This is a genomic window from Puniceispirillum sp. (SeqCode) (assembly GCF_965657105.1).
GTDB lineage: Bacteria > Pseudomonadota > Alphaproteobacteria > Puniceispirillales > Puniceispirillaceae > Puniceispirillum.
Genome location: NZ_CBFHNB010000009.1, coordinates 1 through 43,545, shown reverse-complemented (window position 1 = coordinate 43,545; position 43,545 = coordinate 1). Strand labels below are relative to the sequence as shown.

Genomic DNA, 43,545 nt, shown 5'->3' with positions numbered 1-43,545 from the left:
GAACAAGATCACGGATGGTATTGCTATCATCCGCATAGCATCCGATAGAGGCACAGATATCTCCTGCTTCGAACAATTAGACAATCGCAAGTCGTGTTGTTGTTTCGCGCTCTTCGACAATAAGCACAGCCCCTTCAAGCGGGGGTGTGTTTTCGCGTGGTGTGAGCGCCAATTTGCACGCTTCGACAAGCTCGGTGCCACGACCACGAACAAGTACTACGCGGGTGTCGGCAAAAACGGCAATGCTGGACAGCGCATCAGCAATCACGCTGACATCACTTTCAATGGCACCGCTATCAAGGCGGGTGACCGAAAAGACATCATCGAGATTGTCACTATAGTGACTGGCAAGTGCCAAGGCGCGTTCATGGATCAAGCCGATGTCATTACCATGAAACAGAAAGGCGCGCATATGCGCGGGGGGTTGTTTGAGAAGACCTGCAATTTGCCGGGTCTGAATTTTCATGTCTTGGCTATGGGCTGGGCGATGGGTTGGGCGATGGACAGGAAATATAGTTGTAGGCGACGACGCACACGTTCAGCCAGTAATGTGGCAAGCCGTCGCTTGGCCTGCAATTCCGACTGTTCAATACCGTAAGTTGATGAAACAGTACCTAATGTGGCACTGGCCGCTACCGTATTTTTGATCGCGACGTCATTGGTATATATATCAGTGAGGGTAAAGGTTACCGTCATGGTCATTTTTTTAAAATCGGATGATACGCCGCGTACCGCAAAAGCTTCGATTGACCCAATCGAAATTGAACTGGATAGGCGATATTTGGGTTCAGCCGCATAGCTGCTGAACATGGTCTGGCGGAGGCTTCGGCTGTAAATCTGTCCATCGCGGCCAGCCACGGTCTGAATTTCGACGCTGGCAAGATTATCGATCATCGCCGCATCGATCTGTTGCTGGGACAAGGATGTGCAGCCACTTAGCATAAGCGCACAAACAAGGCTGATGATGGTATTACGCAACGACATTTATAATCCTGTTTGGCACAACAATAACCCGCTTTGGTGTCTTGCCTTCAAGATATCGGGAAACCGCCTCGGATGCCAATGCTTTTGCTTCGGCCACGTCATTCGGACAATCACGCGGCAAGGTGATGGTGGCGCGTAATTTGCCATTCACCTGCACACCGATTTCGACTTCATCATCGGCGGCAAGTGCCGGATCGGCAACCGGCCAAGCGGTATCAGCCAGCATGCTGTCATGGCCAAGCATATGCCACATTTCTTCGGCAATATGCGGGGTCAAGGGGGCGATCAGCTTGGTAAGATTTTCGATCGCCATCCGGCGCGCCTCAGGCGATCCAGCGCAATCGGGGGTAAGATTGCTGATCGCGTTTGATAGGGTGTGAAGCTGGGCAACTGCACGGTTAAAGCGGAATTCCTCAATATCCTTGGAGATCGCCAGAATTGTTTTATGCACCGTTTTGACAAGATCGAGTGATTTGGGGTCGGCATTGTCAGGCATTGTGGCGTCGGGGGCAGCGATGCTGTCATCAGTCGCCAGTCGCCAGATTTTTTTGAGAAAGCGAGATGCGCCTTCAACCCCAGATTCGGTCCATTCGAGATCACGTTCGGGCGGTGAGTCGGACAACATGAATAAGCGCGCCGTGTCAGCGCCATAGGTATCAATGATGATTTCAGGATCGACAACATTGCGCTTGGACTTGCTCATCTTTTCGATGCGTCCGGCGGTGATTGCGGATTTATCGCTGCGCATGACCCAGTCATCACCATCGCGTTCGACATCGGTCGGGAACAGCCATTTGCCATCCTGATCCTGAAATGTCTGGTGGCAGACCATGCCCTGTGTCATCAGTCCGGCAAAAGGCTCATCAAGGTTGAGATAGCCGACTTCGCTCAAGGCGCGGGTGAAAAAGCGCGAATAAAGCAGATGCAGAACCGCATGTTCGACGCCGCCAATATATTGATCGACCGGCATCCAGTAATGCGCAGCTTCGGCGCTAAAGCCGTTCGGATGCTTTGGATCACAATAACGCAGGAAATACCATGAACTTTCAAAGAATGTGTCAAACGTGTCTTGTTCACGGGTCGCCTTGGCCCCGCATGTTGGACAATCCACATGTTTCCAGCTTGGATGATTGGCTAGCGGATTGCCAGGCTGGGTGAAATCGACATCTTCGGGAAGCTGAACCGGGAGTTGATCGTCAGGCACTGGCACCGCGCCGCACGCGTCACAATGAATGATCGGGATCGGACATCCCCAATAGCGTTGCCGCGAAACACCCCAGTCACGAAGCCTGAACGTGGTTTCGGCTGCACCAGATCCAGTATCGCTAAGGGTTTTGAACGCCGCCTGTTTACCAGCTTCGACATCAAGCCCATTCCATGGTCCCGAATTGATCAGCTTACCAGGTCCCGTATAGGCGGTATTGGTGATGGCAAAATCAGCCGCATCAGCATCTTCGGGCAGTACCACCGGCAAAACCGGCAAGCCATAGGCCGTGGCAAAATCCAGATCGCGTTGATCATGTGCTGGACAACCAAAAATAGCCCCAGTGCCATAATCCATCAGCACAAAATTGGCAATATGAACAGGCAAGGTTGCGCCATCAATAACCGGATGCGCCACCCGCAGTCCCGTGTCATAGCCCTTTTTATCAGCCGTTTCGACAGCCGCTTCGGAGGTGCCTAATGTGGCACATTCGGCGGCAAAATCAGCCGCGCCTTGATCATGAGTGGCGATATCGCGCGCTAACGGATGGTTTGCGGCAATGGCAATGAAGGAGGCACCATATAGAGTATCGGGGCGGGTGGTGAAGACCTCAATATCACGGCCAGCATAAGCACCTGAATCACCATCGGTAATGCGGAAATTAACACGCGCGCCTTCAGATTTGCCAATCCAGTTATGCTGCATCAGACGGACGCGATCCGGCCAGCGATCAAGCCCGTCAATCGCGGCTAGCAAATCATCGGCATATTTGGTGATGCGTAAAAACCATTGTGATAAAAGCCGCCGTTCAACCGGCGCGCCAGAGCGCCAGCCGCGGCCATCGACAACCTGTTCATTGGCCAGCACCGTATTTTCAACCGGATCCCAATTTACCCAGCTTTCCTTGCGATAGGCCAGACCGGCTTCGAGGAATTTAAGGAACATGCGTTGTTCATGCTGGTAGTAATCAGGTGTGCAGGTGGCTAGCTCGCGATCCCAATCATAGGATAGCCCCATGCTTTTCAGCTGGGTGCGCATCGCGGCAATATTTTCAACTGTCCATTTGCCCGGATGAATACCGCGTTCCATTGCGGCATTTTCGGCTGGCAAGCCAAAAGCATCCCAGCCCATAGGATGCAGGACATTGAACCCCTGGGCACGGCGGAAACGGGCAACAACATCGCCAAGCGTATAATTACGGACATGCCCCATATGAATCCGGCCAGATGGATAGGGAAACATTTCCAGCACATAATATTTAGGTTTTGAATCGGGCTGGTTATTGGCTGGCTGGTTGCTGGCTGGCTGGTCGGCGGTGAAACAGCCTTGATCTTCCCACCGGCGCTGCCATTTCTTTTCAATGGCAGGAGCATCATAATGCGTCATGAAATATCCTGTGAACTATCCCGTAAATTATCCCCTATGGGGCGCCATATGATCTGATTCATAAGCATTGGCGGTCATTAAAATCTGTCTATTCGGTAGATTCGGCGATTGACGCGGCACGCATCTCACGGGCGCGTGTCAGAATAAGCTCTTCGATCTTGCTGGCCAAGGCATCGTCGCGCGTGGCTGTGCCCCAGCCGCCATTGTCAGCTTGCTGGGCAAATACGCGAACCTGAATCGCATCTGAACGCAATTCGCGGCCAACAACAAAAATCATCAGCTTGATGCGCTCACCTGGCCGCTCGGCAAGCGAATACCATTCGGTCAGGATGCTGCCGCCGAATGTATCAACATCGTCAAGCGGGACAAAGGCGGCGATTTCGAGCGATGCGCGCCATAATAATGCGTTAACCGGCATGCTGTCGCTTTTGTCATCAGCACCAAAATCAGCGATTTTCAGGCCACCGGTCTTGCCGGTCAGAAAAGATACGTCACCTTCTTCTTCGGCAACAGGTTGAATATCTGCGCCCGAACACCCTGCCAGAATAAAGCCAAGGGTAACCAAAGTTGCGGCAAGGGAGTGGATGGTTTTCATGTCAGCGATCCATTGGTTGGTGAATATGCCAAGAGAATGCAAATAGCGCGTTCATTTGTAAAGAAAAAAGGGAGGGGCAAGCCCCTCCCTTTCTATTCGGAATGATAACATTCAAATTAGAATGTTACGCCAACCTTCAAACGAGTGTTTGCACCGTCGTTTGTTGTACCAGCAGATGAATCTTTCAACTCATATGAACGGTTTGTCAAAGATACATACATGCCAGCGGCAGGAACGTACTTCACACCGAGCTGAGTCGATTCGAATGTGTCACCGCCGTTTGTGCTACCTGTTGATAGCTCAGATGACACTGAAGTTGCTTCCAAAGTGATTGCGTCTGACATTGCATATGTAATGCCGTAATCGCTTGTTGACGCTTCGTAACCAGCAGTACCCATTGAGCTACCCTGCTGCTTTGAGTCTTTGTCCATGCTGGCTGCACGTATTGTGAAGTCACCATAAGCAACCTTAACACCAAAACCGTCCTGAGAGGTTTCGTATGAACCTGTACCAGTTGCTAGGTCAGCAGCTGAGCTAACGTCATAAGTTGCATAATGTGCAGTAATACCAACGCCATCAACGTCGATTGCATAAGTTAGACCCATGGCAGTTGCGTCATCTTTAGAAGCTGCACCAGCGTCTGCCTGTGAGATGCTTAAAGTCAAACCGTTAACTGTTGGTGATGTGTATTTGATCTGACCTTTGGCCTCAGAACCAACAACAGTGACTGAGCTCAGACCAGTTGTCATAGCAGGTGTTGTTGTTGAAGACATTGACTGAGTGCCTGAAAGACCGGCATCATATGCAGAATTACCAGCTGATGCTGCTTTAGCGGCGTCATTGTGCTCACCAAATGCGATCTGACCCCAATCGTCAGACACATGCATGCGGGCGTCATCATCGACACCATCGTCAACGTGGATTGAACCACCGAATGTCATGCCTGAGTCAGTTGTTGTTGAACCTGAGATTGTGAAATCTGAGTCCATAGTGGCTGATGTGTTGTTTGTTGTTGCACCTGAAGCTGTTGCTGCAGCTGTGTCGTCTGACCATGAGTCATACAACCATGAAGCAGAAGCTGACAATGAAACGTCAGCAGAAGCGGCAGAAACGCCACCGATTGCTACCAAAGCGGTAGTCGCAAGAAGAACCTTACGCATGTTAAATCTCCCTTAGAGAAAATATGTCACCATTGACATGAGGGCAGAATATTAATTTTTGCTAAATTAACAAGTTATGGTGAATGATGGTGAAACATATTTCTCTAATGTGTGATAAATTTACAACAGTGTTGCGAAAGTGATGTGCCACAGAGGCAAAAAGGCTAAACAAATTGGATGAAGGGTGACTTAGCTTGGCCACATGACGGGTGATATGGCGGGATCACCTTATCGGTCGTCGTCACAGATGTTTTACATCTGTTCGGGATTTGCTTTAGTTTGGCGCACATGCGTCGTAACAGATGTTTTACATCTGTTCGGGGTTTGCTTTATTTATTTGGCGCACATGCGTCGTAACAGATGTTTTACATCTGTTCGGGGTTTGCTTTATTTATTTGGCGCAAATGCGTCGTCACAGATGTTTTACATCTGTTCGGGATTTGCTTTAGTATCACGCTGTAAATAAATGAAGCGGAATCAATCTAGGTGGCGGTATGACGGTAATTCACGATAATCTGAAAACAGTGCAGGATAAGATACAGGCGGCGGCGCGTGCGGATGCCCATGCGGATGCAAATGAACCGACACTTGTGGCGGTCAGCAAACGCCAGCCAGATGACCGGATCGATGCCGCCCTTGACGCTGGCCAGCGCTGTTTTGGCGAAAACCGTGTGCAGGAAGCGCAAACACGCTGGACCGCGCGCCGTGCCGCCTATCCGGATCTGATATTGCATCTAATTGGCGCGCTGCAAACCAATAAGGCCGCCGATGCAGTGGCTTTGTTTGATGTAATCGAAGTCGTTGACCGCCCCAAATTGGCGCGCGCGCTAAGCAGTGAAATGGCCAAGCAGAACCGGCAGCTTGATTGCTATATTCAGGTCAATACCGGTGATGAACCGCAAAAGTCTGGTATCAGCCCAGCCGATGTCGATGATTTTATCGTCCAATGCCGCGATGAATACGGGCTGAACATTGTCGGGCTGATGTGTATTCCGCCTGCTGATGAGGAACCGGCGATGCATTTTGCGCTATTGGCGACAATTGCCAAACGCAATGAGCTGGATAAATTATCAATGGGCATGAGTGGTGATTATGAAGAAGCCATTGGCTTTGGCGCAACATCGGTGCGTGTTGGTTCAGCACTTTTTGGTGCACGCGACAGCTAGGTCTTTGTTGCGCTCAGATGATGGGTGATTCTTATATTGCGCGATCATCTTTCGGCCATCACTTCGTTCCGACCGGATGATGCTTATATCATGTCGCATCATCTCACGACCTAGCGGTCGGATGATGCTTAATAATCCGCGATCATCTTTCGGCCATCACTTCGTTCCGACCGGATGATGCTTAACGATTCAGAAACTGGCGGCCAAACCAGCGCCAGCGGCCATCTTCGCCAGGCATGGTGCAATTGATCCGCGCGCGTTTGCCATTCAAAGGACCTGGCATCCGGATTTCAGCGCGGCGTCCCATCATGGTCACATCAAGCTTGCCATAAATGCTGTTAAAACATCGTAGCTGTTTCGGCTTATCCATGTCCGGTGCCAAGGTGAAACCATAAATCGGGGGATTCTGGTCAAGAATCACATCTTCGGGGGTGATCTGGTCAACCTTTAGCGGCAGACCATTGATAGCAAGATCAAGCCGGCTCAGCGTGCCATATTGTTCGTTCATGGCAAAACGCGGCAATTCGTAAAAGCCATTATAGCCATGCGCAATGCCAGAATTCTGGCCAAAGGCGGCGGTAAAGCCGGCATCCATGACAGCCTGTATGACCTGCCTATCATATTCGCCGTAAGGATAGGCAAATAGGCTTGGGCGTAACCCAAGTTCGGCGATAAAGCGCGCATTCGACTCGGCAATTTCGCTTTTGCTTTGCTCAATACTGATCTGATGCATATGCGGATGTGTGCGGGTCTGGCTTCCAATGGTCACGCCAGCAGATTGTAGTTCGCGGATATGATCCCAGGTCATATAGCCATAACGATTGGCATCTATAGGCTGGGTCGCCACAAAAAGGGTAAAAGGCATATTCAGCGCCTTTAGTCGTGGCCAGGCTTCTTGATATACCGATAGATAGGCATCATCGATGGTGATGGCGACGGTACGGTCGGGAAGCGGTTGTCCGGATTGCAAATATTCGACGATTCGGGGCAATGGCCAGACGGTGAAATCGCCGCTTTGCAGTCGGTCAAGATGCGCATCAAACTGAGCAAGCCGGATGTTCGTTGTAGGATATTTGGTTTCGCCAAAACGATGATACATCAGAATGCTGGCATGATCAGCCGCCATGGCAGCGCCCACGCTGGTGCCATAGGCAATAATCAGCATCACCATCATATATAATTTCAAAAATCTACCGCGTAACAAAGTGCCCATATTCTCGTCTCAATCCAGATGCAATTTGCAGATATAGCTTTTCATAGTAAATTAGCTTGGTGAGTGATAGTCAAAACTGCGTCAAAACGTTATATTGAAAAGCAAACCGAACCCAAGCGAGGCTAACCCCCGCTTTTAGCTGGATAGCATATGACAAAGCCGATTGCCAATTCCCGTAAGATGCCCCCTAATATGGCATGTATTCTGGCTTTGGAAACAAGTGGTGCTTTGTTGAGTGTCGCGGTGCATCATAAAGGCAAGATTGCCAGCCTGGTGTCGCATGAAATGACCTATGGCCATGCCAAGGCTATTGTACCGACCGCGCAGGATGCGCTGGCGCAAGCCTCATGCGATTTTTCGATGCTAACACATATAGCGGCAGGGTCAGGCCCGGGGTCATTTACCGGTATTCGGGTGGCCTTGTCCTGTGCCAAGGGGTTTTGTCTGGCCTGGGGCGCGGTGGGCATTGGCGTATCCGGTCTGCAAGCGCTGGCCAGTAACGCGGCGCGGCAGGGACATAATGATGGCGCGCCTATGCTGATCACAGCTGATACCAGACGTGGGACGTTATATTGCCAGTTCTTTGATGCAGACGGTCAAGCATTAGGTGCTATTTTTGAAGCTGAACCGGAGGGTTTGCCAGCCTTGCGTCGCAATATTGATAATGATGCGGCGCTTTATATTGGCGGGTTTGATGAAGGACAGCTTGGCCGTATTTTTGCCGCCGACGGCGTGCGCGTGATCCAGCCTGCGCAAATAGCCACGCTTGATGCGGCGATGATCGCTAATGATGCCAATCAGCATATTATCGCTGGCACGTTAACGCCGTTGACGCCGCTTTATCTGGCTGCGGCAAAATTGGGCTCCTCAAAGAAAGAAATGCTACATAAGGGTGGGCCACATAAAGATGAACCTAAAAAAAATAAGGCAAAGGTCATTCCGGCGGCGCAAAGCTGATGCCCCTGATGCCCCTGATCTGATGTCGTTGATAGCGCTTGCAAAAGCACATGAAGCAGCTATTGCCTATCTTGAAGCGTCGCTTTTCGAGCGCCCCTTTACAGCAGACGCGCTGACCAGTCTGTTTGCAAGCCCAGCTTTTACCGGTTATGCGCTGGTTGATGAGGCTGGTGATATTATGTCCTATATATTAATGAATCAGGTGCTGGATGAGGCTGAAATCCTGTCGTTGGGGACAGCGCGTGCGCAGCAGGCCAAAGGCCATGCGTCCCAGTTGCTGAACACCACATGCGCGTTGCTGATGGAGGCAGGCGTTTGCCGCATTTATCTGGATGTTGCCGAACCGAATTTGCCAGCGCGGGCGCTTTATGCAGGCTGTGGCTTTAGTGAAAGCGGTCGCCGCCCTAGATATTATGGTGCGGCACCGCAGCGCCAGGATGCGATCATCATGTCAAAGGCATTAGATGGGCATAAGATGATTAATGAGACCGCCAGAGGGATGAGATTAAGCGATGAGATTAGATGATAGGCCAACTTCGCCTTGACCAGCTTCGCGGCAAACAGGTAAAAGAAGATATTACCGCGCTAATTCGAGTGATACCGCACCATTGACCAAGAAACTTTATATTAAAACATATGGCTGTCAGATGAATGTCTATGATTCTGACCGTATGACCGATGTGCTTGCGCCGCTTGGCTATTCACCAATCGAAACACCCGATGGCGCGGATATGGTGATACTGAACACCTGTCATATCCGTGAAAAAGCATCCGAAAAGGTGTTTTCCGAACTTGGCCGTTTGCGGATGATGAAAGAAAAGGCGCGCGACCAGCAAGGCCGGGCCGTGACCATTGCTGTGGCCGGATGTGTGGCACAGGCCGAGGGCGCCGAAATCACCCGCCGCGCCCCTTGGGTTGATATTGTTGTGGGCCCGCAAACCTATCACCGGTTGCCCGAATTGATTGCCGAAATTGATCCGTCAGTGCGCAAGCGCGCTATCGATACCGATTTTCCGCAAGAAGTGAAATTCGATCTATTGCCCGAAGAACATGCCCCGCGTGGTCCGGCGGCTTTTCTGAGTGTGCAGGAAGGATGCGATAAATTCTGTGCCTTTTGTGTGGTGCCTTATACGCGCGGTGCCGAATATTCGCGGCCTGCCGCAAATGTGCTGGCCGAAGCCAGACGGTTAGTGGGCAGTGGCACGCGCGAAATCACGCTGTTAGGTCAGAATGTAAATGCTTATCATGGCGATGACGGGCATGGGTCAGTCTGGTCGCTGGGACGTTTGATTCATGCGCTGGCCGAGATCGATGGTCTGGAGCGGATCCGCTACACAACCTCGCATCCGCTGGATATGGATGATGAGTTGATCGCCGCACATGGCAATGTGCCGCAATTAATGCCTTATCTGCATTTGCCTATCCAGTCGGGTTCCGACCGTGTGCTTGATGCGATGAACCGTCGGCATTCAAAAGATGTTTATTTCGATGTGATCGACAAGCTGCGGCATGTACGCCCAGATATCGCCATGTCAGGTGATTTTATTGTCGGCTTCCCTGGCGAAAGCGATCAGGATTTTGCCGATACTTTGGCACTGATCGATAAGGTTGGCTATGCGTCAGCCTATTCGTTCAAATATAGCCCACGCCCCGGCACACCCGCATCCGTATCCGACTTGCAGGTGCCCGAAGCGGTCAAGGCAGATCGTCTGGAAGCCTTGCAACAATTACTTAATGCCCAACAATTTGCTTTTAACAAAAAGACCGAAGGCATGCGGCTCGATATTCTGGTCGAACGTGTTGGTGGCCGCGCTGGCCAGATGGCTGGACGAAGCCCATTCATGCAGGCGGTCAATTTTGCTGGCAGCGAAGATCAGATTGGCCAGATTATTGCCTGTGATATTATCGAAGGCCGGCAAAATAGTGTAACCGCCGAAATCACTTCCATGAAGGGGGCAGCGTGAGCGACAAAAATGCCAAGTTCACCATCAGGATGGACTTTGAAGATAACGCCACCGTGGCGCTGTTGTTCGGCGAACATAATCAGAATCTGATGCAGATCGAAGACGCGCTGGATGTAAAGCTCGATTCGTTTGGTAATAGCATCAAAATATCTGGTGCTTCAGCCGCATCCAAGGAAGCGCGCAAAGTCATCGAAACGCTGTATAAAACAATGCGCGATGCGGGCGCTGAGGAAATCGATAAATCGATGGTCAGCGATGCGCTACGTTGGGAAAGCAACAGCACAGCCACGCCAAAGCCGCAATCGATTGAATCGATTGATACATGGAAAAAGAAAATCGTCGCCAAAACCCCTGGTCAGAACCAGTATCTGGGTCTGTTGCGCCGCGATGAGGTGGTGTTTGGGCTGGGCCCTGCTGGCACTGGCAAAACCTATATGGCGGTCGCGCGCGCGGTCGAAGCGCTTAAAAAGCGGGAAGTCGAACGTATCGTTTTATCGCGGCCAGCGGTTGAAGCGGGTGAACGTCTTGGCTTTTTGCCAGGTGATATGAAAGAGAAGGTCGACCCTTATCTGCGCCCACTTTATGATGCGCTTTATGACATGATGCCAGCCGATAAGGTTGATCGGATGCTGACCAGCGGTGAGATCGAAATTGCGCCCCTGGCCTTTATGCGTGGCCGGACGTTGAGCGGGTCCTATGTGATTATCGATGAAGCGCAGAACACGACACCGGTGCAGATGAAAATGGTGCTAACCCGGCTTGGTCAGGATTCGCGCATGGTCATTACCGGTGATCTGAGCCAGGTTGATCTGCCTACTGGACATCCATCAGGTCTGGCGGATGCGGTATCTATTTTGACCGATATTAAGGGGGTTGGCATCATCCATCTGTCTGGCAAAGACGTGGTAAGACACCCCGTTGTTGCGCGCATCCTGCACGCCTATGAAAAAGGACAAACGCCATGATTGACACCAATCCGGAGCCTGACAGTTTAACCTCTGTTCATGCTGATCATGGTGACGCCATGTCAAATTTCAACGCGGTTCAATGGCACACGCCAGATGCACATCAGATTGAGATGCTGATCGACCATGATTGCTGGTCAGCCGCCATAACCGAGCATGTGAAAGCGCATTTTTGCCAGATGCTCGATAGGGCGCTAGCAGCGCATGACATGAAAGATTGTGCGATCAACCTGTTATTATGCAGTGATGTCAAAATACAGCAGTTAAATTATGATCATCGTAGCATCGATAAAGCTACAAATGTATTGTCTTTTCCCGCCGCAGATGCCGATGATATACCTTTTGATAAGGGTGCTATAACCAACGACGATAACAACATGCTGCCTAGCCAGGAGCTAGGCGATATCGCCATTGCCCATGGCATTTGCGCGCGCGAGGCTGAGGAAAGCGGTATCAGCATCACCGACCATATCACGCATTTGTTTGGGCATGGTGTGCTGCATCTTTTGGGTTATGGCCATGAACAGGATGCCGAGGCTGATGAGATGGAAGCGCTGGAAATCAGCCTGCTTGACGCGCTGGGCATCGCTAATCCTTATGTTGATAAAACTGGGGTTGATAAAGCTAAGGTTGCGGGCGCCCCTAGCATAATGTCAAAGACGGAGCCTGCATCATGATCGATGTGTTGTTAAACAAGATAAAGTCCTTGTTCGAACGTCCTGAATCACGGCGCCAGAAAATGACCGAATTGCTGGAAGATTCGGCAACTGACCGTGAACTTTTTGACCGTCACGAAGGCACTTTGCTACGCAATCTGCTAGGGCTTCGTGATAAGATTGCGTCGGATGTGATGATCCCACGGGCGGATATTGTGTCGGTCAGCATGCGCAATGAGTTTTCCCAGATCAGCAAGCAAATTTCACAGGTCAGGCATAGCCGCATTCCGGTATATCGCGAAACCTTGGATGATGTTGCTGGCTTTATTCACGTCAAAGATATTTTTGCCAGCTTGCAAGCTGGTGAGGTGCCACCAGTTAAATCACTTCTGCGCCCAGCTTTGTTTGTCGCCCCGACAATCCGGCTATTGGATCTATTGCATGAGATGCGGTTAAAGCGGCGACATCTGGCTTTGGTGGTTGATGAATTTGGCGGTGTTGACGGGCTGATTACGATTGAGGATCTGATCGAGGAAATCGTTGGTGAGATCGAAGATGAATATGATGAAACCATAGCCTTGCGGTTTGATATTAATGGTGATGGCACCGCGATCGCTGATGCCCGCCTTGAAATCGAAACGCTGGAAACCGTAACAGGTGTTCTGCTTGATGATGATGATCGTGATGAAATTGATACGCTGGGCGGGCTGGTCTGTGCCGAAGCTGGACGTGTGCCAACGCGCGGTGAAATCGTCCGCCATGCAAAGGGGCTGCAATTCGAAGTGTTGGAAGGTGATCCGCGGCGTATCACTTTGGTCAAAATCAGGGGTCTTGCGCGGGTCCCGCAACATGATCAAAGCTAGGTGAGTCAGGATGAGGCGGTTCTGGAATAAGGCGACTGCCGTGATCCGTAACCCCTATATTGGGTCATTTCTGGCTGGCTGTCTTGCCAGCCTATGCCTGCCGCCGCTGGGGCTTATTTTCACCATTTTTGCGTTATCTTTTCCGGCGCTGACGTCAGCCAAGGCACACACAGCCTGGCGGGCAGCTGCTATCTGGATGATGGCTGGACTTGGCTGGTTTGTGTTTTCGACCTATTGGGTGGCACATTCGCTTTATGTCTCTGATCCGGGCTTGTGGCTATTGATGCCGCTTGTCGCTTTTGCTATTGCCGCCGTGCTGGCATTATTCTGGGCGGTAGCCGGATGGGCAGCATGGCGTTGTGGCCGCACAGCACAAGGTCGGCTGATCTGGCTGGTGATGATGCTGGGTTTGGCAGAATATGCCCGTGGTTTTGTTGCCACCGGATTTCCATGGAACGCGCCAGGCTTTCTGTTCAGCTTTAATATTGGCGCGTTGCAAGCGGCTAGCTGGTTTGGCATTTACGGGCTGAATATCATCGCCTTTCTGTTTGCCTTTGTGCTGGCGCTATGGGTTGTGGGGGCACGGCAGATTGCGGTGGCATTGCTGATCGTGCCGTTATTGCTGTCATGTCTGGGAATCGTGCGTATCGATCATCTGCAAGATGTGATACAAAATACGCAAAGCCCGCCAAACCCTGTGGTGCGTATTGTTCAGCCATCGGTACCACAACAGGAAAAATGGCAAAGATCGAAACGGCCAGAACATCTGCGGCGGCTTGTCGATTTATCAAATCAGCATATTCCCATGCCGCGTCTGGTGATCTGGCCAGAAACGGCGTTCGCCGGCTTTGCCAGCATCGAACCAGACCTGTTGCGCCGAACCGTAGCATCAGCAACACCATTTGACGGATATCTGCTGACCGGCATTCCGCGCCGTGATGAACAGGATAGATTATTCAATGCGGCTGTTTTGCATGCGCATGATGGTGCGCTCAAAGCTGTTTATGACAAACGCCACCTTGTGCCATTTGGTGAATATGTGCCGTTTCGTGGCGTGATTCCGCTTATTGACGTGATTGTTGGCCCACAGGATTTCAGCAAGGGGACAACAAACAAGCTGTTCACTGTGCCAGGTGTTGGTAAGGCGCAGATATTGATCTGCTATGAAGTGATTTTTTCAGGCGCGATTGTGAACCGCCAGAACAAGCCGGATTTCATAGTCAATCTGACAAATGATGGGTGGTTTGGCCATACGGCAGGCCCCTGGCAACATCTGGCTCAAAGCCAGATGCGCGCGGTCGAAGAAGGCATGACATTGATCCGTGCTGCGAATGCCGGTATCAGCGGGGCATTTGACCCGCTAGGACGGCCACTTGGCCAGATCAGGCTTGGGTATGCGGATAGTCTTGATGTGCAGGTAGTTGCCGCGCTGGAAACAACTTTATTTGCCAAAATGGGGCAGATGTTGTTTGGCTTCATGCTCATGCTGACCGCTGGGTTTGCATATTGGCTTGACCGGCGCCATTAGTTGGCTTGACCGGCGCCATTAGTTCAGGCAAAAAACCATGTTGAAAAATAAAAGAGGCTTTCATGTCATATCTATTCACGTCTGAATCCGTGTCAGAAGGGCACCCTGATAAGGTATGTGACCGCGTATCAGACACGGTGCTTGATCTGTTTCTAACAGCTGATCCACAAGCGCGCGTTGCCTGCGAAACCATGGCAACGACCAATCGCGTCATTCTGGGAGGTGAGGTGCGGGCACCCGAAGATCAGATCGCCGCTATCATGAAACAGATTGAACCTGCGGTGCGGTCGGCGGTTAAGGATATTGGCTATGAGCAGGACAAATTCCATCATGCGCATTTTGAATTTCAGAATTATCTGCATGAGCAATCAGCCGATATTGCGATGGGCGTCGATGAAGGCGATAACAAAGATGAAGGCGCAGGCGATCAGGGTCTTATGTTTGGTTATGCCTGTGACGAAACCGATGTGCTTATGCCAGCTCCGATCCATTATTCACATCAGATTCTAAAACGTCTTGCCGCCATACGCAAAAGCGATGCGGATTCGATTTTACGCCCTGATTCGAAAAGCCAGATCACATTAGTTTACGATGATTATGGCAAACCTATTGGTGCGCATAAGATCGTATTATCAACTCAACATGCCGAAGGCGCATCGACAGATGATATCCGTAAATTGGTGACACCAGTTATTGCCGATATTCTGCCGGATGGCTGGATGGTGGGTGCTGATGATTTGCTGGTCAATCCGACAGGTAATTTCGTTATTGGTGGACCCGATGGTGATGCCGGTCTGACAGGCAGAAAGATCATTGTTGATACTTATGGTGGTGCAGCACCACATGGCGGCGGTGCCTTTTCGGGTAAGGATCCGACAAAGGTTGACCGCTCAGCCGCTTATGCTGCGCGTTATCTGGCGAAGAATGTTGTGGCCGCCGGTCTGGCGACAAAATGTACCATCCAGCTGGCCTATGCCATTGGCGTTGCTGATCCGGTTTCGGTCTATGCAAATACGCATGGCACTGGTACTGGCAGTGGTGCTGGCAGCGATGCTGATCTGCAACAGGCGCTGAGCCAGTCGATGAAGCTGACACCGCGCGGGATTCGTGAACATCTTGGGCTGAATAAGCCGATTTACGCATCAAGTGCTGCCTATGGCCATTTTGGCCGTGTGGCTGGTGAAGCTGGTGCGGGATCATTTAGCTGGGAAGCAACCGATCTGAAAGCCGCACTGACGGCGGCTTTGGCCTAATATCCACAGGCATCTATAGCGAGGGTGTCTGATTTGAATGGTGACTGGTGATTTGGCTGGTGGTTTGGGAATGGTTGTGACGATGACATCAGACACGAAATCTACTGGCGCAGAAAAGCCGGACGGACAAAAACCGGACACAGAAGGCAGGGATTTTTCTGGCTCGCATTTTTCTGGTTCGCGTTCTTCTGGCCCACGCTTTTACGGACGGCGCAAGGGGCGGCCTTTGCGGCAGACAATGCAAGGGCTGTTGGCCGACAAACTGCCTACGGTGCGGTTTGATCTGGCAAAATCTGTGGCTGAGCAATTTGCCGCGCCTTGTGCGGATGTGTTTCTGGAAATCGGCTTTGGTGGCGGTGAGCATATCGCCGGACTAGCGACGCAACGGCCTGATGCCGGTTTTATTGGTGCCGAGCCTTTCATTAATGGTGTGGCTAGTCTGTTGCGGCATATGCAGGATGATAATATTGAGAATATCCGCATCTGGGATGATGATGTCAGGTTGATCTTTGCGTCGCTGGCTGATGCGTCGCTGGCAGGTGCCTATGTGATGTTTCCCGACCCTTGGCCTAAAAAGCGCCATGCCAGACGCCGGATTCTGCAAGATGACGTGATGAATTCGCTGGCGCGGCTGATCCGGCCAGGGGGTAGTCTTGTGATGGCCAGCGATGATCCAACGGCAAAAAGCTGGCTGCTACAGGCGGCGATGCGGCATCCGGATTTTGACTGGACAGCACGCTGTGCAGATGACTGGCAGAAACGCCCAGCCGACTTACCAGCAACACGCTACATGAAAAAGGCCGAAAATGAAGCACGGCGCCCAGCTTGGTTTATCTTTAGACGGTGCGCGTTACGGCAGGCCTGATAGAATCACTGGTTACAAAGTGGCTATCATATGGGACTTATCATATGGCACTTGTCATATGACGCGTTACGCTATATAGATATCTCAAAATCAGCTGTCGCATAGATAGTGAGCCGCGGGCTCACTTTTTTATTGGCTGATATGTAGATCGATTGGATCAATAGCGAGATCAGCTTGGTAGAGACAAAAGTAAGCAAGATAATCGAAGCAGCGGTTGAAGACCTAGGTTTTCAGCTAGTTCGGGTATTGTTTATGGGCGGTAATTCGGGCCGTAACCAGCTACAGATCATGGCCGAGCCAGTTGACGAACGCGAGATGACAGTCGAGGATTGTAAAAAGCTGAGCCGCCATATCGCGGCCTTGCTTGACGTTGAAGATCCAATTTCCAGTGCCTATGTGCTGGAGGTCAGCTCTCCTGGTATTGACCGGCCGCTGACTAAAATCGAAGATTATGAAAGATTTGAAGGTGAGTTAGCCAAAATAAATCTGCGGATGATGCGTGATGGCAGGCGTCGCTTTAATGGCCGTCTGAATGGCTTTGACGATGAAGGCAAAATCATTTTGGAAACAACATTCGGGCGCTTTGCATTTGCATTTGACGACATAGATTCAGCACGTATCGACCCAGCAGAAATTCTGGCGATGCCAAGTAAAGATCAAGTAAAGAGCAAATAAAGATAAATAGTAACTATCATAATCGGGGTCATGACAATGTCATCACATCCCTTAACAGCAAACAACCAAGCCGTTCTTGAACTTAGACAAGGGCTTGAAACATATAAGTCGAGACGATAATGGATACATCATCAATTCCGGGTATGGAACTCATTCAGGTCGCCGATGTGGTGGCGCGTGAAAAATCGATCGATCGCGAAGAAGTCATGCTCGCGATGGAAGAAGCGATTCAAAAAGCAGGCCGTGCCAAATATGGTCTGGAACGTGATATCCGGGCCATGATCGATCGCAAATCAGGCGCGATCCGGTTGGAACGCTGGATGGAAGTTGTCGAAGAGGTCGAAGATGATGAAACCCAGATAAGTGTTGCCGAAGGTGCCAAACTGACCCCCGCAGTGGGTCTTGGTGAATTTACCAGGCAATCATTACCGCCAATCGAATTTGGCCGGATTGCCGCACAGACAGCCAAGCAGGTGATTTCGCAAAAAGTGCGTGATGCTGAACGCGCACGTCAGTTCGAAGAATATAAAGACCGCGTTGGTGAGATCGTTGTTGGCACAATCAAACGCGCTGAAAGCTATTCGATCACTGTCGATCTGGGCCGTGCCGAAGCGGTGATTCGCCGTGAAGAAATGATTCCGCGTGAAAATCTGCGCCAAGGCGATCGCGTGCGCGCCTATATCATCGATGTGCGTGAAGAACAGCGTGGCCCGCAAATCTTTCTATCGCGTGCTTGTAATGAATTCATGGCCAAGCTGTTCACGCAGGAAGTGCCCGAAATCTATGATGGCATCATCGAAATCAAAGGAGTGGCACGTGAAGCTGGTAGCCGCGCTAAAATTTCGGTTCTGTCGAATGACCCCGGCATTGATCCGGTTGGTGCCTGTGTGGGTATGCGCGGTAGTCGTGTGCAAGCGGTTGTTGGCGAATTGCAAGGCGAGAAAGTGGAAATCATCCCTTATAATGATGACCCTGCCGCCTTTGTCGTAAATGCGCTGGCACCAGCCGAAGTTGCCAAGGTGGTGATGGATGAGGTGGCTGGCCGTATGGAAGTTGTGGTACCTGACGATCAGCTTAGCCTTGCGATTGGCCGTCGTGGACAGAATGTACGCCTCGCCTCGCAATTGTCAGGCTGGTATATTGATATTCTGACTGAAGCCGAAGAATCGGAACGCCGCCAAGAAGAATTCCGTACGCGTTCGACTGGCTTTATCGAAGCATTGAACATCGATGATGTGATCGCGCATCTGCTGGTGGCAGAAGGCTTTGTTCTGCCGGAAGAAATTGCTGAAAGCACAATCGAGGAACTGGCTAATATTCAGGGCTTTGACGAAGATATCGCCACCGAATTGCAAAATCGTGCGGTTGATTACGTCGAGCGTGAAACAACCAGAATCAATGAAGCCCTTGATAAGTTAAAAGTGGCTGACGATCTGCGTGCTTTTGAATATATCAGTCTGGCTATGTTGTTGTCGCTTGCCGAGAATAATATTCTTACCCTTGATGATCTAGCTGACCTTGATAATGAGGAATTGGTCAGCCTATTGGGAGAACATGGCCTGAGTGATGATGCCGAAGCAGGTGATATCATCATGGCAGCACGAGCACATTGGTTTGATGATGAAGATGATCAAGCCCCAAATGCAACAGATAGTGATACACCCGATACAGACACACCCGACACAGAGGCAGAAGCAGGTGAAATATCTGCTGATGCATCTGATAGTTAGATCATGTTGGGACTGGCCTCATGGTTACGCGCACCTGCATCGCAACGGGACAAACACTTCCCACCAACAGTCTGATTCGCTTTGTTGCGAGTCCGGATGGGGTCGCTGTTGCCGATCTTGCCGAACGCTTGCCTGGTCGAGGGGCGTGGGTTATGGCCGATGCGGCCAGCATTTTGAAAGCTGATAGTAAAGGCCATTTCAAGCGTGCGCTTGGCGTGGGTCTGGCCGATGATGTCGACGTCATGAGTCATATCATGTCGATGTTGCGCAGTCGCATATTGTCATTGCTAGCGATGGCGCGGCGATCTGGCATTGCCTTTGCCGGCGCAGGAAAATTGCTTGTAGATGGCTCTTTTGATGCGCTTTTGGCAGCTCAGGATGCGTCTGAACGCGAATGTAAAAAGCTTGAAAATAAGCTTGGCGTCAGCTGGGTCAGTCAGACATTGACTGCCGAGGAACTAGGCCAAATTTTCGGACGAGACAGTATTGCCTATGTTGGGCTTCGGGGTGCAGCCGCGCGTGGCGGGGCAGCATTGATTGATAATTTGCATGACGAGATCATGCGTTTAGACGGGTTTTATGGTGCTACGGGTTGTCAGAACTAGCCTGACAGGTGTATCACCTAGCCATGTTTGCGAATTGTGGCTTGCCTCATTGGTATAGACATAGATTCGGTGAAAGGGTCAGAAATGAGCGACGAGAGTGGCAAAACAAAGAAACTGAGTTTGTCCAGCGGCAAGTTAACACTGGGTAACTTGGATGCGGGCAAAATGCGGACAGGCCCCTCAGTGACTGGACGCAAAACGGTTCAGGTTGAAGTGCGCCGTAAACGCGCACCTGCCGCGCCATCGCGCACTGGCCAGCCTAGCGCCGAGGCCGTGACCCCATCAGCAACGCCCGAAACACCAGCGTTGAGTGAAGCACCGGTGGCAACGCCTGCAACTCCAGCGGCAGCCGATGATAAGCTAACCGCACAAGAACGCGCCGCTCGTGTGCGCGCCCTGCAGGAAGGGATGAAGAAGCCAACCCCGTCCGCAGAGGGAGATGATGCCGCGTCAGTCGGCGTCGAAAATAATGCGCCAGATGAAGCACTCGTTGCCGAAGCCGAAATTGCTGCCGCCCCTGCCCCCGATCCAGAAGTGCCGCTTGACCCGGTTGAAGCGCGCCGTGCTGCCGAATTGGCTGAACTTCGCGAAATCGAGGCTGGTGAAGAAGAGCGCCGATCTTTTGAAGCCAAAAAACACGCCGATACGCAAGCCCGTCGCCAAGAGGTGCCAGAGCGCAGTCCGTCTCCGTCTCCCTCCTTGCCGCAAATGCCAGATCCGATTGGTGAAGCCCAGCAACGCCGCCGCAAGGCCGCCGATGAAATGGCACCTCGCCGTCCGGGGGCTTCGCGCCGAGATACGAATAACCGCCGTCAATCAGGCAAGATGACAATAAATCAGGCGCTTTCTGGTGATGAAAGCCGTCGTCAGCGTTCGCTAGCGTCGGTCAAACGACAACGCGAAAAAGCGCGGATGCGCGAAGAACAGCCCCAGGTCAAACAGGTCAGGGATGTGATCATTCCAGATACGATCAGTGTCAGCGAGCTGGCCAATCGTATGGCCGAACGAACGGCTGATGTGGTGAAGGAATTGATGAAGCTGGGCATTATGGCCACCGCAACGCAGACAATCGACGGTGAAACAGCCGAACTGGTTGTGGGTGAATTTGGACATAAAGTGCAACGTGTATCGGAATCGGATATTGAAATTGGCCTTACAGGTGATGACGATGCCGAAGACAACCTAAAGCCCCGTCCCCCTGTGGTGACGGTTATGGGTCATGTGGATCATGGTAAAACCAGTTTGCTTGATGCGATCCGCCGTACCGATGTAGCGGCTGGGGAATCAGGCGGCATTACTCAGCATATCGGTGCCTATCAAATCACCACAGCGAACAAGAATGTGATTACCTTTATAGATACGCCTGGCCACGAAGCCTTTACCGAAATGCGCTCGCGTGGGGCGAATATTACCGATATTGTCGTGCTGGTTGTAGCCGCCGATGACTCGGTTATGACACAGACAGTCGAAGCGATTAACCATGCCAAGGCGGCCGGATGCCCAGTTATTGTCGCGGTCAATAAATGTGACAAGCCGGAAGCTGATCCGCAACGTGTGCGTAATGACCTATTGCAGCAGGAAATCGTAACCGAAGATTTTGGTGGTGATGTGCTGTGTGTTGATGTTTCGGCACATACCGGACTTGGCCTTGATAAGCTTGAAGAAGCGATCATGCTGCAATCCGAGCTTCTGGAATTACGCGCCAATCCGGATCGTAATGCCGATGGTGTCGTGATCGAGTCGAAAGTCGAACGTGGCCGTGGTTCGGTTGCCACCTTGCTGGTGCAACGTGGTACGTTGCGACAGGGCGATATTTTTGTCATTGGTGCGGAAAGCGGCCGGGTTCGTGCCTTGCTTGATGATCGTGGACAAAAGCTGAACGAGGCGGGGCCTGGCCAGCCTGTTGAAATTCTGGGTTTGAATGGCACGCCGAGGGCGGGCGATAATTGTGTTGTTGTCGAAACCGAAGCGCGGGCACGTGAAATTGCTGAATATCGGACACGCCGCAATAAGGATCATGATGCCGCCCGCGGTGCGCGTGGTTCGGTCGAACAGATGCTGTCGGCGATTGCTGCCGGTGAAGCCGAAGAATTGCCTGTCGTCATCAAGACCGACGTGCATGGATCACTGGAAGCGATACGTGTTGCGCTTGAAAAGCTGGGCACTGAACAAGTCAAGGTACGGATGCTGTCATCAGGCGTTGGCGCGCTAAGCGAGTCGGATATCAGCCTTGCCGCGGCATCAAATGCGATTGTGATTGGCTTTAATGTGCGGGCGATTCCGCAAGCACGTGATCTGGCCAAGCGCGATGGTGTTGAAATCCGCTATCATTCGATCATTTATGAACTAATCGATGAAGTGAAAGCGGCGATGGGCGGCTTGCTGAGCCCGGATACCCAAGAGGACTTTATCGGCTATGCTGAAATCAGGCAGGTATTTGGCGTGTCAAAAGTCGGCAAGGTGGCTGGTTGTATGGTGACCGAAGGCGTCATCAAACGTGGCTGTAAGGTACGTTTGCTGCGCGATAATGTCGTGATCCATGAGGGTGCGTTAAAGACATTGAAACGCTTTAAGGACGAGGTCAAAGAAGTCCGTGAAGGGTTTGAATGTGGTATGGGCTTTGAAAATTATTCGGACATACAGGAAAAAGACATGATCGAATGTTTCGAAATCCGTGAGATAGCCCGAACTCTCGACTAGTCTTGTTATATATCATCGGCCTTTGGGCTCGTCTTTGGGCCCTTCTGGCTACATGTTTGGCCGGTATTTCGGAATCAGGATTACCAAGCCAACGGGTCAATGATGGTAGCCAAATCGATAGATGGTGCTGTGTGAAAGGAAGTTGTTATGTCATCAAAGCCACGCAACAGCCAAAACGCAAAGGGGCCAAGCCAGCGCCAGTTACGTGTTGGGGAAACCTTGCGACATGCGCTGTCGGATATTCTGTTTCGGGAAGATTTCTTTGATCCCGATCTGGAAAATGTGTCGATCACCATTTCTGAAATTTCGATTAGCCCCGATCTGAGCAATGCGCGTGTCTATACGATGCCGCTTGGCGGGGTGAATGTCGAAGTTGTTCTGCCTGCATTGAACCGGCTAGCGCCTAAAATTCAAAGTATGGTGGCGCAACGTGTGCATTTGCGCCGTGCGCCGCGGTTAAAATTTCTGCTTGATGAAAGTTTTGAAAATGCGGCGCGGATGAATGTTCTGTTTAACGCCCTGCATCAGGATAAATAAGGATGCCGCGCAAAAATGGCCAGCCGGTGCATGGCTGGGTAAATCTGGACAAGCCTGTGGGGGTCAGCTCGGCCAAGGCGGTGGCGATTGTGCGGCGTGTGTTTAATGCTGCCAAAGCCGGACATGGCGGCACGCTTGATCCGTTGGCAAGTGGGGTGCTGCCGATCGCGCTGGGGGAAGCCACAAAGACGGTGGCATTCGCCATGGGCAGTCACAAGTCTTATGAGTTCACACTGGCATGGGGTGTTGAAACCAGCACCGATGATAGTGAAGGCAGTGTCACACAACGATCCGAAAAACGCCCAAGCGAGGCTGAAGTCAATGCCGTGCTAGGGCAATTTACCGGCCATATCGAACAGGTGCCGCCAGCTTATTCGGCGATCAAGGTTGATGGGCAACGGGCTTATAAACTGGCACGCAAGGCCGATGCCGATGATGACGCGCCTGCGGTGAAGCTGGCCCCTCGCCCGATTTTTATCGAAACATGCCAGTTACTATCGCATGATGAAAGCTATGCGCGGTTTTTTGTGGCCTGTGGCAAAGGTGCCTATATCCGGTCGATGGCACGCGATATTGGCCGTGCGGTGGGCAGTGCGGCGCATGTTACTAGCCTGCGCCGCATGTCGGTGGGCAGCTTTCATGCTGATAAGGCGATTTCACTAGATTTTCTGGAAAATCTAGAGCATAGTGCGCCCGCTTTCGAGCATTTACATCCTGTTGTGAGTGCGCTGGACGACATCCCGGCGTTACCCATTTCGGGGGATGAGGCATCCTTGCTTCGTCATGGCCAAACCCTTGGCGCGTTGAGTCAGTCCGCACAATTGCGGTTCGCTGGCCTAGCTGGGGGGCAAACCGGCATTGCCATGCATGGCGATATACCGGTGGCGCTGGTGGCGATCAAAGCAGGGGCTGTATGCCCTGTCCGTGTTTTAAACCTATAAAACCATAGGAGGTTTTGATGTCGATTACGAATGAACGCAAAGCTGAACTTATTAACGAATTCGGCAAAAATGATAAAGATTCTGGATCATCTGCTGTGCAGGTCGCGATTTTGTCCGAGCGCATCCGCAACCTGACCGAGCATCTCAAGACGCATAAAAAGGACTTTGGTTCACGCCGTGGTCTGTTGTCGATGGTTGGCCAGCGTCGTAGCTTGCTTGATTATATCAAAGCAGGTGATATGGCGGCTTATAAGGCGCTGATCGAAAAACTAGGCCTGCGCCGCTAGTAGCTTAATGACATACGACTATGACGCTGATCTAATTGGCGCGCATAGACCGAACGAAGTGAAACCGCTATCCCGTCTGGATGGCGGTTTGTCTTTGTAATTCTATTTGCTTTTTGGCTTATGACATGTCAAAAGGTGCCTACGAAAAAGGAAAAACATAAATCAGGCACAAGATAAGACCGTGGGTGCCTTTTACCATGTTGGCCTTTTACCATGTTGGCTTTTTGCCATGGTGGTGGGGTCGTCACATTTGGTGCATGGCAGATACTTAAATCCCCACATTCCCCTTTTCTGACTGACCTTTTTCTGGGTGGTGTTTCTGGCTGGCTTTGGCCTAACGGGTCTTCGCTTGAACAGATTAAGCCGTGGTGTCTGATTACGAACGTACGAGAGAGATATATCTAAATGTTTAAAATATTCCGTAAAGAATTGGATTGGGGCGGCACGCCACTGGTATTGGAATCCGGAAAAGTCGCCCGTCAAGCTGATGGTGCCGTTATGGTTACCCTTGGCGAAACAACAGTTTTATGTACGGCAGTTGCCGCACAGCAAGCAAAGCCAGGCCAGGATTTCTTTCCGCTGACTGTTAATTATCAGGAAAAAGCCTTTGCCGCTGGTAAAATCCCAGGCGGCTTTTTCAAACGCGAAGGTCGCCCATCAGAAAATGAAACACTTGTGTGTCGTCTGATTGATCGCCCTATCCGCCCACTATTTCCAAAATCATTCAAATGCGAAACACAGGTCATCTGTACGGTGCTGGCGCATGATATGGAAAACAACCCGGACATTGCCGCCATGATTGGCGCTTCGGCTGCTTTGACCTTGTCAGGTGTGCCGTTCTTTGGCCCGATTGCTGGTGCCCGTATTGGCTGGATTAATGACGAATATGTGCTGAACCCAACAGTTGAGCAGATGGACGAAAGCGATCTTGATCTGGTGATGGCTGGAACGATTGAAGGCGTGCTGATGGTTGAATCTGAAGCACAAGAACTGTCAGAAGAGATTATGCTTGGCGCGGTGAATTTCGGTCATGATGCGATCAAGCCGGTGATTGAAGCGATCATCGATCTTGCCGAATCATGTGCTAAAGAACCACGTGATCTGCCTGAAGAGCCAGCTGAAACCAGCACCATCAGTGATATTCTGAAAGAATTTGAAGGGGCATTTGAGGCAGCTTATAAAATAGCTGATAAAGCCGAGCGGCAAGCTGCTGTTGGGGCTGTCCGCACCGAAGCCAAGGATAAAATTGGCGATGAATATGACGCGGTTCTGGTTGGTGGCCTGATTAAAGGGCTGGAAGCCGATGTGGTTCGCGGTGCGATTTTGAAAACCGGTGTACGAATCGATGGCCGTGATACGAAAACTGTGCGGGCGATTGTGTCCGAAGCTGGGTTTCTGCCACGCGCGCATGGATCGGCCTTGTTCACCCGCGGTGAAACACAGGCGATGGTTGTTGCCACGCTTGGCACCGGTCAGGATGAGCAGATCATTGATTCGCTAGTTGGCGAAGGTCGTTCAAATTTCATGCTGCATTATAACTTCCCGCCATATTCGGTTGGTGAAGCTGGTCGCGTTGGATCACCTGGACGTCGTGAAATCGGCCATGGAAAGCTGGCATGGCGGGCGATCCGTCCGTTGTTGCCAACCAAGGACGCGTTTCCTTATACCGTGCGTCTAGTATCCGAGATCACTGAGTCAAACGGTTCGTCATCAATGGCGACTGTCTGTGGTGGATCGCTGGCATTGATGGATGCTGGGGTGCCATTGGCACGTCCGGTTGCGGGTATCGCGATGGGTCTGATCAAGGAAGGTGACGATTTTGCCGTGCTGTCTGATATTCTGGGTGACGAAGATCACCTTGGTGATATGGACTTTAAGGTAGCAGGATCAGATGCCGGTATCACATCTTTGCAGATGGATATCAAAATCACGTCAATCACGCCTGAGATTATGCAGATCGCATTGGATCAAGCCCGTGATGGCCGTATCCATATTCTTGACGAAATGTCAAAAGCGCTGAATTCGGCACGTGAAGTGTTGGCTGACAGTGCGCCGAAAATCACCACCCTGAACATTCCGGTTGACAAGATTCGCGATATTATCGGCCCTGGTGGCAAGATTATTCGTGAAATCTGTGAAACTACCGGTGCCAAAATCGATATCGAAGATGATGGTACGGTCAAGGTGGCGGCGGTTACGGGGGCTTCAGGCGAAGCCGCTGTGGCACGGATTCGTGATATCGTTGCCGAGCCTGAGCTGGGCGTGATCTATGACGGTAAGGTTGTAAAGACAGTTGATTTCGGTGCCTTTGTCAATTTCCTAGGTGCCAAGGACGGTCTGGTTCATATTTCTGAACTGCAAAATGGTCGTACCGAAAAGACCACCGACATCTGTAAAGATGGTGATATTGTCAAGGTCAAGGTCATCGGTTTTGATGATCGTGGCAAGGTCAAGCTATCCATGAAGCGTGTCGATCAAGAGACCGGTGCTGATTTGGAAGCGGCCACGGCTGATGCCGAAGGTGATGCGGCTGAATAAAGCCAACTGACATGCACAAATTTAACCGTAAAGGCGGGGGGCGATCCCCGCCTTTTTCTATGGCTTAGGACGAGATGTGATATAAGGTGGCTTATATTGGGATAGGTAGTCTGGTATTGGGATAGGTAGTCTGGATAATATAGGTAGGGATTGAACAGCTTTTGTCTGGCCAGTTATCACAAGATAGACGTTCACAGGATAGGCGGATGATGACAAGAAAACGTAAGATTCTGGTTACGGGCGGGGCTGGTTATATCGGCAGCCATATGGTGCTGGCGTTACTTGATGCTGGTCATGACGTGGTCATTTTGGATAATTTTTCCACCGGACATGAACGGCTGGTGCCTGTAGGCGCGACGGTGGTGCGCGGTGATGTTGGCGATAGGAAAGTGACGGATGCCCTGTTTGCGGCGCATGATTTTGACGCAGTTGCACATTTTGCAGCCTCGATTGTCGTGCCAGAGTCGGTGGTCGATCCGTTGAAATATTACATCAATAACACGCTGAATACGGCGCATCTGATCGCGGCCTGTGTCAAGGCCGGGATCTCGCGTTTCATTTTTTCGTCTACTGCTGCGGTCTATGGCAAACAGGATCTAAAGCCGATAGATGAGTCGGTGCATCTAGCGCCGGATAACCCCTATGGAGCATCCAAATTAATGTCAGAAACGATCTTGCGCGATACCGCCAAAGCGCATGATCTATCCTATGTGGTGTTGCGCTATTTCAATGTCGCGGGGGCTGATCCGGCAGGACGGTCTGGGCAATTGTCAAAACCAGCAACACATCTGATCAAGATTGCAGGTGAGTTGGTATGTGGCAAACGCGATGCGATGCAGATTTTTGGCACTGATTACGACACGCCGGATGGCACCTGTATTCGCGATTATATCCATATCACTGATCTGATCGGGGCGCATATGGTGGCGTTGGATCATCTTATGAATGGCGGCACGCCAGTGATCGCAAATTGCGGTTATGGCACGGGTGCTTCGGTGCGTGATGTGCTGGCGTCGGTGATACGGGTATCGGGGTCGAATCTGAATGTCACCGAAGCCCCAAGGCGGGCTGGCGACACGCCCTATCTAGTTGCGGATTCAAGCCTGCTGAAACGCACACTTGGCTGGGTGCCCAAACATGATGATCTGGATGCGATTGTAAAAAGCGCGCTCGATTGGGAGCGTAAATGTCCTGACTGATCAGACTTCGGGCGGCACGCCTACATGATTAAAGCCGCCATCGACATAATGTATCTCGCCCGTAACGCCGGATGATAAGTCAGATACCAGATAGAGGCCAGACCGCCCAACTTCATGGATGTCAGGATTACGGCCAAGCGGCGCGTTTTCTTCAGAATGACGATAGATATGACGTGCGCCGGTGATCGCGGCTCCGGCCAGCGTTTTCATGGGGCCAGCAGACAGCCCGTTGACACGGATATTCTGGCCGCCAAGATCAACCGCCAGATAACGTACCGAACTTTCAAGCGCGGCTTTGGCAACACCCATCACATTGTAGTTCGGGGTGATGCGCTGGGCACCGATATAGCTTAAGGTGACAAGCGATCCACCAGCCGGCATCATGTGACGCGCGGCCTGTGCCGCTTCGGTAAAGGAAAAGGCCGATATCATCATCGTATCGGCAAAGTTCTGGCGGCTGGTATCCATATAGCGGCCTTTGAGCTCATTCTTGTCGGAAAAGGCCAGCGCATGGATAACGAAATCAATCGAAGACCAGGTTTTTGACAAGCTTTCAAAACATGACGCCACCGCACCTTCATGCGCGACATCGCATTCCAGCAACAGATCTGAACCAATCGATTCAGCAAGTGGACGCAAGCGTTTGCCAAAGCCCTCCATCTGATAGGAAAAAGCAAGCTCGGCGCCTTGATTGGCGGCGGCGGCGGCAATACCCCAGGCAATCGAGCGTTCATTGGCAACGCCCATGATCAGGCCGCGCTTGCCAGCCAAAAGTGACCCCGGTGCCATCGCAGCTGTATCGGCTGTATCACTCATATCAGACTTTCCGCAAAGCCAAGGTCGCGTTGGTGCCGCCAAAGCCGAATGAATTCGACAAGGCCAGCTTGATATCAACATTATCCATGCGGGTTGACGGTACCGGAATATCCCCAATCGCCGGATCAGGATTATCGATATTGGCTGATGCGGCGATAAAGCCATTCTGCATCATGATCATCGTATAGATTGCTTCTTGAACGCCGGTGGCGCCAAGCGAATGACCAGTCAGCGATTTTGTCGAGGTGACCACTGGCAGATAGCCACGCGGACCAAACACTTCGCGCACCGCGTCAAGCTCCTTGGCATCGCCAACCGGTGTCGAGGTGCCATGCGCATTGATATAGTCAACCTTGTCATCAAGTTTGTTACCATCGAATCCGTCCAGCGCAAGCTGCATACAGCGCACCGCCCCTTCGCCTGATGGAGCGACCATGTCATGCCCATCCGAATTGGCACCATAGCCAACAAGTTCGGCATAGATTTTGGCACCACGTGCGACCGCGCGATCCATATCTTCAAGCACAACCATGCCACCACCGCCCGCAATGACAAAGCCGTCACGATCCGAATCATAGGCACGCGACGCTTTTTCCGGTGCGTCATTATATTTTGAGGACATCGCGCCCATAGCGTCAAATAATACGGATAATGTCCAATGTAGTTCTTCGCCGCCGCCAGCAAAGACAATGTCCTGACTGCCGCTGCGGATCGCATCGGCGCCCGAAGTGATACAATGGGCCGAGGTCGAACAAGCCGAGGTGATCGAATAGTTCAACCCCTTGATTTTGAAAAAGGTCGCGATACAGGCCGATACGGTCGATGACATACAGCGCGGCACCATATAGGGGCCAACGCGCTTGGGGCTTTTTTCACGAGTTGTATCAAAGGCGGTTAGCATATTGGCCGTTGATGGCCCGCCAGACCCCGCAATCAGACCTGTGCGCGGGTTCGATACATCATCTTCACCAAGGCCGGAATCGGCAATCGCCTGTTCCATCGCCAATACAGCATAGGCCGCGCCCTCGCCCATAAAACGCATCTGTTTGCGGTCAATATGTTCGGCCACATCCATTTTGACGGTGCCATGCACCTGACTGCGAAAGCCAAGCTCGGTATATTCGGGGGCGGCGACAATGCCTGATGTGCCTGACCGCAGGGATTCGGTGACTTCGGCAACGTTATTGCCAATCGATGACACAATGCCAATTCCGGTGATCGCAACGCGGCGCATATTAGGCTCCTTCTGGCTGGAATAAGCCAACTCTGATGTCATTGGCTTCAAAAACAACGTCGCCATCACATAATACTTTGCCGTCGGCGATGCCCATAACAAGACGGCGCATGATGACACGTTTCATATCAAGGCGAAAAGTTACCAGCTTGTTGCTGGGCAGAATCTGGCCGGTAAATTTGACTTCGCCAACCGAAAGCGCACGGCCACGGCCAAGGCCACCTGACCAGCCGAGGAAAAAGCCAACAAGCTGCCATAGGGCATCCATGCCAAGGCATCCAGGCATAACCGGATCGCCTTCGAAATGGCATGGGAAAAACCATAAATCGGGATTGATATCAAATTCAGCATCAATCTGGCCTTTGCCAAAATCGCCACCTTCAGCATCAATGCGTGTAATCCGATCACACATCAGCATCGGCGGCAACGGCAATTGCGGATTGCCAGGCCCAAACATTTCGCCTTTTGCACAGCTTATAAGCTCGTCATAGGTGAATGAATTCTGATTGCTTGGTGACATGTTAACTTCCTCTTATAAGAATGCCGGAGATGCTGGTGACTTTGCGCGCCGGACTATTTACCCACCCTATTTATAGGCCAAAACAAGCCTAGCTATGCCTTTATTAACAGGCTTAAGAAAGCACGAAATTAGCCTTAAAGCCAAGGTAATATTGACAAAATATTTAGGAGCGTTCATTTTCAGTTCAAATGGTTGATAAAAATTCAAATGCACTTGCGCGTCTGGCAGGCAAAGACGCTAATAAGCACCATGATGATCCCAAGGGTGATCCCAAGGGTAATCAGGGTCAGGATATGGCGACGCGTCTTCGTGCCGTGGGGCTACGCCCAACACGTCAGCGCATTGCGATCGCCGCCCTGTTGCTTGATGGTCGCCATCGGCATGTGTCCCCCGAACAGCTGACCGCCGAAATTGCCAAGGCCGGAACGCATGTTGCTGGCGGCACGGTCTATAATACGCTGAACCAATTCACCGAGGCTGGGTTGCTTCGTCGCATTACGCTGCATAACGAGCATAGTATTTTTGATACGAATGTTGATCATCATCATCATTTCTATGATGCTGATAATGACCAGTTGACCGATATTGCGACGGATGATGTGATATTGGCGCAATTACCGCAAGCGCCCGACGGGCATAAAATTGCGTCTGTTGATGTGGTTATCAGCATCACCAGCAAATAGACTTGCCATGAGCAGGTGGTGCCGATGCCAAACGCATCCAAGCCTAGAACAATCCAAGCCCGGAAGAATTCAAGTAAGGTTTATTTATATTCGTTCTAAACAGGCTTGACCTTACCTGTCTGGCCTCATATCTTCTTTATAATCGTTCTAAAGACATAATATGAAATAATCTGTACTTTATTAAATGTATGGTTTCTTTAGCCTGATTATCACGTGATACTTTGACATATACCAACTTGTACATATACCAACCTATCGGAGAGACAAATGGACGGCGAAAGCAAATGCCCGGTAATGCACGGACCTCTATCAAACGCAACAGCGGGCGGCACATCTAACCGCGATTGGTGGCCGAACGCGCTCAATCTCAATATTCTGCATCAGCATTCGCCAGCATCCAATCCGATGGGTGCGGATTTTGACTATGCCGCTGAATTCAAGAAGCTTGATTATAAAGCGCTGAAACAAGATCTGAACGATCTGATGACTGATTCACAAGATTGGTGGCCAGCCGATTACGGACATTATGGCCCCTTCTTTATCCGCATGACATGGCATGCTGCGGGCACCTATAGAACTGGTGATGGCCGTGGCGGCGGCGGTACAGGCGCTCAGCGTTTTGCGCCGCTTAATAGCTGGCCGGATAATGGTAACCTTGATAAAGCACGCCGCCTTCTTTGGCCGATCAAACAGAAATATGGCAAGCAGCTTAGCTGGGCCGACCTTCTGATTCTGGCAGGTAACGTTGCGATTGAATCGATGGGTGGAAAGACCTTTGGTTATAGTGGCGGTCGTCCTGATATCTGGGCACCGGAAGAAGATATCTATTGGGGTCTTGAAGCTGACTGGCTGGCGAATGAACGTTATTCGGGTGATCGCGAGCTGGCGAACCCTCTAGCGGCTGTGCAGATGGGTCTTATCTATGTGAATCCGGAAGGGCCTGACGGCAATCCCGATCCATTGGCAAGTGCCAGAGATATCCGCGAAACATTTGGCCGCATGGCGATGAATGATGAAGAAACCGTCGCTTTGACCGCTGGTGGTCATACATTTGGTAAAGCACATGGTGCTGGCGATGCTGCGCTTGTTGGCGTTGAACCAGAAGGTGCCCCGATCGAAGAGATGGGCTTTGGCTGGAAAAATGCGCATGGCAAAGGCAAAGGTCGTGACACCATCACCAGTGGTATCGAAGGTGCCTGGACGGCGAATCCAACACAGTGGGATAATGGCTATTTTGATCTGTTGCTTGGCTATGAGTGGAAGTTGGTAAAAAGCCCAGCTGGCGCGCATATCTGGCATGCGATCGATCAGAAAGAGGAAGATATGGCACCTGATGCCGAAGATTCCGCATTGCGTGTACCGACTATGATGACAACAGCCGATATGGCGATGCGTGAAGATCCTAGCTATCGCGAAATCTCTGAGCGGTTCCATAAAAATCCGGATCAATTCGCCGATGCCTTTGCCCGTGCTTGGTTCAAATTGCTGCATCGTGACATGGGCCCGCGTTCCCGCTATGTGGGACCGGAAGTGCCTGAAGAAGAGCTGATCTGGCAGGATCCTGTCCCCGCTGGCAATAGCAGCTATGACGTTGAGGCAGTGAAAGCCCGGATCGCTGATAGTGGTCTGAGCGTTCAGGAAATGGTTGAAACCGCCTGGGCCAGTGCCTCGACCTATCGCGGCACTGACATGCGCGGCGGTGCCAATGGTGCCCGCATTCGTCTGGCCCCACAAAAGGACTGGGAGGTCAATAAGCCAGACCAGCTTGGGCGTGTGCTGGATGTATTGTCCGCTATTGCCGCCGATACAGGGGCATCAATTGCCGATGTGATTGTGCTGGCTGGAAATGTCGGTATCGAGCAGGCATCGGGTGCCAAGGTTGGCTTTAAGCCAGGGCGTGGTGATGCCACGCAAGAGCAAACCGATATTGAGTCATTTTCGGTGCTTGAGCCGGATGCTGATGGATTCCGTAACTATCAGAAAACAGACTTCACGTTCAGCCCCGAAGAAATGCTGCTTGATAAAGCTCATCTGCTGGGTCTGACAGCGCCGGAAATGACGGTACTTGTCGGCGGTATGCGCGCGCTTGGCATCAGTGCCAATGGACATGGCGTGTTTACCAAAACGCCAGGCAAGCTAAGCAATGACTTTTTCAAAACATTGCTTGATATGCGTGTAGAATGGAAGCCAACCGGCAGCAATAGCTATGAAGCCACAGACCGCATTAGCGGCGAAAAGGTAAGAACAGCAAGCCGCGTTGATCTGGTCTTCGGATCTAATTCCCAGCTTCGTGCGCTTGCCGAAGTCTATGCCGCAGATGATGCTGATAACAGCTTTGTGGCTGACTTTATCGCGGCCTGGGAAAAGGTCATGAATAACGACCGTTTTGATCTAGCCTAGATAGCGGGATCTGACATTATACTATGGACGGCCTAGTCGATGACTTCGCCGTCCATAATGCCCCAGATTGTATCGCGGGGCACCCAGCCGGTGATATCGCCATGGGCAACTCGGCACCATTGTTTCGGACATGTTTCAAGATCAAAAAGCGCGCCACGTTCGGCGACAGCGATGACGCGTGCCTCTTGATTGCCCTCGGCGCGTATTTTTATCACACCCTTGGTGACAAAGGCATTGCGTTTCAGATCCAGTAATGACCCGCGCATCCATCCGGATGTGCCTTCATGATCAACAATTTTGCGCCATACACCAAATTCAGCATCGACAAGAACCGGCAGGCCAAGGCGGCGATATTGCCATAAAACGGGATACTCACTGCCTGGTCCGGCGCGCAAATTTGCCTTTTCAAATTTTATCGCCACAAAGCGTGGCACCGGATGGCCACTGCCGCGCACGGTGAGCTTGGCTTCTTGCGCTGTGGCTGTGGATAGAGGCATAGCTAGCCCCAGCATGCCCGCTAGCATGAGAACACAAAGTATAGGGAGGTGAACAAGAAGTTTTGTCATGAAACAATAGTTCTGCTAGTTTAGGTTAATATATGATGTTAATAGCCAAAGATTGTGTTGCGACGTCTAAAGATATTAGACCAGTTTAGTAATGTTACCAACCACGCTATCACGTAATAGTGTGCCAGAGGGTTTAAAATGAGTCAAAAGAAACCAAAAGTTGTTTTGACCCGCAAGTTGCCTGATTCGATTGAAACCCGTATGCGGGAATTATTTGACACAACATTAAATGACACTGATGTGGCGTTGAGCCATGATGCGTTGATCGAAGCGGTAAAAACTGCCGATGTGCTGGTGCCGACGGTGACGGATAAGATCGATGCTGATTTGATTGCCTATGCTGGTGAACAGCTGCGCTTGATTGCCTCTTTTGGCACCGGTGTTGACCATATCGATCTGGCGGCGGCAAAATCACGTGGCATTACGGTTACCAATACGCCTGGCGTGCTAACCGAAGATACCGCCGATATGGTGATGGCATTGATACTGGCAGTGCCGCGCCGGATTGCCGAAGGTGATGCGCTGGCGCGTTCGGGCAAATGGCATGGCTGGTCGCCTACCGGCATGCTGGGTCACCGGATCAATGGCAAACGCCTTGGTATTATCGGCATGGGTCGGATTGGCGAAGCGGTCGCGCGCCGCGCCCGTGGTTTCGGCCTGTCAATCCATTATCATAATCGCAAGCCCGTGCATCCCGAAACCGAAACCGAATTGGAAGCGACATATTGGGACTCGCTTGATCAGATGCTCTCGCGTGTCGATATTGTCTCGGTGAACTGCCCGCATACACCCGCCACGCATATGCTGTTATCGCGTGAACGCCTCAGCCGGATGCAGCCATCAGCCTATCTGGTCAATGCGTCGCGTGGCGAAGTGGTTGATGAACAAGCGCTGGCCGAATTGCTCGATGCTGATCATATCGCTGGTGCTGGACTTGATGTATATGCGAATGAGCCGCATATCCCCGAAACCCTGCGCGCCTTGAAAAATGTTGTGCTATTGCCGCATATCGGATCAGCGACAATCGAGGGTCGGCTTGAAATGGGTGATAAGGTCATCATCAATGTGCAGACCTTCTGGGATGGACATTCGCCGCCAGACCGCGTGATCGAGGCGATGCTCTAGGGACAGATGATTTTTAGATTGCGCGCGTGATCATCTTATCAATCTGCGCTTTGCTGCGATTGGATTCCACAGCAGGGGCAATGTGGGTTTTTGGTGGTGGCGATTTCCATCATCCGCATGTCGCGGCCGTCAAACAAAACCAGCTTACCCGTCAGACTTGTGCCAAGCCCAAGGCATAGCTTGATGGTTTCAAGCGCTTGCATCGCCCCAATGACACCGGTGACAGGCCCCAGAATGCCAATTTGTGAACAGCGCGGCGCTTGCCTAGCATCGGGCATCGCCGGAAATACACAACAGAAGCATGGCGAGTCGGCATGGCCATCAAGGCCGCTTTGAAATACCGATATCTGACCTTCAAGCTGGATAGCCCCGCCAAAAACCAAAGGACGCTGCATATGATGACAGGTACGGCCAACAAGCTGGCGCGTGTCTGGATTATCCGAGCAATCGACAATAATGTCATGCGCCTTGATTAAGGTTTCGGCATTATCGGGGTTAAGGCGCGCATCTATATAGGTTGGGGTGATGACCGGATTGAGATTTGTGGCGGCGGCGGCGGCCTGACGGGCTTTGCTAGCACCGATATCAGGCATCGCATAAATGATCTGCCGGTTGAGATCGGTCAAGGCTACCTTGTCATCATCAAGGATCGTAAGCCCGCCAATGCCGGCGGCGGCCAGATAGAGAATGACCGGCGCCCCAAGGCCGCCAGCACCAATGACAAGCACCTTTGCCGCGGCCAGCGTCTGCTGCCCCTGTTCGTCAATCTCTGGCATGATGACCTGACGGGCATAGCGGTGCAGATCGTCGTCATTCAGCATAATCATATCCCCGAAGCATGGATGTGCCTATTTTATTATGTACCCGTTTATTATGTGCCAGTGGAGCCAAAGCCAGCTTTATCCCGCGTCGTGCTATCAAGACTATCCACCTCGCGGATCAAACTTTGTATGACCGGCGCGATCACCATTTGGGCGATACGCATCCCACGTTCAATGATAAAAGCATCCGCCCCTAGATTTATCAAAATGATTTTGATTTCACCGCGATAGTCACTGTCGATTGTACCGGGGGCGTTGGCGACGGTAACGCCAAATTTGGCAGCCAGTCCGGAACGGGGGCGGATTTGGGCTTCATATTGGTTAGGAAGCTGGATGGCAAACCCAGTGGGCACAAGCACCCGGTCACCTGGATCAAGCTGAATAGCGCTATCATTCGCCGCGCAAAGATCAAGCCCCGCCGCGCCATCGCTGGCATAGGCAGGCAACGGGATATTGGCGGCATGGGGCAGGCGGCACAGATCAACATGCAGGCTGGATGTTGGCTGGTCAGATGTTGGCTGGTCAGATGTTGGCTGGTCAGATGTTGGTAAGTTAGGCATCGGTAGGCTCCCTAGTGACAGATGCTGTCAGCGCCGATGTTTGGTGCAGAGTGGTGATCATTGCGGCAACCAGTTTGTCGGCAATGTCGGTCTTGGGCATTTGTGGCCACGCCTCACTGGTGCCATCACGCACCAGCATAATGGTGTTCTTGTCATGCCCGAAAACCAGATCATCGGATAGATCAGTGCCAGTTGACGTTGCCACCAGATTGCCAACAATCCAATCACAATTTTTGGCCACGCGCTTTTGCCGGGCGTTAGCTTCAAGATTTTCGGTTTCGGCGGCAAATCCGATAAGCAGATTGGGGCGCTGTTGATGATGACCAAGGGCAGCCAGAATGTCGGGATTTTTGACCAGATCGAGGCTCATTTTATCAGCTATCTGTTTTTTCATCTTGTGATCTTTTGGTGATTGCGCCCGCCAGTCAGCCACAGCGGCGGCACAAACGGCAATATCGGCAGGCAAAGCGGCCATGCAGGCATCATACATCTGCTGGGCGGTGTCAACGCTAACAAGCTTGACCCCAGGCGGCGGATCGATAGTCACCGGCCCGCTGACCAATGTGACAGTTGCGCCTTGGCGCGCAAGCGCGGCGGCGATCGCATGCCCCTGCTTACCTGATGAGTGATTGGCGATGAAACGCACCGAATCAATTGGCTCGATGGTGGGCCCCGATGTCACAAGCGCATGTTTGCCGGTGAGGGGTAGCTGGCTTATATCTGGCATTTGCGGATCCGGATATAAAAGTGATCGGACATGCGTGACGATATCCTGTGGGGATGATAGGCGCCCCTCACCCTCTTCGCCGCACGCGGTATCTCCGCTATCGGGACCAATGAAGCGGACGCCGCGATGCTTTAGGCGGGCGAGATTTTCGCGTGTTGCCGGATGTGACCACATTGCCGGATTCATGGCCGGTGCCATCATCACCGGTGCTGTTGTTGCCAGCAGAATGGTCGTGGCCAGATCATCGGCAATGCCATTGGCCGCGCGCGCCATCAGATTGGCGGTGGCTGGCACAACAAGCACCAGATCGGTTTCACGAGCAAGGCGGATATGCCCCATCTCGGCTTCGTCAGTGAGCGAAAACAGATCGGTATAGACTTTTTCGCCGGATAAGGCAGATAGGCTGAGAGGGGTAATGAATTGCTGAGCCGAACGTGTCATGATGCCGGTGACATGACAGCCATGATCTTGTAGGCGGCGGGTGAGTTCGAGCGCTTTATAAGCCGCAATACCGCCACCGATAATCAGCGCAATGCGCTTGCCGCGCGCCATAGGCATGACAGTCGATGATCCGGTAGTGGTGCCATGATTATGCAAGCTGAAATGATCGGGTGGGTTTTGCAAGGCCGCCTCAATGATGGCCTGCACACGGCGAGGAAAACAGCCGCGGGCGATATAATTGCTGATCGCGCTGGGCCCGACACCAAGCAATGTCTGCATTGCATGACGCCCGCCTAGCTGGTCAATGACCTGTTCAACATTCATTATATATCTTCACACGGTTATTAATTTTCACAAAATATCACATATTTGTGAATTTGTGAATATTATATAGATATATTACCTATTTGATGTGAAAAATATGAAATTGTAATCCTAATGCCATACAGCGCCGATGGCTAAGACCAAAGCGATCACCGCCACAATACCTGGCCAGCGTGGGGCTTTTACCACCGGTGTTTGATGCTGTCGTTGTTCAAGATCCTGTAGAATTCGAGGCAATCGTGAAGCCACCAGCAAAGCGTCTTCGAGGAATTGTTCGGCGCGTTTGGCAAGTCCGGCCTGATCCTGCATCCAGTTGGCGGCCAGCGGGCGCGACAAAGCCCACATATCGGCATCAGGATTAAGCTGTCGGGCAACGCCTTCGGCCATCATCATGGTTTTTTGCAACAGGTTGAATTGTGGCTGGATCGAAATGTCAAAGCGGGTCGATAATTGCAATATCTGCCCCAGAACGGTGCCCAAGGATACCTCGCCCAGCGCTTTACCCATAACCGGATCGGCAACCGCGCGGATCGATTGCGAGAAATGATGCAATGAAATAGATTCATCCAACATGCCTGCGTCATAATGCAGTTTCGCGACAAGATCATAATCACGGTCAAGCATAGCGCTTAGCAAGCGTGCCAGAAACATACGATCGGTAAAACCAAGATGCCCCATAATACCGAAATCAATCGGCACCAACCGTCCATCAGCGCCAACAAAGATATTGCCTGGGTGCATATCGGCGTGGAAATAGCCATCGCGGAAAACCTGATTGAAGAAACTGGTCGCGGCATATTCGGTTAGTTTGGTGATATTATGTCCAGCCGCTTCCAGTGCCGGAATATCATCGATACGGATACCGTCAATCCATTCAATAATCAACATACGCGGGGTTGAGCGTTCAAGATCAACCCACGGCACGTAAATGCCATCATCGCCTGCCAGATTATCAGCCAGCCGTCCCGCGGCGGCCGCTTCCAGACGTAGATCAAGCTCCATATCCGAAAGCTCGACAAATTGTTCAACGGCAGTGACCAGCTTGAGCCGTTCAAGGCCAGGTGCCAGCCATTGCAGTATCAAGGCCAGTGAGAAAAACAGTGCCGTATCAGCGCGCAACTGACGTTCGATATCAGGGCGTAGTAATTTAACAGCGACCGTCCGGCCATCACGCAATACAGCTTTATGCACCTGGGCAATCGAGGCGGCAGCCACAGCGTGCTTGTCAAAGCTGGTGAAAATATCATCAAGCGACTGGCCGGTTTCACGTTCGACTGACGCGATCGCAATGTGGGCATCAAAAGGTGGCAATCGATCCTGAAGCTGGCTCAGGGCATAGGTCATCTCAGGCCCCATTAGATCAGCGCGGGTCGATAATGCCTGTCCAAATTTGATGAAGCCTGGCCCTAGTCTGGTCAGGGCTTCGGCAAGAGCTGTGCCCGCATCTTGAGTCGCGCTTTGTGAACGCACCAAACGATCCAGTAGTTTACATATGCGCCGAAACCAGCTTGGTAATAAGGTTATACGGGCAATGTGACCCAAAACGCCTGCCCGACCAAGATGCCAGGCAATATGGGGAAGCCGAAACAGCGCGCGCAACATCGACAGAAAACCTATCTGCATTAATCCATCTTCCAGCCAGAGTGAATACAGGCGATATTACCTGTCATGCTTCGAACCCGAATTTGGGCAAAACCAGCATCGGCAAACATATCGGCAAGGACTTCCTTGCGCGGAAACTGTCTTATTGATTCGACCAGATAACGATAGCTTTCGGCATCACCAGCCACCATCTGTCCCATCGTTGGCAAAATAGAAAATGACCAGGCGTCATAAAGTCGCTGCAAGACCGCATTATCAACCTGGGAAAATTCAAGACAAAGAAACCGCCCGCCTGCCTTGAGAACACGATGCGCTTCGGCCAAAGCCGCCGCGCGATCAGTGACATTGCGCAATCCAAAGGCAATGGTCACGAATTCGGCACTGTTATCGGCAAAGGGCAATTGTTCGGCATTGGCATTACACCAGTCGATCTGATGCGCCAAAGGTTTTAGATCGCGCCGTTTCTTGCCGGCCATAAGCATCGATTCATTGATATCGGTGATATGGGCAAAACCACCGCCCGCGCGCAGGAACCGCTGGCTAATATCACCAGTGCCGCCCGCCAGATCGATCAAGGTTTGATGTGGTTGTGGTGCCATCCAGTCGATCATCGCCGCTTTCCATAACCGGTGCACACCGCCACTCATTAAATCATTCATAACGTCATAGCGGTCAGCGACCGAATCAAAAACACCGCGCACCAGTCCAGCCTTTTCTGCTCGGTTTACCTGACGGAAACCGAAATCGATAGGGTCATCGTCTGATTCTGAATGATTCGGATTGTGGGACTCATCAATTGTCATGCTATGTCTTTCTTACGATGCTGGTCTCAATCTGGCCGAATTATGAGCTGGTGGTTAGGTTATAAGCGTGGTTTGTCTCACTATATATATAATATGTATAGCATGGTTGCCATGTTATGAATGAAACAATTATATCCAGATGCGGCCAGATACAGCCAGATGGGAATATACAATATGCCTGAACTGCCCGAAGTGGAAACCGTACGAAGCGCGCTGGCACCGGTGGTCACTGGCCAGCAGGTGACGGCGGTGTATGTTGGCCGCAAGGATTTGCGCTGGCCCTTGCCTGATGCGCTTGACAAGCAGCTGCTTGGATGCCGTTTTGCAGCGCCCACGCGGCGCGGCAAATATGTGCTGATGCCAACTGATAACGGGCAGGTACTGTTGATACATCTGGGCATGTCCGGCTCTATCCGAATCCATGCCACAGAACCAGAACTTGCCAAGCATGATCATATCATGCTGACGGTGGATGCAGATGATGGGGGGCAACGCTATATTGTGTTGAATGATCCGCGCCGCTTTGGCTGGGTTGATCTGTTCGCCGCCGAAGATATGGCCACGCATAAATTGCTCAAGGATATGGGGCCAGAACCGCTAGGCAACGCGTTTTCGGCAACGCATATCCAAACCGTATTTGCCAATCGGAAAAGCCCGGTCAAGAACGCCTTGCTTGATCAGCGGTTGATTGCGGGAATCGGCAATATCTATGCCTGTGAAGCGCTATTTAAATCGGGGATATCGCCACGTCGCCGGGCTGGATCGATTACCGCTGGTCGGGCCGATAAACTGGCGCATGCTATCGTGACGGTGTTGCGCGCCGCGATTGCCGAAGGCGGGACTAGCTTGCGCGATCATGTCCAGCCTGGCGGTGAGATTGGCTATTTTGTGCAGAAGCTTTCGGTATATGGGCGTGATGGATTGCCCTGTGTGACATGCACAACGCCGATTCGCACAATTGTGCAATCGGGGCGCAGTAGTTTCTACTGTCCGTCATGTCAACGCTAGGGCATGCCAGCGCTAGAGCATACCAGTGTTAGACCATGCCAGTGTTAGACCATGCCAGCACTAGGCATAATCCACCGGATCGCGTAAGATAATTAATCAGACAATTGGATAGCAGGCGGATAGCAGGCTGATAGCAGGATATTTATGAAAAACCTTTATTTCGGGAAAACCTTTGATTTCAGACATGGCGCTATGTCATTTCCGGGCGCTATGTCATTTCCGGGCGCTTTAGTGTTTCTGCTGGCGTTTGCCGCCTATATCGTGGTGGCCATAACACCCGCCCAAGCCGAGACAAGATGGGTCAGCGATGTGCCGATTATGGACGAGCTGGAGATTATCGTTGATCTGGGGTTCAGCTTTGATTCGCCAAATGGCCGGATAATCGGCATTTTTGCGACCAGTGATGCAGATATGGCGATGGTAAAGGGCTTTTATGACACGGCGTTACAAGCGCTTGGCTGGGTATGGCAGAATGACGGCTGGTATCGCGGAAGTGAAAAGCTAAGCTTAACCCGCGCTGATACCAGTTTCGGGAGCGTCTGGCGTTTGATGGTGCAGCCGCGATAGCCCGCTAGGGGCGATCTGACAGGCATAGATTTTATACGATGTTTGAGATGGTGATCAGCAAAACCTGCATCGAAGTGAGTCATAGGCATCTAAAGTCCCACAGAACAGCCATATTTGCTTGACGTGGAGGGCAAAAGTCGCCTATAGCACTGTCCGCAACATAATTTTTGAAATTGAGGGTCATTCTGAATGGCAAATCATAAGTCAGCGAAAAAGCGTATCCGCAGAAATGCCAACCGTGCACTTATCAATGGTGCCCGCATGAGCCGTATCCGCACGTTCGTCAAAAAAGTAGAAACAGCTATCGCATCTGGTGATGCCACGGTTGCTCGTGAAGCATTGCGTGTCGCCCAGCCAGAAATACAGCGTGGCGTTACCCGTGGTGTTGTTCATCGCAATACAGCATCGCGCAAGATTTCGCGTCTGGCCGCCCGCGTTAAAGCCCTCGCCGCTTAGTTTTTCAGGTCTATCTAATTTCTGGGTTCATCTGATTTACGGTGTAGCGCAGGATAGATGTGCGGTTATGGGAATCGCACGGGAATAGCTGATAAACGGGGCTTTAGTGAAAGCTACGACCGATCAGCCAGCCAATATTTTTCAGTTTGTATTACTAGCTTGCATTTACCAGCTTGAAATTACATGTAACCAATCATAATGGTTCACGATAAGCCCACAGCGTCATGCGGTGGGCTTTTATTTTGGAATCGGCATGAGGTCGACAGACCCAAAACAGGATTCTTGCGATTCGGTGCCTGATAATTATAAATTTTTATCACATCAGACCCATTTCAACGGGAAAGACTGTCAACAAAAATAACTGCACAAAACACAACTTTATTTTGCCATTTCGGGGTTTGGCTACCTTGCCATCATACCCAAAATTTAGCTAATCTCATCGAGCTCAACCTAGAGCATTTCAATGACTGTTTGCTGTTATAATTTATCTTTATACAGGTTCAATGTGGTGTTTCCAGCAGTCCGCGGTTTGTCCACAATCATGTGTGGCTAGAATAAACGGGGGTGATATATGTCGGGTGATAATCTAAATGATCCCTCAATTCCGCATGACTTCAATGCATATGGCGCCGAACAAGTCGCATCGAATCCGAATTTTGAGAATGGTGATTTTGCACCGCTTGTCGATGATATGACTCCACAGGTCGATCTTGAAGCTTGCTGGGAAAAAGTATCAGCGCGGATGCGCATTGATCTGGGTGACGCCGCATGGCGAAGCTGGATCAAGCCGCTGCGGGTTGGCGCCTTGCACAATAATATGCTGACAATCGAAGCTGATTCGAGCCTGGCGCGTGATCGTGTGAACAGCCAATATGCCGACCGCTTACGGGTTATTTCAGCAGCCGAATTTTCCGGGGTAAA

41 protein-coding genes are annotated in these 43,545 nt (G+C 51.5%); 26 read left to right on the top strand and 15 right to left on the bottom strand.

The features are described 5' to 3' along the window. Window positions 1-76: 76 nt before the first annotated feature. From ACTF7Q_RS02545 to ACTF7Q_RS02525, 5 genes are all read right to left on the bottom strand, one after another. Entirely contained in the window at window positions 77-466 is a 390-nt protein-coding gene (locus tag ACTF7Q_RS02545) for a hypothetical protein (RefSeq protein ID WP_438996283.1), read from the bottom strand. Next, a complete protein-coding gene (locus ACTF7Q_RS02540; protein WP_438996282.1) occupies window positions 463-984 on the bottom strand; it encodes a hypothetical protein in 522 nt (173 codons plus the stop codon). Before ACTF7Q_RS02540 ends, ACTF7Q_RS02545 begins: the two co-directional genes overlap by 4 nt. After that, window positions 971-3,574 (bottom strand): leucine--tRNA ligase, encoded by a 2,604-nt coding sequence (gene leuS, locus ACTF7Q_RS02535; protein ID WP_438996281.1) that lies wholly within the window; start codon window positions 3,572-3,574, stop codon window positions 971-973. The genes ACTF7Q_RS02540 and leuS overlap by 14 nt, the downstream gene beginning before the upstream one ends. Before the next feature lie 88 nt (window positions 3,575-3,662). Continuing rightward, window positions 3,663-4,169, bottom strand: a complete 507-nt coding sequence (locus ACTF7Q_RS02530) for a DUF3576 domain-containing protein (RefSeq protein ID WP_438996280.1) — start codon at window positions 4,167-4,169, stop codon at window positions 3,663-3,665. 116 nt (window positions 4,170-4,285) lie between these two features. Then, window positions 4,286-5,329: a porin gene (locus ACTF7Q_RS02525; RefSeq protein WP_438996279.1), complete on the bottom strand. Its 1,044-nt coding sequence runs from the start codon at window positions 5,327-5,329 to the stop codon at window positions 4,286-4,288. Window positions 5,330-5,823: 494 nt separating this feature from the next. Here ACTF7Q_RS02525 and ACTF7Q_RS02520 point away from each other — a divergent pair, with 494 nt between their 5' ends. Then, window positions 5,824-6,495, top strand: coding sequence for a YggS family pyridoxal phosphate-dependent enzyme (locus ACTF7Q_RS02520; protein WP_438996278.1), 672 nt, complete (start codon window positions 5,824-5,826; stop codon window positions 6,493-6,495). 181 nt (window positions 6,496-6,676) lie between these two features. On the opposite strand, the gene ACTF7Q_RS02515 is transcribed toward ACTF7Q_RS02520, so the two are convergent. Then, window positions 6,677-7,708, bottom strand: coding sequence for a polysaccharide deacetylase family protein (locus tag ACTF7Q_RS02515; protein WP_438996277.1), 1,032 nt, complete (start codon window positions 7,706-7,708; stop codon window positions 6,677-6,679). A 150-nt stretch (window positions 7,709-7,858) separates the two neighbouring features. On the opposite strand from ACTF7Q_RS02515, the gene tsaB reads away from it, so the two are divergent. The 18 genes from tsaB to galE all read left to right on the top strand — a co-directional run bounded on the left by tsaB (window position 7,859) and on the right by galE (window position 27,971). Next, the gene (tsaB, locus tag ACTF7Q_RS02510; protein WP_438996276.1) at window positions 7,859-8,665 is read left to right on the top strand and encodes a tRNA (adenosine(37)-N6)-threonylcarbamoyltransferase complex dimerization subunit type 1 TsaB; all 807 of its coding nucleotides are present in this window, start codon (window positions 7,859-7,861) and stop codon (window positions 8,663-8,665) included. Continuing rightward, window positions 8,616-9,191 (top strand): GNAT family N-acetyltransferase, encoded by a 576-nt coding sequence (locus ACTF7Q_RS02505; RefSeq protein ID WP_438996275.1) that lies wholly within the window; start codon window positions 8,616-8,618, stop codon window positions 9,189-9,191. The genes tsaB and ACTF7Q_RS02505 overlap by 50 nt, the downstream gene beginning before the upstream one ends. 82 nt (window positions 9,192-9,273) lie before the next feature. Then, complete coding sequence (gene miaB / locus ACTF7Q_RS02500; protein WP_438996274.1) at window positions 9,274-10,629, top strand: tRNA (N6-isopentenyl adenosine(37)-C2)-methylthiotransferase MiaB; 1,356 nt, start codon at window positions 9,274-9,276, stop codon at window positions 10,627-10,629. Beyond that, window positions 10,626-11,594 (top strand): PhoH family protein, encoded by a 969-nt coding sequence (locus ACTF7Q_RS02495; protein ID WP_438996273.1) that lies wholly within the window; start codon window positions 10,626-10,628, stop codon window positions 11,592-11,594. Before miaB ends, ACTF7Q_RS02495 begins: the two co-directional genes overlap by 4 nt. Further along, a complete protein-coding gene (gene ybeY, locus ACTF7Q_RS02490; protein ID WP_438996272.1) occupies window positions 11,591-12,271 on the top strand; it encodes an rRNA maturation RNase YbeY in 681 nt (226 codons plus the stop codon). The genes ACTF7Q_RS02495 and ybeY overlap by 4 nt, the downstream gene beginning before the upstream one ends. Beyond that, complete coding sequence (locus tag ACTF7Q_RS02485; RefSeq protein WP_438996271.1) at window positions 12,268-13,113, top strand: hemolysin family protein; 846 nt, start codon at window positions 12,268-12,270, stop codon at window positions 13,111-13,113. The genes ybeY and ACTF7Q_RS02485 overlap by 4 nt, the downstream gene beginning before the upstream one ends. A 10-nt stretch (window positions 13,114-13,123) precedes the next feature. Then, window positions 13,124-14,641: an apolipoprotein N-acyltransferase gene (gene lnt, locus ACTF7Q_RS02480; protein WP_438996270.1), complete on the top strand. Its 1,518-nt coding sequence runs from the start codon at window positions 13,124-13,126 to the stop codon at window positions 14,639-14,641. Between the two features lie 62 nt (window positions 14,642-14,703). After that, window positions 14,704-15,894 (top strand): methionine adenosyltransferase, encoded by a 1,191-nt coding sequence (metK, locus tag ACTF7Q_RS02475; protein WP_438996269.1) that lies wholly within the window; start codon window positions 14,704-14,706, stop codon window positions 15,892-15,894. Window positions 15,895-15,931: 37 nt separating this feature from the next. Beyond that, window positions 15,932-16,759, top strand: a complete 828-nt coding sequence (gene trmB, locus ACTF7Q_RS02470) for a tRNA (guanine(46)-N(7))-methyltransferase TrmB (RefSeq protein ID WP_438996268.1) — start codon at window positions 15,932-15,934, stop codon at window positions 16,757-16,759. Between the two features lie 174 nt (window positions 16,760-16,933). Beyond that, a complete protein-coding gene (gene rimP, locus ACTF7Q_RS02465) occupies window positions 16,934-17,434 on the top strand; it encodes a ribosome maturation factor RimP (RefSeq protein ID WP_438996267.1) in 501 nt (166 codons plus the stop codon). Window positions 17,435-17,553: 119 nt separating this feature from the next. Next, the gene (gene nusA / locus ACTF7Q_RS02460; protein ID WP_438996266.1) at window positions 17,554-19,164 is read left to right on the top strand and encodes a transcription termination factor NusA; all 1,611 of its coding nucleotides are present in this window, start codon (window positions 17,554-17,556) and stop codon (window positions 19,162-19,164) included. A 20-nt stretch (window positions 19,165-19,184) separates the two neighbouring features. After that, complete coding sequence (locus ACTF7Q_RS02455) at window positions 19,185-19,769, top strand: DUF448 domain-containing protein (protein ID WP_438996265.1); 585 nt, start codon at window positions 19,185-19,187, stop codon at window positions 19,767-19,769. Between the two features lie 84 nt (window positions 19,770-19,853). Beyond that, complete coding sequence (gene infB, locus ACTF7Q_RS02450; protein WP_438996264.1) at window positions 19,854-22,469, top strand: translation initiation factor IF-2; 2,616 nt, start codon at window positions 19,854-19,856, stop codon at window positions 22,467-22,469. A gap of 147 nt (window positions 22,470-22,616) precedes the next feature. Continuing rightward, entirely contained in the window at window positions 22,617-23,006 is a 390-nt protein-coding gene (gene rbfA / locus ACTF7Q_RS02445; RefSeq protein ID WP_438996263.1) for a 30S ribosome-binding factor RbfA, read from the top strand. A 2-nt stretch (window positions 23,007-23,008) separates the two neighbouring features. Next, entirely contained in the window at window positions 23,009-23,947 is a 939-nt protein-coding gene (gene truB / locus ACTF7Q_RS02440; protein WP_438996262.1) for a tRNA pseudouridine(55) synthase TruB, read from the top strand. A gap of 17 nt (window positions 23,948-23,964) precedes the next feature. Beyond that, on the top strand, window positions 23,965-24,234 hold the full coding sequence (gene rpsO, locus ACTF7Q_RS02435) for a 30S ribosomal protein S15 (protein ID WP_438996261.1): 270 nt from the start codon (window positions 23,965-23,967) through the stop codon (window positions 24,232-24,234). A 405-nt stretch (window positions 24,235-24,639) separates the two neighbouring features. Then, window positions 24,640-26,772 (top strand): polyribonucleotide nucleotidyltransferase, encoded by a 2,133-nt coding sequence (pnp, locus tag ACTF7Q_RS02430; protein ID WP_438996260.1) that lies wholly within the window; start codon window positions 24,640-24,642, stop codon window positions 26,770-26,772. Between the two features lie 209 nt (window positions 26,773-26,981). Beyond that, complete coding sequence (gene galE, locus ACTF7Q_RS02425; RefSeq protein WP_438996285.1) at window positions 26,982-27,971, top strand: UDP-glucose 4-epimerase GalE; 990 nt, start codon at window positions 26,982-26,984, stop codon at window positions 27,969-27,971. On the opposite strand, the gene ACTF7Q_RS02420 is transcribed toward galE, so the two are convergent. The 3 genes from ACTF7Q_RS02420 to fabA are packed head-to-tail and all read right to left on the bottom strand — an operon-like array spanning window position 27,972 to window position 30,541. Beyond that, window positions 27,972-28,787, bottom strand: a complete 816-nt coding sequence (locus ACTF7Q_RS02420; protein WP_438996259.1) for an enoyl-ACP reductase FabI — start codon at window positions 28,785-28,787, stop codon at window positions 27,972-27,974. Window position 28,788: 1 nt separating this feature from the next. Continuing rightward, window positions 28,789-30,021: a beta-ketoacyl-ACP synthase I gene (fabB, locus tag ACTF7Q_RS02415; protein ID WP_438996258.1), complete on the bottom strand. Its 1,233-nt coding sequence runs from the start codon at window positions 30,019-30,021 to the stop codon at window positions 28,789-28,791. Between the two features lies 1 nt (window position 30,022). Beyond that, window positions 30,023-30,541: a 3-hydroxyacyl-[acyl-carrier-protein] dehydratase FabA gene (gene fabA, locus ACTF7Q_RS02410; RefSeq protein ID WP_438996257.1), complete on the bottom strand. Its 519-nt coding sequence runs from the start codon at window positions 30,539-30,541 to the stop codon at window positions 30,023-30,025. A gap of 188 nt (window positions 30,542-30,729) precedes the next feature. On the opposite strand from fabA, the gene irrA reads away from it, so the two are divergent. Both irrA and katG read left to right on the top strand, forming a co-directional pair. Further along, window positions 30,730-31,224 carry an iron response transcriptional regulator IrrA gene (gene irrA, locus ACTF7Q_RS02405; RefSeq protein ID WP_438996256.1) on the top strand — a complete coding sequence of 165 codons (495 nt, stop codon included), beginning with the start codon at window positions 30,730-30,732 and terminating at the stop codon, window positions 31,222-31,224. A 267-nt stretch (window positions 31,225-31,491) separates the two neighbouring features. Further along, entirely contained in the window at window positions 31,492-33,624 is a 2,133-nt protein-coding gene (gene katG, locus ACTF7Q_RS02400; protein ID WP_438996255.1) for a catalase/peroxidase HPI, read from the top strand. A gap of 32 nt (window positions 33,625-33,656) precedes the next feature. Here katG and ACTF7Q_RS02395 read toward each other — a convergent pair whose 3' ends face one another. Beyond that, window positions 33,657-34,121 (bottom strand): SH3 domain-containing protein, encoded by a 465-nt coding sequence (locus tag ACTF7Q_RS02395; RefSeq protein WP_438996254.1) that lies wholly within the window; start codon window positions 34,119-34,121, stop codon window positions 33,657-33,659. A gap of 207 nt (window positions 34,122-34,328) precedes the next feature. Between ACTF7Q_RS02395 and ACTF7Q_RS02390 the strand changes: the two genes are divergently transcribed. After that, window positions 34,329-35,315, top strand: coding sequence for a 2-hydroxyacid dehydrogenase (locus ACTF7Q_RS02390; protein WP_438996253.1), 987 nt, complete (start codon window positions 34,329-34,331; stop codon window positions 35,313-35,315). Window positions 35,316-35,353: 38 nt separating this feature from the next. Here ACTF7Q_RS02390 and ACTF7Q_RS02385 read toward each other — a convergent pair whose 3' ends face one another. The 5 genes from ACTF7Q_RS02385 to ACTF7Q_RS02365 form a co-directional block, all read right to left on the bottom strand. Beyond that, window positions 35,354-36,136, bottom strand: a complete 783-nt coding sequence (locus ACTF7Q_RS02385) for a HesA/MoeB/ThiF family protein (RefSeq protein ID WP_438996252.1) — start codon at window positions 36,134-36,136, stop codon at window positions 35,354-35,356. Between the two features lie 50 nt (window positions 36,137-36,186). Next, complete coding sequence (gene dut / locus ACTF7Q_RS02380) at window positions 36,187-36,696, bottom strand: dUTP diphosphatase (RefSeq protein WP_438996251.1); 510 nt, start codon at window positions 36,694-36,696, stop codon at window positions 36,187-36,189. Then, entirely contained in the window at window positions 36,689-37,975 is a 1,287-nt protein-coding gene (coaBC, locus tag ACTF7Q_RS02375) for a bifunctional phosphopantothenoylcysteine decarboxylase/phosphopantothenate--cysteine ligase CoaBC (protein ID WP_438996284.1), read from the bottom strand. The genes dut and coaBC overlap by 8 nt, the downstream gene beginning before the upstream one ends. Window positions 37,976-38,299: 324 nt before the next feature. Continuing rightward, window positions 38,300-39,811, bottom strand: a complete 1,512-nt coding sequence (locus ACTF7Q_RS02370) for an ABC1 kinase family protein (RefSeq protein WP_438996250.1) — start codon at window positions 39,809-39,811, stop codon at window positions 38,300-38,302. Continuing rightward, window positions 39,811-40,593, bottom strand: a complete 783-nt coding sequence (locus tag ACTF7Q_RS02365) for a class I SAM-dependent methyltransferase (RefSeq protein ID WP_438996249.1) — start codon at window positions 40,591-40,593, stop codon at window positions 39,811-39,813. Before ACTF7Q_RS02365 ends, ACTF7Q_RS02370 begins: the two co-directional genes overlap by 1 nt. Window positions 40,594-40,767: 174 nt before the next feature. Between ACTF7Q_RS02365 and mutM the strand changes: the two genes are divergently transcribed. The 4 genes from mutM to ACTF7Q_RS02345 all read left to right on the top strand — a co-directional run. Next, window positions 40,768-41,601, top strand: coding sequence for a bifunctional DNA-formamidopyrimidine glycosylase/DNA-(apurinic or apyrimidinic site) lyase (gene mutM, locus ACTF7Q_RS02360; RefSeq protein WP_438996248.1), 834 nt, complete (start codon window positions 40,768-40,770; stop codon window positions 41,599-41,601). Between the two features lie 144 nt (window positions 41,602-41,745). Then, entirely contained in the window at window positions 41,746-42,168 is a 423-nt protein-coding gene (locus ACTF7Q_RS02355; protein ID WP_438996247.1) for a hypothetical protein, read from the top strand. Between the two features lie 189 nt (window positions 42,169-42,357). Further along, the gene (gene rpsT, locus ACTF7Q_RS02350) at window positions 42,358-42,624 is read left to right on the top strand and encodes a 30S ribosomal protein S20 (protein WP_332923144.1); all 267 of its coding nucleotides are present in this window, start codon (window positions 42,358-42,360) and stop codon (window positions 42,622-42,624) included. Window positions 42,625-43,195: 571 nt separating this feature from the next. Beyond that, the coding region (locus tag ACTF7Q_RS02345) for a DnaA N-terminal domain-containing protein (RefSeq protein WP_438996246.1) at window positions 43,196-43,545 on the top strand (350 nt) is incomplete at its 3' end.

Coding starts and splice junctions, on each gene's coding strand:
- ACTF7Q_RS02545 (WP_438996283.1), bottom strand. CDS start 466: ATGAAAATTCAGACCCGGCAAATTGCAGGTCTTCTCAAACAACCCCCC.
- ACTF7Q_RS02540 (WP_438996282.1), bottom strand. CDS start 984: ATGTCGTTGCGTAATACCATCATCAGCCTTGTTTGTGCGCTTATGCTA.
- leuS (WP_438996281.1), bottom strand. CDS start 3,574: ATGACGCATTATGATGCTCCTGCCATTGAAAAGAAATGGCAGCGCCGG.
- ACTF7Q_RS02530 (WP_438996280.1), bottom strand. CDS start 4,169: ATGAAAACCATCCACTCCCTTGCCGCAACTTTGGTTACCCTTGGCTTT.
- ACTF7Q_RS02525 (WP_438996279.1), bottom strand. CDS start 5,329: ATGCGTAAGGTTCTTCTTGCGACTACCGCTTTGGTAGCAATCGGTGGC.
- ACTF7Q_RS02520 (WP_438996278.1), top strand. CDS start 5,824: ATGACGGTAATTCACGATAATCTGAAAACAGTGCAGGATAAGATACAG.
- ACTF7Q_RS02515 (WP_438996277.1), bottom strand. CDS start 7,708: ATGGGCACTTTGTTACGCGGTAGATTTTTGAAATTATATATGATGGTG.
- tsaB (WP_438996276.1), top strand. CDS start 7,859: ATGACAAAGCCGATTGCCAATTCCCGTAAGATGCCCCCTAATATGGCA.
- ACTF7Q_RS02505 (WP_438996275.1), top strand. CDS start 8,616: ATGAACCTAAAAAAAATAAGGCAAAGGTCATTCCGGCGGCGCAAAGCT.
- ybeY (WP_438996272.1), top strand. CDS start 11,591: ATGATTGACACCAATCCGGAGCCTGACAGTTTAACCTCTGTTCATGCT.
- ACTF7Q_RS02485 (WP_438996271.1), top strand. CDS start 12,268: ATGATCGATGTGTTGTTAAACAAGATAAAGTCCTTGTTCGAACGTCCT.
- lnt (WP_438996270.1), top strand. CDS start 13,124: ATGAGGCGGTTCTGGAATAAGGCGACTGCCGTGATCCGTAACCCCTAT.
- metK (WP_438996269.1), top strand. CDS start 14,704: ATGTCATATCTATTCACGTCTGAATCCGTGTCAGAAGGGCACCCTGAT.
- trmB (WP_438996268.1), top strand. CDS start 15,932: ATGGTGACTGGTGATTTGGCTGGTGGTTTGGGAATGGTTGTGACGATG.
- nusA (WP_438996266.1), top strand. CDS start 17,554: ATGGATACATCATCAATTCCGGGTATGGAACTCATTCAGGTCGCCGAT.
- ACTF7Q_RS02455 (WP_438996265.1), top strand. CDS start 19,185: ATGGTTACGCGCACCTGCATCGCAACGGGACAAACACTTCCCACCAAC.
- infB (WP_438996264.1), top strand. CDS start 19,854: ATGAGCGACGAGAGTGGCAAAACAAAGAAACTGAGTTTGTCCAGCGGC.
- rbfA (WP_438996263.1), top strand. CDS start 22,617: ATGTCATCAAAGCCACGCAACAGCCAAAACGCAAAGGGGCCAAGCCAG.
- truB (WP_438996262.1), top strand. CDS start 23,009: ATGCCGCGCAAAAATGGCCAGCCGGTGCATGGCTGGGTAAATCTGGAC.
- rpsO (WP_438996261.1), top strand. CDS start 23,965: ATGTCGATTACGAATGAACGCAAAGCTGAACTTATTAACGAATTCGGC.
- pnp (WP_438996260.1), top strand. CDS start 24,640: ATGTTTAAAATATTCCGTAAAGAATTGGATTGGGGCGGCACGCCACTG.
- galE (WP_438996285.1), top strand. CDS start 26,982: ATGACAAGAAAACGTAAGATTCTGGTTACGGGCGGGGCTGGTTATATC.
- ACTF7Q_RS02420 (WP_438996259.1), bottom strand. CDS start 28,787: ATGAGTGATACAGCCGATACAGCTGCGATGGCACCGGGGTCACTTTTG.
- fabB (WP_438996258.1), bottom strand. CDS start 30,021: ATGCGCCGCGTTGCGATCACCGGAATTGGCATTGTGTCATCGATTGGC.
- fabA (WP_438996257.1), bottom strand. CDS start 30,541: ATGTCACCAAGCAATCAGAATTCATTCACCTATGACGAGCTTATAAGC.
- irrA (WP_438996256.1), top strand. CDS start 30,730: ATGGTTGATAAAAATTCAAATGCACTTGCGCGTCTGGCAGGCAAAGAC.
- katG (WP_438996255.1), top strand. CDS start 31,492: ATGGACGGCGAAAGCAAATGCCCGGTAATGCACGGACCTCTATCAAAC.
- ACTF7Q_RS02395 (WP_438996254.1), bottom strand. CDS start 34,121: ATGCCTCTATCCACAGCCACAGCGCAAGAAGCCAAGCTCACCGTGCGC.
- ACTF7Q_RS02390 (WP_438996253.1), top strand. CDS start 34,329: ATGAGTCAAAAGAAACCAAAAGTTGTTTTGACCCGCAAGTTGCCTGAT.
- ACTF7Q_RS02385 (WP_438996252.1), bottom strand. CDS start 36,136: ATGCTGAATGACGACGATCTGCACCGCTATGCCCGTCAGGTCATCATG.
- dut (WP_438996251.1), bottom strand. CDS start 36,696: ATGCCTAACTTACCAACATCTGACCAGCCAACATCTGACCAGCCAACA.
- coaBC (WP_438996284.1), bottom strand. CDS start 37,975: ATGGCGCGCGGCAAGCGCATTGCGCTGATTATCGGTGGCGGTATTGCG.
- ACTF7Q_RS02370 (WP_438996250.1), bottom strand. CDS start 39,811: ATGCAGATAGGTTTTCTGTCGATGTTGCGCGCGCTGTTTCGGCTTCCC.
- ACTF7Q_RS02365 (WP_438996249.1), bottom strand. CDS start 40,593: ATGACAATTGATGAGTCCCACAATCCGAATCATTCAGAATCAGACGAT.
- mutM (WP_438996248.1), top strand. CDS start 40,768: ATGCCTGAACTGCCCGAAGTGGAAACCGTACGAAGCGCGCTGGCACCG.
- ACTF7Q_RS02355 (WP_438996247.1), top strand. CDS start 41,746: ATGAAAAACCTTTATTTCGGGAAAACCTTTGATTTCAGACATGGCGCT.
- rpsT (WP_332923144.1), top strand. CDS start 42,358: ATGGCAAATCATAAGTCAGCGAAAAAGCGTATCCGCAGAAATGCCAAC.